Raw genomic sequence first — 53971 nt, forward strand, 5'->3', positions numbered from 1 at the left:
CATTCCCTGGCTGTCTTCCGTCAGGACAATATCGGCTCCGTAGGCTTTTAGAATATTTCGTCGTTCAACGCTCATGCTTTCCGGCATGGTGAGAATGATGCGGTATCCCCGGGAAGCGGCAATAGCCGCCAGGCCAATGCCCGTGTTGCCGCTGGTTGGTTCAATGATGACGGAACCCGATTGGAGCTGGCCCGATGCTTCTGCCTCGTTGATCATGGCGAGTGCGATACGGTCTTTCATGCTTCCTGCCGGATTCAGGTGATCCAGCTTGAGCAGGAGCCGGGCATTCAGACGATGTGCCTGGGCATAATTCCTTGGCTCCAGAAGAGGTGTTTTCCCGACCAGTTCCGATATGGAGGTGTAAATGTTCATCGTGACGTGCTTTACAGGGATGGATTTAGATTTCTTTTGTATTCCGATAGGAATAATAGGGATTAATTACTCTTATCCTCCGGAAGTGTCAATATGAATCAAAGAATATGAGATATTATTTTATTATTTGTTTTTTTATGTAAATAAAAATGGTAGAAGAGCAGGGAATGGACGGCTGTAAAATTCCAGAGATTGAGAGTAAAAGGCCGGTTTTCTCCGTTTTCAAACACAGCTGTTGAGAAGATGAGCCGTTAGGACTTATGCGGGAAGCCTCCGACGCACGAAAATCGGATCATGCTGTTTATCATGATCTTTGTACGGGCAACAGGGAATCGCCGTACAGGAAGGAATTGTTTTATCTTTCCTTACCGTGGCGGATGTCCGTGGCTTCCTTCAGGAAGACGGTGGTAACGGCGATGGTTCTGGCAATGTCTCCGATACGTTCCAGAGAACGGAGCATGAAGAGAAGGTTGACGCTGTCCTCCATGTATGAACGGATGGGGATGAGTCTGTGACCATCGCCAAAAGGGTCAACAGGCTGAATAAGCGCCCGCGCATCCGGGAGGCTGCCTTGGCGGATTCCGTCTATCGGGAAATGGCAGAGCGGTTCAGGGCTGTGAATAAGGCTGTTTCCACCCGGGACGGGGAGGCTCCGGCGGAGTTTGTTCCTGCGCTGGGGAATTGGGTCGGAGCACGCGGCGTCCCTGACGGAGGCGTTTGCCTGCTTGCCTGGGCAATATCGGGACAATCCGGTTTCCGTTGCGGAGCTGGTTTTTGTGAACCGTTCCCAGGAACGCATCGCGGATGGGCGCCAAAAGGCAGTGGCGAAAGGGCTTTGCGCGGACATCCTGACGCCGCGTGCCTGAACGGGAAAACCCGCGGCGGGTGTTGTTGAAGCGCCGTTTTTTATTCGGAAACGGGATTCAGGCAGACCGTCTATCTGACGGTCCAGGTAATGCTGCGCGTGGCGGATTGGCCGGGACGCAGAATCACGCTGGGGAAGTGAGGGGTATTGACGGCATTGGGGAAGCCCTGGGCTTCCAGCGCTATTCCCTGGCGCGCCTGGGGCAGGTATTCCCCGGTATATACCTGGAGGCCGGGAGCGTCCGTCGCCACAATCAGGCGGTGCCGGGATTCCGGGTCAAGAAGGATGGCGGCGATTTTGTCTCCCGGTTCGGAATCCAGCACGTAGTTATGGTCCAGCCCGGCGGCGGTGTCCGGGTGGGCGGCGGAATTGCGTTCTCCCAGCAGGGCTGCTTTCCGCAGGTCAAAGTCCGTTCCTTCCACGGGAAGGATACGGCCGTCGGGGATATTGGTGGCATCCACCGGAGTATAGGCGGATGCCCGTACCTCCAGAGTCATGGAATCAATGGTGGGCTTGCCGGACAGGTTCCAGTAAGCGTGGTTGGTGAGGTTGACGATTGTGGCCGCGTCCGCGTACGCTTCCAGGCGGAGGTGAAGGGTTTCTTCCACCACGGTGTAGGTGGCTACCACTTCCAGGTTGCCGGGGTAATTTTCCTCCCCGTCTGCGGAGTGCAGGGTCAGCACCAGCGTATTGCGCCCGGCTTCCTGCACCTGCCAGATTTTGCTGTCGAACCCCTGGATGCCGCCGTGCAGGTGGTTGGGGCCGTTGTTGACGGCCACGGTGCGGGAATCCCCGTCAATGGAGAACCTGCCTTTTGCGATGCGATTCGCGACGCGGCCGCAAATCGCACCGCAATAACAGGTGTCTTTCAGCATGTCTTCAAAGCGCTTGGGCCCTACGATCATGTCCATGCCGTCCTTGACGACGGAGATGATGCGCCCCCCGTAGTTGCTGATGCGTACCGTCAGCTTGTCGGAAGACAGTTCAAACAATTCTACAGGTGCGCCGCCGGGTAAGGTGCCGAAGATCATGCCGGTATATAGCTTGGTCAGTAGTGGATTTTCAATTAATAGGCCAGCACGCGGGAACCGTTGTTGCCGATGATCACGCGCACGCGCTGTCCGACCTGGATCGGGTTGTTCCTGCTGGCGACCTGGACGACCGTGTAGTTGCGGGTGCCGTTCCTTTTCTGGTCCAGACGCACGGTGATGCGTTCCCCGGTCGTGTTGTTGATGGCCTTGTCAATCTGGTTGCCGGCGATGCCGCCCAGAATGGCGCCGCCCGCCGCCGTCGCGAATTTGGCGTTGCCGCCCCCGAACATGGCGCCGGTCAACCCGCCCGCCACGGCGCCGATTCCGGTGCCGGTGTTGGCGTTATTGGCCTGGATTTTGACGTTTTCCACGCTGGTGACCGTGCCGGTATAGGTTTCCTGGGCTCCGCCGATTTCATTCAGGTTATAGGTGTTCGGGGAACCGAAGTTGGTGCAGGAAGTAATGGACAGCGCCATGACTGCACAGCCGATGGTAAGAATGGAAGCTGTTTTCATGATGACGATTTATAAAACGGATTGAAGGTTAAGATCAAGTAATTTCGCAGTCACCGGAAGGGCCGCGGTTGCGCCCTTACGGCGGAGAAAACCCTTGCCGGAACCTTCCGGCAAGGGTTCGTATTTATTCTAACGGTTTCGACGGGTCAGGCCTTGGGGGCTTCTTCCTTTTTGGGGCAGCCGCAGGGCTTTTCTCCTTTGCTGCAAGGCTGGCCGCACTTTTCCGGGCATTTGCCTTCCTTGGCGCATTTCCTGGGGCACTTTTTATCTTTCTTGCAGCACTTTTGGGCTGCGGGGGCGGGGGAGTCCGCCGGGGCGGCTGCCTCCTGGGCGTAACCGTTGACACTGAAGGCGAACGCGAAGGCTGCTACAGCGAGGATCTTTTTCATATAATGAGATGTGAGGTTTGTGGTGGTGGTAATGCTGCGGCAGAGGATCTGCCGCTCTACGACTGATAGAGCGGCAGGGAGCGATATTTGTTCAAAAAAATATGCGGAGAGGATGCTTTTTTAAGGCGGTTTTTTTGATGAGGACGCGCTTTTGGACTCCGGAGTAAGTTTGACAGTCCGGGAGCATGTACGGAGCGCCGGCTTGCATGGGGCGATTTCTTGAGGCACGGTAGGGAACATGAGTTCAGCCAAGGAACCTGTGACGCGCCGTTTTGGAAATGGTTTGACGGTTTTGATCAAGGAGGACAAGTCTCATCCCGTAGTGTCCCTCCAGTACTGGGTTGGCACGGGGTCCATGAATGAGGGGCACTGGCAGGGGAGCGGACTTTCCCATTTGCTGGAGCATCTGGTGTTTAAGGGAACGGCGCATTTCTCCGGGCAGGAACTGGCCCGCAAGGTGCAGGAACGCGGCGGCCACTGGAATGCGTACACCAGCGTGAACCGCACCGTGTACTACATAGACGGCCCTGCGGAGTCCTGGCAGATTTTTCTGAATCTTCTGACGGAGCTTGTATTTTTCCCCACGTTCCCGGAAGACGAGATGGAGCGGGAGAAGGAGGTGGTGCGCCGGGAGATGGCCATGTATGCGGATGATCCCGATTCCGTGGCCTACCAGCTTCTGATGCAGACGCTGTATCTCAAGCATCCCCGCCGCTGGCCCGTGCTGGGTGAGCGCGCCGCCTTTGACTGCCTGACGCGGCAGGACGTGCTGGATTACCATGCCAGCCGTTATGTTCCGAATAACGTGGTTCTTTCCATCGCGGGAGATGTGGATGCCGTGGAGATTCTTTCCCATCTGGAATTGCTGGTGGAAGACCTGAAATCCCGTCCCCTGAACCGGGAACCCATTCCCCATGAACCTCACCAGTTCGGTTCCCGCAGGGTTCGGAAGGAGTTTGCCGTGCCTTATTCCAAGCTGCACCTTGCCTGGCGCCTGCCCTGTTCCGCCCATCCGGATACGCCGGCCCTTTCCGCGCTGTCCAGCATTCTGGGCGGCGGACGTTCCGCGCGTTTTTATGAAAAGTTCCATGACCGCCTGGGGCTGGTGTACGGCATTGAGGTGCATTCCAACCAGTCTGAGACGGATGAGGGGGCGTTCACCATCAGCATTGACGTGGACCGCGCTCAGCGCGACAAAGTGCGGGACCTGGTGCTCCAGGAGCTTCGCAATCTGGCGGAAGAGGATTTTACGGAGGACCTGAAGAGAGTTTGCAAACAGACCCGTGTCAGCCGCCTGCGCCGCAGGAGTTCCGCTTCCGGGATGGCCTCGGAAATGGGGGCGGACTGGTTCGGCGCGCGCAATTTGAACCTGTCTTCCGAATGGCAGGAGGCTATTGAACGGGTGACAACGGAAGATTTGCGCCGCGTTTGTTCCACCTGGCTGTCTTCCCCGAATGTGACGGAAGTCAGCCTGGACCCCCCGGGCAGCAATGCCGGGGATGAAGAAGGGGCCTCCGCCGCCGAGGGAACGGCCCTGAGCGAGCATGTTCTTGGCAACGGCATGAAGGTGGTGATCCGTGAAGACCATCGCCTGCCGCTGGCCTATGCCTGCATGGCGTTCAAAGCCGGATGCCGTGCGGAAAATGAGCATGACGCCGGAGTGACGGACTTGATGGCCGAATGCCTGCTGAAAGGAACCTCCACCCGTTCCGCCGCGGATATAGCCCGTTTTCTGGAAGACATCGGGGGGGCCGTCAACACATCCGCCGGTAATAATTCCCTGAGCGTGGGGTGTCAGGTCCTGGCGGAAGACCTGGACGCCGGGCTGGAGCTGATGGCGGACGTAGTCATGAATCCGTCTTTCCCGGAAGACGCCTTTCTGAGGGAACAGGAGTCTTTTGTGGCGGATGCGGAGGAGGATATGGAAGACCCTCTTTCCGTGGCGTTCCGGCAGGAGCGGAAGGTGGCTTACGGGCATGTCTCCTATGGGAATTCCCCTTCCGGCACGCCGGAAAGCCTGTCTTCACTGACGGTTCAGGACATCAAAAGGCAATATGAACGCATTATCTGCGCCTCCAATGCCGTGATTTGCATTTCCGGAGATGTCAGGAAGGAAGAGGTTCTGCCTCTTCTGGAAAAACATCTGGGAGGCATGAGGGCGGGAACGCCTCCGGCCCTGACTCCCACGCCCGCGCTGCGGGCCGGCCGGGAAGTGGCCGTCCTGGACAAACAGCAGGCCGTGCTGGTAGTGGGGGTGCCGGGCGTGGACGTGGCTTCCCCGGAGATGGCCCAGGCTCTGTTGTTCCAGTCCTGGTGCAGTGATATGGCCGGTCCCGTTTTCACCAATATCCGGGAGGAAGCCGGACTGGCCTATTATGCCAGTTCTTCCCTGTTCATCGGCATGGATGCCGGAGGCATCTGCTTCTATCTGGGGACCTCCCCGGAACAATTGGAGGAAGCCGGGCGGAGGCTGGAAGAAACCCTGGAGATGATTTATGAACAGGGCATGACGGAGGAGGAGCTGGAACGCACCAGGGCGGCCGCCCTGTCTTCCCGTCTGCTGGCCATGCAGTCCAATGGAACGTTGTGCCAGATGTTGGCGCTGGATATCCTGTTCGGTCTGCCTTTGGAAGCGTTTGAACAGCAGACGAACGCTATCAGGAAGATGGATCTGGCACGGATGAACGCCTTTATCAGGAAGGCGCTGGATCCCGCCCAGCCGCGTTCCTGGTCCGTCGTGCGCCCGCCTGCCGGGGAATAATTTCCCGGAGAATCATTCCCGTTTTCATGGGGGGCGATGCATGGCGGGGCTGAATGATTTATCCTGCCCGGTTTTATGGGCGCTGTTTGGCAAGGAGGGAATGCTTTCCCTCCTTGCCCGATTGCCTGTTTTCCCGGCTTTTTCCAAATGCCCGGCAGAAAAAGGTTTTGTGATGGAAGGATCACGGGAAAGAATATATACGGATGAGCGTGAATTAGAGAGAATGCCGGGATGTGAAAAATAGACAAAATATTGAATTCCAGATGGGAAGCAGAGAAGAAGCTCTTCCGGGCTTTTCACCCGATTTCCCCTATATAGCTTCACGGGCGGAACTTGACAAGTATCCGGGGCAGTCTGTTCCCTGGCATTGGCATCAGGCGGTGGAGTTATTTTTTATAGAGAGCGGTTCTCTTGAATATTATACCCCAAAGGGAACAGCTTGTTTCCCGTCAGGATCCGGCGGCATGGTGAATTCCAATGTATTGCATCGGACAAAGACAGCAGTGCATACGGAAAAAAACGTCCAGTTGCTTCATATTTTTGATGTATCCCTGCTTGATGGAGGGAAGGGGAGCCGGATAGGACAAAAATATATTTCTCCAGTTGTTTCAGATCCGGAGGTGGAATTGATCTCCTTCTCCCCTGCAAATCCCCGGGATGAAAAAATTCTGGAACTGATACGGGATTCTTTTCAACTTTCAGATCGTGAATTTGGGTATGAAATGAAGTTGAGGAATGCCCTGTCGGAAATCTGGATGAGGATGTTTGCCCAATTCTCTTTTTCCGCTCAAAGGAAAGAATGCAATAAAAGGGATGATAAAATAAAGCAGATGATGGCCTATGTCCATGAACATTATTCCGGGAAAATTGCTGTTCAGGAACTTGCGGCGGCGGCTTTTTTAAGTGAAAGGGAATGCTTTAGAACATTTCGTGATTGCCTGCATATGACGCCGGTGGAATATATCAGAAGCTATCGTTTGCAAATAGCTTGCCGAATGCTGGCTGACGTCAGGATTCCCATTACGGACGTAGGTTATTCCTGCGGATTGGGCAGCAGCAGTTATTTTGGAAAGATTTTCCGGGAATATTTTTATTGCACCCCAACCGAATACCGGAGAAAATGGCGGAATCGTGATATTTAATGGCAGGTAAATGATATTTATTTCCGTGGGAATGCGCTATAGTGATAGCCATGACTGAGATGGAGCCGGACAGAAAAACCGCGGAACGGGCAATCAGGGAAGCATATGAATCCAACCCGGGAGGCTGGGCGGAACATTCCCGCCATGTAGCGCAGGCCTGTGAAAATATAGCGTCACATTGTAAAGGGTTGTCCGGCGAAAAGGCTTATGTTCTGGGGTTGTTGCATGATATTGGACGGCATGCCGGAGTAAGTTCCGAAAAGCATTTAATAGACGGGTACCGCTATTGTTCGGCAAGAGGCTGGAACAAGGCTGCGCAGATTTGCATTTCTCATGCGTTTATGATACAGGATATCAATACTTCTATCGGCACGTTTGACGTGAGTGAAGAGGATTACCTGTTCATGAAAAATTTTGTAGAGAACGCAGTCTATGACGACTATGACCGCCTGGTCCAGTTATGTGATGCTTTGGCCTTGCCTACAGGCTTCTGCCTTTTGGAAAAACGTTTTGTAGATGTGACAATCCGTTATGGAGTGCATCCGTTTACGGTGGACCGGTGGAAAAAAATTCTTCAGCTCAAGGCGTTCTTTGAAAAGAAAACAGGCTGTTCCATTTATGATCTGTTGCCGGGAGCCGTTGAAAACAGTTTTCGTCAGGAGGAAAGCCATGCGTTATGAAGCAAAAGATTTTTTGGAAACGGCAAGTCCTGATGCGTTAAGGAAAATCGCCCGGGCGAGGGAATTGACAAGGGAATATTATTTTTCCGCGTATGGCGATACGCGGAGAAGACGTGAAATTCTTCAGGAATTGCTGGGAGGGATTGGGGATAACGTGACGATAGATACTCCCTTTCATTGCGACTACGGGAAGAACATCTTTTTAGGGAGCAACGTGATCATCGGCATGAACTGCACGTTGGTGGATAATGCGCCCATTCACATGGGCAGCCAGGTGTTGATTGCGTCCAATGTTCAGATTTATACGGCTTCGCATCCGGTCTTGCCTCAGGAACGCCTTGTGACGGAATGGGAAGAAGGTAAGGGAACGTTTTTCCGAACTTATGCACTGCCGGTAGAAATTGAGGATCAGGTATGGATTGGAGGCGGCAGCGTTCTGCTGCCGGGCGTGACGATAGGAAAAGGCTCCGTTATTGGAGCGGGAAGCGTCGTTACTCATTCCATACCGGCCGGCTGTGTTGCTGTTGGGAATCCATGCAGGGTGATCAGGCGTTTTTGACATCAACGGATGAAGGCCGCCGCAGGAGACGGCGTTTTTCGTTCCTTAAGAATTGGAGAGTTTGCCCAGTGAGGCTTTTCAGCATCAGGGCAAGTTCCGCCTGCTCCGGTTACGGATATTTTTCCAGAGGCGGGGAGGGGCGCAGGGACTCAATAAAAAACGCAGGCGGCGATGCGCCTGCGCGGTATCCGTCGATAGTTCTGACAGAAGGAAGGAGCGTTTTTTTTGCCGGAGGGTCTTTGTGCCAAACAGCATTCTTCCGCCTCCTGAAACCCCCGGCGCGCTTTCGTGCTTTTGGAGAAGCGGCCGTATCAAGGCACGCCAGGGAAGAACAGGACGGCTGTTTTTTAGCCGATTTCCGTGCGGCCCAGCAGGTGGGCGCCTTCCTCCATGGCGAGGCTGCGCGTTTTCATGTCTCCGACGACGCGGGCCTGCTGCTTGAGTTCGCAGCGGTCAGAGGTGACCTTGCCTTCCACGTTGCCATAGATGCGGACGTCTCCGGCAGTGATGTCACCCTTGATTTGGGCGGTTTCCCCGATGGTGACTTTTCCCTTGTCGGAGATGATTTCGCCTTCGATTTTGCCGTCGATGTGCATGTCATTCTGGAAACGGATGGTTCCCTTGATTTCGATGCCGGAGGCGAGGAAGTTGGTTACGTTGTCTGTCATTGTCGTCAAATGGTTGGGGATGGGTGTTTCCGGTTTAGATGGTCATGATATCCTTTTCCTTGACGGCCACCAGCTCGTCAATCTCCTTCACGTATTTGTCCGTCAGCTTCTGGATTTGCGTTTCCAGGTCGCGCTGGCCGTCTTCCGTGACGATGTTTTCCGCCTTGAGCTTTTTGGCGGAATCCATGGCGGCCTTCCGGGCGCCGCGCACGCGTACGCGGGCTTCCTCCGCCTGGGATTTGACAAGCTTTACAAGGTCTTTGCGGCGTTCTTCCGTGAGGGCGGGAATGGGCAGGCGGATGGAGCGGCCTTCCACCAGGGGATTGAGGTTCAGCTTGCTTTCATTGATGGCGCGGCCGATGTCGTGAACGGTGCTCGGGTCAAAGGGCTGGATGAGAATGAGGCGGGGTTCCGGCGTGCTGATGACGGCCAGGCCCTTCAGCTTCATGACGGAGCCGTAGCTGGAGACATGCACGTCCAGGTTTTCCACGAGGCCGGGGGAGGCTTTGCCCGTGCGTACGCCGGAGAATTCCTGTTTGGCGAAGTCCACGGCCTTGAGCATGGATTCCTCCGTTTCCAATAATAATGTTTCTGCGTCCATGATGATGGTAGGTGCTAAGTGTTTTTAGTGGGTTGAAAGGGAATGCGGGGCTCAGCTGATGATGGTGCCGATCGGTTCCCCGAGAAGGGCGCGCGTGATGTTGCCCGGCGTGTGCATGTCGAATACGATGATGGGTTTTTTGTTGTCCATGCACAGGGTGAAGGCCGTGGAGTCCATCACTTTGAGCTGGCGTTCCAGGCATTCCTGATACGAGATGGTGTCAAATCGCTTGGCTCCGGAGACTTTTTTGGGGTCCGCATCATACACTCCGTCCACGGAGGTGGCCTTCATGACCACTTCCGCATTGATTTCGCTGGCGCGCAGGGCGGCCGTGGTGTCCGTGGAAAAGAACGGGTTGCCGGTGCCGGCGGCGAAGATGACGATTTTATTGTTGTCCAGATACGAGCGGGCCCTCAGGCGGATGAAGGATTCCGCGACGTTTTTCATTTCAATGGCGGACTGCACCACGCAGGGGACTCCCGCCCGTTCCAGCGCGCTTTGAAGGGCCAGGGCGTTCATCACGGTGGCGAGCATGCCCACGTAATCCGCCGTGGCGCGGTCCATGCCGCGCACGCTGGCTTTCGCCCCGCGCCAGAAATTGCCGCCGCCCACGACCAGGCCTATTTGGATGCCGGAGCGGTGCGCCTGGGCGATTTCTTCAGCAATGCGGGCGACGATTTCCGGGGAAATGTTGTCCATGCTGCCGGGGCTGCGCAAGGCTTCCCCGCTGAGTTTCAGGAGGATTCTTCGATAGGCGGGTGCGGATGTATCAGACATAGATGCGGATTTTACGCAGACAAGATTGAAATTTCACGGGGCAAAAAGAAAGCAAAAAGAGCTTCCTTATTGATTTTTCTCCGGAGGTCCGGAAATTTCCACCTTGATGGGGCTTCTGCTCTCCAGGCTGCAGGTAGGGAAGGGGAAGGAAATGCCTTCTTCCTCAAAGCGGTGCTTGATGTCATGGGCAAGCGTTTTCTTGCAGTCCAGGAAATTTTCTTTCTGGCACCAGGCGCCTACGGTAAAGCCCAGGGAAGAGTCCTGGAACCCTGAAAACGAGATGAGGGGCGCGGGGTCGTCCATGCAGAATTTGTTTTGTTTGACTATTTCCCGGAGAACGTTCACGACATGCTCAATGTCGCAGTTATAGTCCACGCCCAGACTCAGGTCGCACCGGCGCGTGGAAAAACGGGTGATATTGCTGACCGGATTTTTGATGATTATTTCATTGGGAATACGCACCATGGTATTGTTCGGCAGCCGGAGCTGGACGGACATCAGGTTGATGGAGTCCACGTTTCCGGTAATTCCATTCACTTCAATCATATCCCCCAGGTTAATCTGCTTTTCCCCTACCAGGAAGAGGCCGCTGATGATGTTGGACAGGGAGGTCTGGGAGGCGAAGCCTACGGCGACGCCGATGATGCTGGCCGCGCCCAGCAGGGTCAGGATATCGAACCCCATCAGGGCAAAGGCTTCCACGCCTATAATGATATAGCCGACGTTTTTGACGATTTTCACCGTCAGGCGGGAGGCCTGGGGCGACATTTTCAAAATAGTGATTTTTTTGAGCACCTGGCAGAGCAGTTTCAGAAGTATCCAGCTGATTACCAGCCATACCGCCACGTGCAGGATTTTGACTCCCGCGGACTGCACCATTTCCAGCTTGAGCCAGTCCGGCATGTTCAGGAAGTCCATGGTTTTTGTCCAGATGTCTTCTCTGGGGGATGCGTCTGCCATGATATTCATATGAAGGATGTAGCAAACGCTCCTGCCCGGCTCAAGGGGCGCGCGCGTATTCTTCCCGGTTTATGACAGTTCCTCCGGCAGTGGGAAGGGCGGGTTTTCCAGGCGCGGCGGACGCAGAAATTCATCCCGCGGGAAGGGTGGCTGCCGCATGGCCGGATATGGCGCCTGATTGGGAAAAAGGGAAAGGCGGGGATGAAAAAAGGCCGTTCCCCGGAGAGGGGAGCGGCCTTGAAATATTGCCGGGGCTGTTTTACTTGCTGAGGTAGGAGGCCACGCCTTCGTGGGACGGGGTCATGGCCGCGTCTCCCTTGTGCCAGCCAAGGGGGCAGACTTCCCCGTACAGTTCGAAGTGCTGGAGGGCGTCAACTACGCGGATGGCTTCATCAATGGAGCGTCCCAGCGGGAAGTCGTTGATGAGCTGGTGGCGGACGATGCCGTCCTTGTCAATCAGGAAGAGGCCGCGGTAGGCGATCAGTTCCCCGTTGACTTCCACATTGCCGTCTTCGTCAATTTCCTCATCGCCGGCCAGCACGCCGTAGTCGGCGGAAATGGTCTTGTTGATGTCGGAGACGATGGGGTAGGTCACGCCCTGGATGCCGCCCTGGCTGCGGGGGGTGTTGATCCAGGCCCAGTGGGAGAATTCGCTGTCCGTGGAGCAGCCGACGACGGCTACGTCACGCTTGTCGAATTCGCCCAGGGCTTCCTGGAAGCCGATCAGCTCGGTAGGGCACACGAAGGTGAAATCCTTCGGGTAGAAGAACAGGATTACGTATTTTTTGCCCTTGAACTGGTCAAGGCTGAAATCCGGTACGATGGTACCGTTTACAACTGCGTTTGCGCTGAAATGAGGTGCCGGTTTTCCTATGAGAAGCATGATTGTTTTTTGGTTTGGTTCTAAAAGAATGATTCCAAAAAACGGACGAAAGTCAAGCGGCAATGATGCCGCATTCGTTCCAAACGAGCCTGTTTTCTCTTGAAAATGAAGCTTTTTTTGTCAGTATTCCCTCCATGTCATCCTCAAAGGCGCAACAAGATGAGTGGTCCGGAAAAATCGGCGTGATTCTCGCTGTGGCCGGCAGTGCCGTCGGGCTGGGAAATTTTCTGCGCTTTCCGGGGCTGGCCGCTCAATATGGAGGGGGCGCCTTCATGGTGGCTTACGGGCTCATGCTGGTTCTGGTGGGCGTGCCCGTGGCATGGGCGGAGTGGTCCATCGGGCGGCGCGGCGGCCAGATGGGCGCCCATTGCGCCCCCGGCGTGTTCTGGTACCTGACCAAAGGGTCCAGGCTGTGGAAGTTTCTGGGCGTGCTGGCGGTTCTGGGGCCTTCATCCGTGGCTTTTTACTACATGGTGGTGGAAGCGTGGTGCTGCGGCTATTTCTGGAAGATGCTCACCCGTCCGGAGGTTTTTGCCACGGCGGAGGGGACGGCGCAGACTTTTTTCAGTTTCACGGGCATGTACGGTGACGGGAACGCCCTGTTGTCGGACAACGGGCTGCTGTGGATCGTCGTCGGGGTCATTTTGCTGAACCTGGTAATTATTTACCGTGGCATCAGCAAGGGCATCGAAATGTTTTCGCGCTGGTTCATGCCGTTGCTGCTGTTGATTTCCCTGGTGCTGCTGGTGCGCATTTTGTGCATCGGCACGCCGGACCCTTCTTATCCGGACCGCAGCATCGAACAGGGACTGGGGTATATGTGGAATCCCAGCAAGGTGCTGGTGGAGGAACTGGACCGGGACAGCGGGGACTGGAAGACGGTTTCCATGGTTTCAGCCTCCCAGGCGGGAGCCATGGATGAAGCCGTGCGGCAGGTGGAGATGTCCGGCGGAACCCGGAGGCTGACTGAGGTGTCCTTGTGGGACGGTCTGAAAAATATTGAGCTTTGGATCGCGGCCGCCGGGCAGGTTTTCCTGAGCCTTTCCGTAGGGACGGGGCTGATTCTGACGTATGCCAGCTATGTTAAAAAGAAGGAGGATATTGCGTTGAGCGGCTTTTCGGCAGCCGCCTCCAATGAAGTGTGCGAGGTGGGCATTGCCGGTATGATGACGGTGCCTGCCGCCGTGGCGTTCCTGGGAGTGGCCGGAGCCGCCGGGCAGGGGACTTTTGCGCTGGGCTTCATGGTGCTTCCGCAGGCTTTTGCCAAGATGGGGGCCAGCGTGGTATTCGGCAGCCTGTTCTTCCTGCTTCTGACGGTGGCGGCGGTGACCAGCTCCATTTCCATGATGCAGGTGGGCTTGTCCTTTATTGAGGAATTCATGGGGTTGAAACGCAAGATGGCTGTGGTGGTGCAGGGCTTTTTTACGGCTACGGGCACGTTCATCGTTGCCTGGTACAGCGGCAACCTGCTGGCGATGGATACTTATGACTTCTTTCTGGGCACGCTGTGTTTCTTTGTGAGCGCCATGGTGATGATGATTCTTTTTTCCTGGAAGCTGGGGGTGGACCGGGGGTTGAAGGATTTGGAGGACAGTTCCGTCATCCGCATTCCCAGAATATACCGTTTCATCATGAAGTTTGTGACGCCTACGCTGCTGCTGGCGATTTTCCTGGCCTGGCTGGCGCAGAATATCTGGGTGAAGCAGGCCGCGCCCATTGAAGCGCTGGGGCGGGGAGAGCATGGGGCGGTCATTCCCATGGGGTTTCTGGCGGCTTATGCCCTGTTCCTGGTTTTCATCACCATGGCGTCCGGAAGGCATAAGGTGTACCACGGTCCGCGATAGGCGCGGAAAGGCCTGCGCGGCTGCCCGTTTCCCGCAGTCTGAGGCAGGTTGTGAGGCAATCCGGAGGCTTGACCAGAGCCGGATTTGATATAGGCTGGAACCATGTCCAGAACAAGGAGGATACGCAGGAAAAAGCCCCGTGCAGGCAGCGTCTGGAAAAAGCTGCTGCTGTGGGGCGTGCTGGGGATGCTTGTTCTGGCTGCCGCTGCGGTGGCGGGGTCTTATCTGTATGTCAGGGCCTACTTGAAGAGCGATGGTTTTTTAGCCATGCTGGAACAGTCCGCCATTGATGATATGAATGTGGAGACAGCCAGGATAGCCCCTCTTGACTGGGACGGCTCCGGCATCCGGTGCGGCGGCGTAATGATGGAGGGGCATGAGTTGTTGACTTCCCTTCAGGCCAGGGACATTGAGACGGAATTCAGCCGCTGGGATTTGCTGAAGCGCGCTTTCGTCATGACCTCCGTCAATATTGCGGAGCTGAAGCTTCAGCTCGCCCCCGCGTCTTTCCGTTTCAGGGAAAAGCCGGAAGGGCCCAGAAGCTGGGCGGAAGAGAATATTCTGCCGGATACGTTCCGTCTGGAAAAAGGGAGCATTGATTCCCTGTCCGTTTCCTATGGGGAGGCCGGCCGGCTGTATATTCTGGACGGGGCCCGCGTGGAGAGCGTCTATGACGCCGGTTCCAGCCAGTACAGGTTTGAAGTGCGGGGGGGAAAGCTGCTCCTTCCCTTCAGGGGATGTCCCGAATTTTCCCTGATGTCCGGCACGGCGCAGTTTAACCATGCCGGCAGGAGGGTGAACGTCCCGTCCTGCCGCCTGACTACGGACGCCGGCGGTTATCTGGACATCAAGGGGGACTGGGACGGCTCTTCTTCCTTCTGGACGGCGAATATGGTGGTGAACGGCGTCCCTGTCTCTTCCTTCCTGGAAGATCATTGGAAAAAGCATGTGCAGGGCAGCGTGAGCGGCGGGATAGACCTGCGCGGCGGACAGGACGGCGTCACCCATGTGGCCGGGCTCGCCAGATTGCAGGGCGGCATGCTGACCGGCCTTCCCGTCCTGGACAGGCTGGCCCTGTTCTGCGGTTCTTCCAGATTCCGGAATCTTCCCCTGCATGAGGCGTCCGCCCAGTTCGTCTATCAGGAATCCGCCTGGCATATTTCCAATATTCTGGTGGAAAGCGAAAACCTGGTCAGGGTGGAAGGCTGGCTGGAAATCGGGAAAGGGGGGGCGCTGACCGGAAGGTTGCAGGTGGGGCTGAGGGCCGACGGCCTGTGGAAAGCTCTTCCGGGATTTTCCGATGTGTTTTCCGTTTCCCGCCAGGGAGCGGGAGGCAATCTGGCGTGGGCCAATGTGAATATCGGCGGGACGCTGGACAACCCGTCGGAGGACTTGTCCGCGCGGCTCATCAAGGCGGCGGGAAACCGCCTGACGGAAATAGGAATGGGCAAGGCTGCTGAAGTGGCGGACGTCGCGTCGCGGCTGCTGAACAGGGGAACCGGGAAAAACGGGGCAGGGGATGGTAAGGAACATCCTGGCCGCAAGTTCGGGATTCCCGCCGCGGACGAAGTGCCCGTCCCGGTTGTGCCGCAGTTGCAGGACGCTGCGGAAAAGGGGCTTAAAACAGGAAGTGACCTGATGAACGAATTAATGAATTGGTAACCCTTTTTTTCAGATGAAACCTTATCCCTGCCAAATGGTGCAGGCGGTCGCCGTTATCGTGGAGCGTATCGCGGATACGGCTTTCCGCGCCACCCTGCCGAATGGCAAGATCGCCGTGGCTTTTGTAGAAAAAAAGAACGCTTCCCTGAGGGAGCTGCTCAAGCCGGGCGACCGGGTGAACGTGACGATTTGCCCGGCGGATTTTGACCGCGCCCGAGTGGACGGACTGGCGGAATGATGCGGTACGTTTTTCCCTCATTATTGGGAGAAAGAGGCGTCGCGCTCGGCGCGGGCAGAACCGCTGTAAAGACGGAATGGTCCCGTGCCGGGATTGATGCGGAAAGGTCGTCCCTTTACAGCCGGGTGCGTCCTTCCAGAGCTTTCATCAGCGTCAGCGTGTCCGCGTGGCTGAGGCCGGAACCGGCAGGCAGCCCCTGGGCAGGGCGGGAAATCCTGCAATCCATTTCTTTGAGCAGATGGTGGAGGTAGGTGGCTGTTGCCTCCCCTTCCACGTCGGAGCCTGTTGCCAGAATGACTTCGCAGTCAGACTGCCGGGAGACGCGTTCCACCAGGGATTGAATGTTGAGGTCTTCCGGCTCCACATCATCCAGTGGGGAAAGCTTGCCGCCCAGGCAGTGGTACAATCCGCGGTAGGCGCTGCTGCGTTCAATGGGGATGACGTCCGTGGCCTGTTCCACCACGCAGATGAGGCGGCTGTCCCGTTCTTCGTCCCGGCAGGCGGCGCAGGGTTCCCCTTCCGTGCTGAAGAATCCGCAGACGGGGCAGGGCGTGACGTGTTCCGCCGCCTGGCCGATGGTGCGGGCAATCGCCTCCGCTTCCCCCATGTGCCCCTGGAGCATCCACAGGGCCATGCGTTCCGCGCCGCGGATGCCGATGCCCGGAAGCTGTTTCAGGGCGGTGACCAGTTCAAGCACGGGAATGGGATAGTCCAGATTATTCATGAGCGGGAGGAGGTTCGGAATGATGCCGGAGGGGAGAGGATGGCCAGAGGATGGCGAGCGCGCCCGCGCCCCCTGCGGAAAGCAGGCATGGGACGGCATTGAAGAAAAAGCCCCACAGCCCCAGCGCCGGGGTAAAGCAGGCCAGAAGCAGGAGGAAAGCGGCCAGAACGGCCGTTTTGCGGAGTGTTCCGCGGATGAGCAGCAAATCGTAAACGAGAGCCAGCGTCAACGCCATGCACAGCAGGAATCCCGTGCCGGGAGAAAGGGAGGGGGCGTCCGCGGGAAGCAGAAACGGGGCGGAGGCCATGGCTTCCTTCAGGCCCCGGGCCCAGACGGGAGTAATGCCCAGGGAGTAGAGCGCCACGATCAGGATAAGCCCGGCTACGGAGAACAGGGCCCAGCGCATGAGCAGAATGTCCTGGTGCGTTTTGGCGGGCATGGCTTTAAATGAAAAAAGCGGAAGCGCGATGGCTGCGGTGGCCGCAAACATCAGCGCTTCCGCCGGAGAAAGGAGAGGCCCGGAAGGGTCAGGCGAACCGTTTCACGATGACGGAGGAGTTATGCCCCCCGAAGCCGAAGGAGTTGCTCAGGACGGCATCCACCCTGGTTTCACGGGCCTTGTTGGGCACGCAGTCCAGGTCGCATTCCGGATCCTGGTTGTCCACGTTGATGGTGGGCGGGACGATGTTGTCCTGCATGGCCATCAGGCAGACGGCCAGTTCCACGCCGCCGGCGGCGCCCAGAAGGTGGCCGGTCATGGATTTGGTGGAGCTGATCAGCAGCCCGTTTTTAGCGTGGTCGCCGAAGACGGCCTTGAGGGCCTTGATTTCGCAGATGTCGCCCAGCGGGGTGGAGGTGCCGTGCGTGTTGACGTAGTCGATTTCTTCCGGCTTCATTCCCGCGTGTTCCAGAGCCATTTTCATGCAGCGGGCGGCGCCGCGGCCTTCCGGGTCCGGGGCGGTAAGGTGGTAGGCGTCCGCAGAGATGCCGTAGCCGACGAGCTCCCCGTAGATTTTCGCGCCGCGTTTCTGGGCGTGTTCCAGCGTTTCCAGAATGACAACGCCGGCGCCTTCTCCCATGACGAAGCCGTCGCGGTCCACGTCGTACGGGCGGGAGGCCCGCTGGGGTTCGTCATTGCGTGAGCTGAGGGCTTTCATGTTGCTGAACCCGGCCACGCCCGTGGGCAGGATGGTAGCTTCCGCCCCGCCGCAGACCATGACGTCGGCGTCGCCGAACTTCATGATGCGCCAGGCTTCCCCGATGTTGTGGTTGGAGGTGGCGCAGGCCGTGACGATAGACATGTTCGGACCGCCGAGGCCGTATTCCATGGAGATGAGGCCGGAGGCAATGTTGCTGATCATGTACGGAATCATGAAGGGGGACACGCGGGCCGGTCCCTTGGAAAGAAGCGTGGCATGCTGGCTTTCCAGCGTGCCGAGACCGCCGATGCCGCTGCCCACCATGACGCCGATGCGGGTTTTGTCCTCCGCGTCCAGATCCAGCCCGGAGTCCTTGAGGGCCATTCCGGCGGCGCCCATGGCAAAGTGCGTGAAGCGGTCCACGCGGCGGGCGTCCTTGGGCGTCTTGAAGTACGGAGCGGGATCGAAATCCTTGACTTCACCGGCGATTTTCGTGGAGTAGCCGGTAACATCCATGGACTTGATGGTGTCAATGCCGCTGCGGCCAGCCTTCATGGCTTCCCAAGTGGATGCGAGATCATTGCCCAGGGGGCTGATCACTCCGATGCCGGTGATAACAATTCTGCGGTCGGTCATAATAAGTGTGCGTGGTTGCAAATAATGCTTAAACCAGAATAGGCGACATTGCAGGAAAGTCAAGCTAATCCCCCCTCTTTCCCGGCGCGGTGGAAACAGGATGGGAGAAAGGCCGTATCCTGTTGCCGGCAAGGGATTTGCGGGTAAGGGTCTTCCCTGTTGCCTGCCGCGGCTCCGGGGCCGTGAGAGGATTTCAGGGTAAATTCCGCCGCGGCGTCCGTGTCCGGCAGGGCGTGGGACGGAGGCCTGCTTCCGGGGGCGGCGGACGGATATTTCTTCCGCCGAGCCCTTTTAACGGGGGACATCCGCCAACATCGGAAGAGGTGCGGCCCGGAATTCCAGGGAAAGGGAGTTGACGCAGTAGCGCGCATTCTTCGGCGTCAGGCGTTCGCCATTGAAAATATGCCCCAGATGGCCTCCGCAGCGGGCGCATGTGATCTCCGTGCGCCGCCCGTAGCCCGCATGGACGCTTGTGACGGCGTCCGGTAGGGAATCATCAAAACAGGGCCAGCCGCAACCGGCATCGAATTTGTCTTCCGACCGGAACAGGAGCGCACCGCATTTGCGGCAGGAATAGATGCCCGGCTCAAAGAAACTGACGAATTCCCCGGAGAAGGGCGGTTCCGTTCCCTGGTGTTCGATAATGCGTTTTTCCGTTTCCGTGAGGGGGCGGCGCGTTTGGGAAGGGCCGGGGTCGGGCACGTCCCGGGAGGCGGGAATTCCCCCATTCACGGCCATGACTCCAGCCACGCCTTCCGCAATCACTCCTATCCATGATGCCCAGTGTCTCCGCTCTTCCTGATTCATATGTGCTTATGACCGGGTTGGGGCGGATTTTGCTCATTCATGAATCAATATCTTGCGGATATCGCCGTTTTTGGGGGGAGTGTCCTGGAAATGCGGGAGTCTATGGAAGGGTTAATACTCCAGCTCCAGCCAGAGCTGTTCCCAGATGCCCTGCCGCTGTTCTTCCTGGGGATGGGAGACGGACAGCCCCAGAAGGCGGAATGTACGGTCTCCGGAATCCAGTTCTTCCATCAGGGTCCGCGCCAGGGGGAGGATGTCCTCCTTTTCCGTCAGCGTTTCCGGAACGGTCGTGCAGCGGGTCTTTTGGACAAAGTCCGGGAATTTAACCTTCAGGGTAAGGGTGTTTCCCCGGAAGCCGGCGCGCGCCAGGCGCCTTGCGAGTTCTTCCGCCAGCAGGGGGAGGTGCTGTTCCTGCGCTTCCTCCCTGGTGACGTTTTCCCGGTAGGTCTCTTCACAACCTACGGATTTGCGGATGCGGGAAGGTTCCACGGGGCGGTCGTCCACACCGCGGGCGAAGTTGTAGAAGAGGGCTCCTATCTTGCCGAAATGCCGCACCAGGAAGTCCTTGTCCCGTGCCCGGAGCTGCGCCCCGTTGGTGATGGAAAGAGCGCGCATGCGTTCGGCGGTGGCGCGGCCGACTCCCCAGAAAGCTTCAATGGGAAGGGCCGCGATGAATTTCTCCGCTCGGGATGGATGGATTGTGAACAGACCGTCCGGCTTGCGGTAATCAGAGGCGATTTTTGCCAGGAATTTGTTGTAGGAAACGCCGGCGGAAGCCGTCAGGCGAAGTTCCTGGCGGATTTCCTTTTTAATCCTCCTCGCAATGTCGACGGCCAGCGGAATGCCCGGCTTGTTTTCCGTGACGTCCAGAAAGGCTTCATCCAGGGAGAGTGGTTCCACCAGGTCCGTATAACGGTGAAAGATGGCGTGTATCTGCGCGGAGACGGTCTTGTACACTTCCATGCGGTTGCGGGTGAAAATCAACTGGGGGCAAAGCTTGAGCGCCTTCATGGAGGGCATGGCGGAACGCACGCCGAAGCGGCGCGCTTCATAGCTGGCCGCCGCCACCACGCCGCGCATTTCCGGCCGGCCTACGGCGATAGGTTTGCCGCGGTATTCGGGATGGTCCCGCTGTTCGATGGACGCGTAAAAGGCATCCATATCCACATGGATGATTTTTCTCTGGTTCATGGGAGCGTTTCATGATTCCTGACGGGGCGGAAAACATGAGGAAATGGGATGCCCCATCATAATCCGGCTTATCCAGCAAGTCCAGTTGGAAGGAGAAGCTTCGGCAGGGAGGCGAAAAAAGGCGGATTTTTTTGGGAACGGGAGATTTAAGTGAAAAAATCTTCCGGCTATGGTACATTCCGGGCATGCCCAGAGGAATGAAGGAACGCCTGTGCCGGGGTCTGGAAAAGGCGCTGCATGTGGAACCCCGTGAATTGCCTGCCGCAGCGGGGGGAATTGTTCTGTTTTTCCTGCTGTTCCTGGCCTATTCCATGTTAAGGCCGGTCCGGGAGACGATGGGCATTGCCGGAGGCGTTCAGAATTTGCAGTGGCTTTTTACGGCTACTTTTGCCGCTTCCATAGGGATCCAGTTTTTATTTGGGTGGGCATCCTCAAAAGTGCGGAGAAAGGCCATTCTTCCGTGGACGTACGGTTTTTTCATTCTTAACCTGGTGGTTTTTGCGGCGCTTGTGCTGGCATGCCCGGGAAATATCTGGACGGCCCGTTCGTTTTATGTGTGGCTGTCCGTATTTAACCTGCTTACCGTTTCCGTGGCGTGGAGCGTGCTGTCGGACGTCATGAAGCCGGGGCAGATGAAACGCCTGTTTGCCCTGATTGCCAGCGGAAGCAGCCTTGGGGCCATTGTGGGGCCGGTGGTGACGGCCGCCCTTGCCGGCGTGGCCGGCCATCTGTGGCTGTTTCTTGCCGCCGCTGTTTTTCTGGCGCTGGCGATGCTGGCGGGAATGTATTTGCACCGCTGGCGTGACAGGACTTCCCCGGAAGGAGCGGGTGTGGGGATTCCTCTTCCGGCCGACTGCCGGGAACGCCCTCTGGGAGGGAATCCTTTTGCCGGGGCGTCTGCCGTGTTCCGGTCTCCCTTCCTGATGGGCATCGGGCTGTTCATTATCCTGCTGGCCGGGACCAACACGTTCCTGTATTTTGAGCTGATGAGCGTTGTAGCGTCTTCCTTCCCTGATCCGGTGCGCCAGACGCAGGTATTCGGAGTACTGGACGCCGTTGTTCAGGGGTGTACCATGCTGCTTCAGGTATTTCTGGCGGGGCGTATTGTTCGGAAATTCGGATTGGCGGCATTGCTGGCGGCTGTCCCCGTTCTTATTTCCCTGGGTTTTGTCTGGATGGCTTTCGCTCCGGTATTTGCCGTCGTGGCCATAGTGATGGCGGTACGCCGCATCGGGGAATACGGAATGGTGCGTCCCGGCCGTGAAATGCTGAATTCCGTATTGTCCCCTGAAGAAAAATACAAGGCCAAGAGCTTTATTGATACGGTCCTTTACCGTGGCGGCGACGCCGTCAGCGCATGGCTGAAGAGCTTCTTTAACGTGTTGGGCTCCCATTCCCCGTGGGCCATGCTGGCCGGAGCCGCCATTTCCCTGCTTTGGGCGGCCACCGACTTCCTGCTTGCGCACAGGTTCCGGAAGATGGCCGGAGTTCAGGGAAAAGAATAATCCCCATGACGGGGAATTCTCCGTCTTGTCCGGATACGGCCTGCTGTTGCGGAATTTTTTTCAGGTCAAGGCTGGCGTGATGCCCTTAATGCGGCGGAAGCGGCAGGGGGAAAACAGATGTTTTTTCCTCCCGGTGACAGATTATTTCTGGAATATTTTTTTATTTGACGGCGGTTTCCGATGTGGCGCCGACATTCGGATTCTCAATCCGCTCCATGAACCGGCTTAGAGGGGAAATTCCATGTACAATATCTCCTGCGGCATCCAACCACCATTTCGATGTTTATCATAATTTGTTTATATTAAAAAGATTGTATTTCTATCAACAAGGTGTCGAGAAAATCAGCCTGTCTAAAAAACAATAGAGGATGCCTGGCACGGAAGGATTTCCTTTGGAGGAGAAATCATCCTGAAAACAGCTTCTCGATGATACTTAAATTGTTTTCCCACAATATTTAGTATTGATTTCGGATTGAGAATTCGTTATTGGGTTCAAAGCCTCTTCGGGTGAAGCAGGCTAGTCATCGTTTCGTTAGATGAATCAATCATTACTCCTATTATTATATTCCTCTGATAATGAAGAAGACACTCATTACGCTCATTGCTCTGGCGGGAATAGCTCATGCCGATTTCACATGGAATGGCGGCAGTGACATTACCCAGCAGCTTTGGCAGACAGAATCCAGCTGGATTATCAGCGAGTCAGATTCCTGGCCGGCAGCCGGAACCGGCCCCGGCACGCCCAACTCCAATGCCTGGTCTCTTATTTCCGTTTCCAATGCGAGCGGTTCCATCACCCAGCTGGAAGGCTGGACATTGAAGCTTGCCCTCAGCAACGGCGCGGATTTGACCGTAGGGAACGTCAAGAAATTCCAAGGGGGTTGTTCTATTGACATTGATCAGTCATCTGCGCTGACCATCAATGGTTTTAGCGGCGGCAACGACGGCGGGATCACGACGTTGAACAACTACGGCACCTTTAACCTGGCTTATTCCAAGAGCCAGGGAGGTGAAGGCTTTAACGTCAATTTGGGAGCCACGGGCGTGATGAACCTTACTTCTTCCAACGGTAATTCATACAATGCCAAGATAGCAAGCCTGACTGCTACGCTGACTCTTGACGGAGGCACCGCCAGCGGAGTAACCGCCGACGGACATCAAATCCTGACCCGGAATCTGGTTTCCCTGGGGGATAATATGTCTTTTGACGGCACGAACACTTCCCTGGAAATGCTCAGCGGCATTGCAGGCGTTGATACCCTCACTGCGGTGGACGATTTGACTAATGCCGAAGTAGGTTCTTATATGGTTACCAAGAATGGGGACGGGTACAGCGTTTCCTATGTGGTTCCCGAACCTGCAGCGGCTTCCCTGAGCCTGCTGGGCCTGGTTGGCCTGGCGATGCGCCGCCGCCGCAAGTAACGGCAAACTTGGATTTCTGTTTCCATGCAGCTCCCTTCCGCGGTTAACGGAAGGGAGTTTTTTATTATTTAACGGAAGGGCGGCATCTTTCCGGAAGATGTCCGGGCAGAACGGGAGAGGGAAGCCGGGAGAATGCACACGCATGGGTCTGTTTTCCCCCGGAGGATGCCGGAACGGGATTAGCTCCTGCTGCTGTCCTACAAACCTGCGGGAAAGAAAAGGACTCCTGATATTGCCGAGAATAACCGCTTCTTTTCAAGAGAAGTGGTAGGCCCGGTAGGAATTAATATATTTATTTACAATAATATATTATAAAATGTGTTCATTATTGTGATAATGTTGAGCACACGGAAGGATGAAAAATAGTCTGAAATAGGCCGAAAAAGGGAGTCTCCTTGAGCGTAGAGGCTCGAACTGGGTCATGGGTCATCTGTGTTTTTGCATGCATGGAGTTGAAAAATTTCATGCAACTATTCCAACAATGCAACGGGAAAAGTATAGGTTCAGGTGAAAGCCTGCGTGTCTTCCGTAGAGGAAACGCAACGGGGCCGCATTTGTATGTTACGGATTGCAAAAGCTCTTTATGTCTGGGGAGCGGTGGACATTGATGAACGCATACCCCGTTTGAAAGAAGCTTTGGATAAGGCTGTTGAAGATATCATTGAAAACCAGGGAAAGGAAATCACTCAAGGGAACGTGGGGGACAGTTCATTCCAGTTCGCGCCAGGTTCCATGACTATTGATTTATGGGTGGAAGCTTTGGGGATGGCTATTCGTTCTCTTGAGCATGGCCGGTTTGAAGGAGGGAATAACGTTGCAAGGATAGTGTTTCGATGAAAGCAGGAAATGTCCAGATTTTGGATCAGTTCGGCCGGCCGTTTTCAAGCCGCCCCATTTACAAGAGCGGCAGTTATGATGACGGGCTGCAGCGGCTTCCGAATTATCTCAAAGAACCGGAACAGCTTTCCGGGAGTCTTACCCGGAAGAACCTCATTTCCGCGTCCCGTCTGTTGTACAAGAACAACGGCGTTGTAAAAGGCGCCGTGAACATGAAGGCTGAATACTCTATCGGGAAAGCGTTTCTGTTCAAATCTCTGTGCAAGAATCCGGAAGTTGCGGCGAAGTATGACGAGTACATCAAGGCGTTTTACAAAGTTGCATGCGTGAACGGAAAGAATTTTCACTCGCTCCTGTATCTGATCTCCACCGCCATCGACATTGATGGGGATTGCTTTGTAATGTTGACGGAAAGCAAGACGGGGTTTCCTCAACTGCAATTTATCCGGGCAAACCGTGTTTGCTCTCCTAAAAATGGCCTTATTGACTCCGGAAAATATAAGGGATTGAACGTGCTGCACGGCGTCATAACCAATCGCATGGGACGTGAAATCGCTTATTGGCTGGACGGCGACGAACCAGGGGGAGGTGAAATCATCCCGGCATCCTCAATACTTCATATCGTGGATGACGACTTTCTTTCCACCTGCCGGGGCGAGCCTCTCTTCTCTCATGGCCTCAAGGAATTCCGATACATTGATGATATCAATACAGCCGAACTTGGGGCCATGAAGATTGCGTCACAAATTGCCCTGGTAAAAAAGAACGAAACGGGAGAAGTTGACATAACGCAGGCTTATGCCAAACCGTCCAATAATGGGGAGGTGCTCATCCGGAATACTGGTGATAAGCAAATTGTATTTTTGAAGTCTGAAGATTCCCTTGACTCCCTGAAGATTGAGCGCCCCTCTCCGAACTACATGAGTTTTTCAGAACGGCTTCTGAAGGGCGTTTTATCCGGGGTGGGCGTGCCCTATGATATCGTGGTCAATCCGGACTCAAGCGGTGTTGGGAACAGAATGTCTCTGTCCAAATTTGACAATACCACGCGAGATCGGGCCACGCTGCTTGAAGATGCTGCCAGACTGCTTGTACAGTATATCTTGGCCGTAGGTATCCAGCGGGAGGACATCCCGCACGCGGAAGGCTGGTGGAACATGATGTTCAGCCGCGCCAAGCGTCCAAGCGTAGACATGGGCCGCGACTCCAACAGCCAGTTGAAAGAGTACAACGCCGGTATTAAAAACCTCACAGAAATCTGTGAGGAAAACGGAACGCAGGTTGAGGACCATTTGAGAATACGTGCCAGGGAAGCCGCCATTGCGGAGAAGTTGCGCCGTGAAGCTGAAGCAGAATTTGGAGTAGAAATCTCTCCGGATTATATCAGGAAGTTTTAATGTGATGAAACCGTTATATTGTGAAGAAACTGCATGGCTGGCGAAGATTCGCCAGCGGAAGAGCCTGGAACCGAAAGCCGCAGGGAATCCGGATTTTGACTTCTCATTTTTCATTCAGACACGCCAAAAAGCGCGGGTAATTGGGTCATCCTTGGTGATTGACGTGATTGGGCCTCTATACGGTGACGGCGTGCCGTTGAATGAAGTCTTGGGCGGCACGAATTATCAGTCCATCGTGAAGGAAATAAAGGGTGCTGCCGGGAACATTGATGAAGTTGTTTTCATTTTTGACTCTCCGGGAGGTGACGTGCAAGGCTGTCATGAAACAGCAGAATTGATTAAATCTCTGCCAGTGGAAACAGTGGCTTATGTCAAAGGCATGTGCTGCTCTGCCGCCTATTATTTGGCTTCCGCTTGTGATCAAGTGGTCGTGACGGAAACGGCGCTGGTTGGCAGTATCGGGACGGTCATCAGCCTGTGGAATGCCAAGAGTGAGGAAATATTGACTATCACGAATGATGATGCTGTTTTCAAGCATCCGGAAACCCCGATGAATACGGAGGCAATCGCCTATTACAGGGATTTGTGCAACAAGATCGCCGGGCGGTTTCAGGAATTTGTGGCTTTAGGACGTCCCGGTTTATCTGCGGATGCGTTTTCCGGCAAGGTTTTTGTGGCGGAAGATGCTGTTTCCCTGGGCCTGATTGATGATGTAATACCCTGGGTCGATTTTCCTGGAGTGGTATGAAAACGCAACGGTTTTGTCATAAGTATGGCACTATTCAAGTCTGATCAAAATATCGTTGATGCGCTCAAACAAGAGCTTGCCCCTTTTGGGGCAGAAATGAAGAATGGGATTAAAGAAATCCAATCCTCTATTAAAGATCTTTGTGAGCGTGTCGAAGCCCTGGAAAAGGAGAATGTCAAGCTCCACGCATCCGTTGCCCTCAAGAAAAACCAGCTTGAGGAAGAAGCCGATACGAAGGCGAGCCAGAAGGCCGCTGAAATGGTGGCTGGTATGGGACATAAAGCCGTAGTGGATAAGCCGGAAGACGGCGAAGAAAACTCCTCTATCCTGGAGCAGTACTCAGCTCTTTCCGGAGAGGAACAGAGGAAGTTTTATGCTGCTCATAAGGATGAGTTGGTAAAACTTTGCAAGTAATCAATAACAATATTAACGATTAAAACCATTTTTTAGAATTATGGCTCTTTCAGATGCTCACAAGATAGTTATTCACAGTGAAGTCATTTCTTCTTTGCGTAAAGCTCTGGCTCCGCTGGAATACTTTAAGAAGGATTTTCGAATGGAGTATGCTTCTGAGATTAAATTCAAGAATGTAAAAGCCGCCGGAAATATTACTGAAAACCCTTCTGATTACCAGACGGATAAAGAAAATGAAGGGGATTTAATCCCCCTGTCACTTACTGAACTCCATCAACCCTGGCGCATTACGCCCGCCGAAAAGCGGAATGGGTGGAAATTGGCGGATTTGGCAAAAACGAACGCTACGGCGTTTGCCAATAACTTGAACAAGCGCATACTTTCCCTTGTTACAGCGGATGGAGCCAAGGTTATCGGTACGGCTGACGCTTTCACAAAGCGTAAGTGCATCAACCTCAGCGGAGACGTAGAATCCGACGAACCTCACCTTTTGCTGGCGCCTGATTATTACCGAGCTATTCTTCCGGAAAATACGACGGAATTCCGGCTTGATGGAGGCGCTTACGGATTTGATTCCATCCATAAGGTCAAGACCTCCGTCTTTGCTGATAACGTAGTCGGTATTTCCTATGATGGAGGTGCGGTTGCTGTTGGTTCCGCCCTTCCGGAGATCGACGAGGCTTTCAAGGATGATATCCATTCCGAGGTCATTCAGGTGGAAGGTCTTGCTGGTCTTTCTATCCTGTTTTGCACTTGGCTTGATTTGAAAACTCGCGCGGAATGGGCTTCTCTGGGCCTGATGTTCGGGGCAAAGATTCTCGAGGCTGACAAGGTGAAAGGATACGTTGCCGCTGCTGTTGCGTCAGATGAAGGCTGATTTTCTTTGTATTCATGCTGGTGTTTACCGTCCCGGATTTGTCCGGGGCGTTTTTTTGTGCAACGCACCGCCATTTGTATGAGATTCACAGAGGCTGCCAACGTTGCTCACCGGAGTATTAACCGGGTATTGCCACAGACAAAAATTGTCTACAATGGCCAGACGTACCGGGGGTACATGAATTCCCGGGACATAACCATTGAACGCCAGGAAGGAGGGTATTGCAACCAGCGTGACCGCATCATTCACATCCAGACAGGGGACGCTTTTCAGATTGGGGGGCGTGTGGGGTGCGAAGGGATGAAATTCAAGATTACTGCCGTCACAAGTAATTGTGTTTACAAGGTATTAACTTTATCAGCCGATTTATATGAGTAGCATGGAAGTCCGGATAGATGTGAAAGGAATGGATAGCGCCTTGAAAAAGGCGAAAACGAATATTGAGCGTTTTGGAAATTTATATACTACGTTGCTTGCCTACAATACCGCCAGCGGGATGTGCTTTAACGCCACTCTTCCGCTGGGAAAAAATCGCAAATCAAAGGTTTCCGGAAGAAAATCCGGGGAAGGGTCTGTCAGCCGGGACGTTTCCCGCGCCGGGCGCGGTGTTGGATCGTTTATCAACCAATTAAAGGAAAGAGACATAAAAAGGGCAAGACAGGTTGCCGGCATGCTTTCTTTAAAGGCAGATCCTCAAAAGGCTGCCGAAGTGGCGACGGATGTTTTTGGGCAGGTTGTACGCTTTTATCAGAGTTACAGCCCGGAATTTCATACTTCTGCCCGGAAGAATGGTCGTGTGTCCTCCTTTACTGGGAATGTCGTGCTCAATAGAAAGAGTACGGAGAACTATAAGAATAAGGTATTCAAGCATATCGGGAAGGCAAAATCAGGGTGGCTGATTAATACTTCTTATGGATGGGCTGCTCGTGCGCCTCAATGGATTGCGCGGCATGGGAAAAACGGGACAATCAAGAAGTTGCCTGATGGAAGTGTCGAAATAGAAAATAATCTGTCTTATGCCTCGGAGGCTATGCTTAAGGCGCTTGTACCGTTTGTCCAAACCAAGGCATTGCAGGCCACGAACTTGAAATTGCACCATGAGTGGCAAAGGAGAAACAGGGTATGATTATGGATCGTGTCATCAGTCATTTGAGGAATTCCGGGTTTATTGTCTACAAAGCCGGGAATAACAGCGACATAGAACGGAAGCCCTGCGTCGTCATAGGCATGGCCGGGTATACTCAGCCTTGGACGCCTTTGCCCGCCAGGGAATATACGCTTTCCATGATTCTGATCAATAACCGGTCTGATTCGGAAATGGAAAGAACCCTTGTGGAGACGTTATTCCGGCTGGATTGTGGTGAACAGTGTGATTTTTTCAATATTACGGATTATTCGGCTACGCTGGATGATGATGACTGGGTAACTACCTGGACATTGCGTTATATTGAAAGATAGTTTTATACTATTTTGATAATCAATGGTTGTACTTCTTGTACCCCTTCATATCCTTTATTTCCGGCTTGGTTATCGTGCCGTTTTAGTCTTTTTACTCACGTTCTGAATGTGGGTTGAACTACGCGTTAAACGTGTTGATGGGGAGCGAGAAATTTTTCAAAGTTTTCATGAACTGAATATTCAGTTCATTCAACAATAAACGATTAGAAAGCATAACATTATGGCTATATCAACAATACCATTCCACCCGCTCGACGCCGAGAATAATCGTCGTTACAAGGTGACGAAAAAAGCAGCTCCAAAGATTGCCTGGCATAAGACAGAAGAAACAGGTTCCCACGATTGGGAAGGCTATATCCGCGTCGAGACCACTAGGGAATGTTCCTTTGTTATTCAGATAGATGACACCGGTTACCTGGAAATCAATGGAGAGAAAGTCGTGGAACTCAAGGGCAGCAATGCGTCAAAGAAAGCCGAGGGTAAGAAGAACCTCAAAAAAGGCTTCCACTACGTCAAGCTCCACCACGAAAATTTGAAAGTCCCAGAGGCAATCGCCCCTTATCCCAATGCAGAGGAATTCGTCCCTCAAATGAATGGGGCAGATTTGGAACTTTGGGAAATTGATGCGCCTAAGAACTTGATGACAAAGGAAGAAGCTCAAGAACTGCTGAATAACTACAAACCGGTAGGTTATGGGGAAGGCGGCAAGAGTACGGATGGTGTATGGGCATATATAGGAGGTGGCCTTAACAAGGCTCATCTCAAGGAAATCGCTGATAATATTCCGATGGATGCCCGGCAGTATTACAACAGTTGTGCCTTACGTGTAAGTATCGCTCTCGGCCGTTCCGGTACTTCTCTGGCGGCAGTGAGGGATGAAGGCGGAAAATTGGCCGCTACCAATATTACGTTGATGGATCCTCCCGGTAATCTTGGAGCTCTGAATCCGGACTACATAGAAGGAGGGGACACATCAAATTTGCGTAAGCATGTTGTTTTGAGTGCTGCCGTTATGACCAAGTATTTCAAGGATAAATATGGGGCAGCAGATTACACCGATGACTGGGAGGATGCCTACTCCACCCCGCAGGAAGGTGACATCCTCTTCTTTGGAGACACAAGCCATACAGGTATTGGTCCAGGGAACAATTTGGCTATTGGAAGCTATAATCACCAGGCTCTCTGGCTTCTATATCGGGAAACCCTGGAAGAATAACCTTCCGTGATAATCTCGTTTATTTCACAAGGCGGATGCTCACACATCCGCCTTGTTTTTTTAAGGAACGATACGCATATTGATGTAATGCACGTAAGGAAGAATAGCAGACTGATCTTTATCCTGACGATTCTGTTCCTCATAGGCATGGATAGTGCCATGGCCGACAGTCCTGATGCCCCCCTGATGAGTGAAGAGCAAATCAGAGCCTGCCAGCAAGGTAATATGGATGTTCTTGCTTCCTACTTGGGGCCTGATAATCCTGTCATTATGGTCTGTGAATACAAGGCTGAATGGGAGCCTCCTACGTCAAAATCAAGCAAGGGCGCTCTGACTACATACGCCACGGTTGTTAGGTCAGTGGACGATGGTTTTCCTGTAGGGACTAAGATAAAATGGATAAGTTACTTAGAAGGTTCTATTTCGCAGCAAATGCTTGAACAATGCCTGTCTAAAGAAGGTAGACTGTCTTACATCATTAACCCTTGGAAAAAGCAACGGGAGGAAGAGTGGGATATAGTCCATGCACAGGACGATATTCCAGAAGTATCATACAGTTTCAACTTTCTTATTTCCTATCCTTACTATTATAATAACCTGCGAGCCATGCTCGACATCCCTATTCAACCCGTCACTTCTCCTCGTGTTGCCACGCAGACGGACATTGACAATGAGCATGATAACTTCCTCCGTGGGACGGCCCGGCAGTTGCGCCAGAACGACATTGTCCTAGCGGTTGTCATTTATAAGACGGTGGAAACTACCCAGGAGACGATATTCTACGCCCGCGTCATTCAGTCCCTCCGGGGAGACATTCCTGTAGAAGCCCTGGTTCAGTGGAGAGGGGCGGCGAATAATCTCCCTGTGGGCGGCTCTCCTAAAACAGAACTGTATTCGAATTGTAATCTGAGTTATGTCCTTGCGACTTCAAAGGAGGTAGAAAAACTGCTGGGTACGCCGAAAGATTTTATTCCGGCTGACAGCATTTATGGACTGGCTTCCTACAATTTGGGAAATGACGTCAGTTTTTTCCCGATGACGGAGAGTAACTCAGGCCGCGCCATGAAAAAGCTCCTCCGTATCGAACCGGCCAAAATTACTGAAGAATCGGAGGAGGCCCGCTTCCAGCCGGAATCCGGCGAGTAATCCGGTTTTCTCTCTACGCTTCGATTTTATTTGAATCATCCCCGTTCATGAAATATGAGCGGGGCTTTTTTGTGGAGGAGGTTCATTCTCCTGTTTTTTTGGGGGGGCGGAAGCGCAACGCACGACCATTTGTATGGCAAAAGCATCTGATTTTATCCAGCACGGAGAAGGTATTTTCGGGCTCAATTATTCCGGTGAACAGGAATTCGGAGCAATCATTTCTTCCGTTAGTTATTCATGGTCGGCCAAAGGTGATGTAGAACTTACTGGGGACAAGGGATTGATGGAGGGGAACACGCTTTATGATTCCCGCTGTGAAATTACCTGGGAAGCCTATATGAGAAAGACTGGCACGGAAGTGCCCCACATTGGCGATATTGTTGATGTGCATGCTGATGTCTTGAATCTCTGCATCAAGAATTCCGGTGAAGAAATTCCGGCAAAGGTGACTAAGGCCATTTGCAAGAGCGTGGATGTGAAGATGGAGACGCAGAATTATAGGAGTTTCACGGTTAAAGCTACTTATGGTCCTAATATCGTTGCTCTGAATCCGGATATTGCTTCCGAATGACAAATTTAAGGGGAGGTGAGCTTCACGCCTCCCCTCCCCTCAAACAAAAAATAATATAATAGACAGAACATGAATAATATAATCAATATTGAAGATATTAATCTCGCCAGCGCTTTGCTCGCTGCTACAGCCCCTATCGCCAAGCGGGCGGAGATAATCATTACAGACCGGGGAGAACGGAAGGTTTTTTATTTTACGGATACCCTGGAGACGCGGGAAATGATCAGGAAGTGGAAGGATCCTGATTTTGTGAAGAACAATCCGGAAGATCCGTTTGCCCTGGTCAAGGCGGCCTTTGATTGCCGCCGCGGCATTCTGTCTGGCCTTTCCCGATTCCGGAAAATAGCCTGCATCCGTTCCAGGGATGGGGAGAAGGTCGCCTTAATTCCGGAGAATTGTCCGGAAGAGGATAAAATGGAAATCATGGGGCGTTTGAACTCTTGAGTGTTGGAATATGATGAAAGATGAGGAAAAAGCCTTGAAGCTCCGTCCCCTGTCTATTGGGAGCATGGAGCTGATGCAGCGGTTTAACTGTGGATTCATGGACGGGAGCATGAATCTGGGCTGCATTGTGGAATATATTTATATTCATACGGAGGATATTGAAACGCTTGAGTCCATGAGCCTTGAAGCGTTTAAGGAAGCCGTCCGAAGATTCAAATATGAATTAAGCCCTGATGAAATGCAGCGTATTTCATCCCTGGTAGGTATGCAGGCGCAGCAGGTTGATGAAGCCGCTTTTACTGTTGAGGACTCCAAAAAAAAACGGGAGGGGACAGGCCGGACTATTTTATCCAGGTGGTTTGGGCGATTGCGTCGAAAACGGGCTATCCCTTAAATTACATTAAATATGATATTCCCTACAGCATGATCCTGCAGTTCCTGATGAGCGAATGTGTTGCAAATGGCGTAAGCTGTTATTACACCCATGCCCGGAAGGTGGATCATGCTGATTTGGAGCGTTTGGACGCTCTGTTTAACAAGCCTGTTGATGTTGAAGAATGAGTGCCGTAAAGTTTAAATTCTCCGGAGATTCTTCGGAATTGCTCAAAGAACTGGAGAACATTAAGGAAAAGATCCGCGAGACCTCGGGGCAGGCGGCAAATATGCGTGTTGCTAAGGGCGGTAAGGCTGACGTAGAGGGATTGGGGGCGTCTTTCAAGAAGTTATTGCCTGCAATTACGGCTGCCGGCGCTGCCGCGGCAGGATTTGGGGCGGCATGGAGCGCTGTCAAAACAGGAATCAATGACGCGATGGATGATGAATACATGGCGGTACAGTTATCTTCCTATACAAAAAATATTGAGTCGGCCAGGGATTTGCAGTCCCAGCTTGATCATCTGGCGGCAAATGGCGTTGTTAGCCTGGACGATTTAGGGAAAGCCGCTCAAAACCTGGCCATGCATTTTCGGACAAATAATACGGCTATCATGAGCTGGTCGGAAGTTTTTGCAGATATTGCCGCGTCCGGAAAGATTTCCGCAGAGCAGCTTTCCAATTCATGGGCGAAGGTGATGGCAAACGGATTTGCCGATTCACGGGCCATTAACCAGCTGCAGAATCAGGGCATTCCCATTATCAAGGCTTTGGCGGAAGAAATGGGCGTGGAGGAAAGACAGGTTGTTGAGCTCGCCAAGAAGCGGGAAATTTCCGCTGACCAGTACGTGAACGCCATGAAGAAAATGCGTGACGCGGAATTTTCCGGGAAGAATTCCGCATTGTCTAATACGACCATCGGTTCATGGGAAACGCTCAAGGCTACTTTTGAAAATGCTGTAGGAGACCTGATGAGTGAAAAAGTTTACAATCTGGCTGCTGCATTTCAGTATTTGACTAAACAAATAGAATCCGCCGCCGCTGTTAATTTTAATCTTTATTCAAAAAATAAAAAAGATCTTTCGGCTATGGAGGCATCTGTTGCCGGGTGGCAATACATTTGGCATCAAGCTTCTAATCACGTTCTTGCTCTTTTTTCAGACAATTGGGCATTTGAAAATGTAGACAACTTAAATAAGTTTGAGGCGAGTTTCAAAAATCTTGAGGAATTTGCTCAGTCTGTTGAGACCTCGCAAGATTCTATTTTAGGAGCGAAAAGCAAAGAAGACGTTGATGCTGTCCGCGAACAGTTGGAAAGTGAAAGAAAAGAGCTTGTGAATCAAATAGGAACAGCTCAACGCTATCTTGATGCAAGTGGGGGTACCGGTAGGTATAACGGAAAAGAAGTCGGACAGAGAATAGAATCCTTGAAGCAGGAACTAAAGCTTAGGGATGAGCTACTTTCCGAGATTAACCGCGGCTGTTTACTTCTTGGCGATGAAAAAGAATCCATTGATGAAATTATTGAAAAAAACAGAAAGGAGGCAAAAGCTGCATCAGATTTGAGCGAAGCAATGAAAAAGCTGCATTCGACACGAGAAAAAACACTTAACCAACCACTGAAAAAAAATACGGAAAGCCTGACAGAGGAAGGTTTGCAACAATTGCTAACAAGTTCCTTGGATTCTTTTCATCTTAATTCTATCAATGAATTCGAAGAAGAATTGACTAAATTGGAAAGGAAATTTCAGGAAGGTTTATTAGATTTTAATGCAGCCACGAGATATGAAAAGCTGTTATCCGTGGCTGACTCCATCCGGGAAATTAACGCTCAATTAAATAAAAAGAACAGAGCCGTTAATGATGTGAGACAGGATGCGCAGGAAGAAATTGCCATCATGCAGGCCGAACTTGACGGCGAAAAGAAAAAGCGGCGCGAACTGGAAAAGCAGCGGGATGTGCGGAAGGAAATGCAATCCCTCGTGAAAAGCGGCATGAATGAGCATGACGCCCTGGGGCTGGCGGAACAGAAGGTTTCTCTGACATACAAGATTGAGGACAAAAGGGAAAGGGAGAAAAAGGAAAAAGAGGATTCCAGGGCGCGGGCGCAGGAAATATCCGATGCGTTTAAAACACGGTTTGACGCAGTACAGCAGACGCTTTCAAGCGTATCCCGTGTGGGGTCTGGTTTCGGTTCCCTCTTTCCCCTGGTGGGGAAGGAGGGTGCCGGCCTTTCCGCAGCCGTGGACTCCCTGACGGGAGAGGTGAAGAAATCAAACGAATACCTCAGGACGATTGCGGAAAAGGCCGAGAAAGGCGGCGTTGCCCTCTTTAGCTGACATGAACAAGGATATTAAACACACAGGCGGGTACGGATGGCAGGGAGACTTTGAAGCATCCATGTCTGATGATGGCTCCTGGTCGGCAAGCGTTTCTTACGTGGCGCCCCCCGGGGAGAAATTCACGCCTTCTTACTCTCTGCATTGCCATGTTTCGGGCTTCACGGACTTGACCCTGTCCGGTTACCAGCATTCACGGATGGCGGATTTGTGGAAAACATCCTGTACCTTTAAAAAAGACGCTCCGCAGGAGGATGAAGAGCCTGACGATCCGGAACACGGAGATCCGGACACATGGGACTTTGACCCCAAAGACACGAAAACCACCTGGGAATTTACGGCCGGAGTGACGAGCAAGAGCATCTTTGACCATCCGGATTTCAAATCCATGTTTCAGGATAATCCGGATCTGAAGAAAGCTTATGAAGCAATTATGTCGGGCCGCGTGGATATTGAATCATTGAAGATTGATTCCAGGCTGAAAAGGAAAGATCCGTATGATTTCGGCCTGGGGGGCGTTAAATACTCCCAGGAACTTTCTGACTTGTTCAACAAGATCATTAATAAGGGAATCACTGACTATTACACAAGATCCTGCTCCTATTCCATCACGACCACGGAAGGAAAGGGGCCTGATGCCGCCCTTCAATCATTGATTTCTGCGGGAGGCGGCAATTTTGTAAAGATGGGGGAAGACAAGAATACCTATGGGCGGAATATGGAAACCACGCAATCCTTCTCCCAGATTTTGAAAGAAGGAATTTTGATTATTGGCTCATGATCTGGACAAACGATTTACGGATTAACACGGACATTACGCCGGATGCCGGTAGCCACCAGGCCTACGGGACATACAGAGTGAACCGTACCGTCTCGCAATCGGAAATTGTTCCCATTGCCGGGTTCCGGCGTCCCAAATGGGCGGCCGCGTCAACCAATCCCAATGCTCCCGGCATGGTGGCGACGGGTTATAAAATCTCCCTGCATTCTCCGACGGCTTACAAGGTCACCGTAACGTACTCCTATCCATCCGAAGGTGTCAAAGAGGATGAGGAGGGCAACCCATCCCCGGATGATCCGGAAGGCGGAGGTGAGGCGAGCGAGAAATACAAAGTCAAGATCAGCGACCGTTCAAATATGACTCTTGAACCCTTGCTGAGCTATTACGAGCTGCGGAATCCGGACGGAAGCAGCAAATATCCGGAGGGGGATATGCTGATTCTGGCCGTTTATTTGTCCGGCGGCCTTGTCATGTGCAGCAATGGACAGTACCGGCTGAAATGCGAAAAAGACGAAACGCCGGGACATATTCAATTGCCCGTTACGCCCATCACGCCGTATATCACGCTCGGATATAAAAAAATATCACAGAACAATACGGTCATCACGAAAACCTACACGGCGCGCCGTGTGGAACCGTCCAAGGTGGAACGCGTGGGTAAAATTGTCCAGGGCGGCGAGTTTGGAGGCGCAACGAAGGTGCAAGAGTATAAGCTTGATTACCTCTTTACCCGGTATTCCGTCCACAAAGTAGGCAATCGGGAATACGAAATTACGGAAGAATACACCCAATCCAACCCCGGAGGCTGGTCTGCGGACCTGTACAAAAATGGATAATATCACCAAGGGCGACCCAATTAAGGCGGATTGGGCCAATGCTCTTACAAATGCCGTCAATGCGGCCGCGCATGGCAAAACAGCCTTGCGCGGTGGCGGCGGGCAGAACGTTTTCATTTCCCCTTATCAGCGCGGTTCCCGCCCCCTGGCCTTTGATTTGGTGGAAATCACGGATGATGAGGAAGATAGCCTTTCCGGCAAGATCTCCGGGGGAGTGCTGTTGTCCGCATACAAAGAGGAACAGGAAGAAAAAATATCGCTGAAAACGGAATGCATGGAAATCAGCGAATATGAAGAAACCTTCCAATCAGGCGATCAGGTGTGGGTTCATGTGACCTATGATCCGGACACATGGGAGGCATATGTTGCAATCCTGGAAAAAGGGAAAGAACCGCCGGAGGCAGAAGAGGGTGAGGCCTACATTATTGTTGGCGAGTTTGAGGAACGCGACCAATCCATTATCTACAGGCACAAAGGAATTACCTGTATCAACTGGGATGCAATCAAATGGGAATTTGAGGAATTCAAGCTCAAGACGGATCCTTTGTGCGCGCTGGAACTCAAGGAAGAAGAGAACGAAAAGGAACTGACTCTGAATATTGAATCTTCCAGTGAAGAAGAAGATTTGGGTGCCGACAGCAATTTAAAGGTATGGCTGGTGCAGAAAAAGGGGAAAGGGGAGGGCGGGGCAGAAGATGGGCCGGTCAGGCTTGGCGTGAGAATCAAAGATTCACGGAGTTTTCAGCAGGTGCAGCCGGGAGACGGCCTTGAATGGAAAACGGAAAAAGGGGCGGATGGCCATGACATCCAGACGGAAATCCTGCAGGTCAGGATTGATTCCACGGTTTCTTCTTCAACGGGGCAAGAGGGAAGAATCCCTGTTGACCTGAGTGTGTCGCAGGAGGGATTGAAAGGCGAGGTGGATTTGACAATTGATGATACGGAGCATGATTTATGGGGAGGGTGGAAAATCAAACTGTCCAGGGCCACCAGGGGAGTATTGTCTCTTGCGGTCACTCCTGGAGGCGACGCGGAAGAATTGAGCTTTCGCGCGCCCCTGCGGAAAAATGGGAAGTATGTTGTGCTGGATTATGAATCTGGTTGGTCTGATGCCGTCAACGGTGTGAAGGCAGGCCTGTTTCTGCGGAATAATAAATTGGCTGTGGAGCTGTACGCAGACACGGAGCCGGATGGCTCTGATAATCTTATAAGCGATTCATGGACGGTATTGGCTTGCGATAGCGACCACGCAATACGCCTGAACCGGGACGAAAACGGGAAAATCTATATCCAGCAGGGGGAATGGATTGTGACTTCCAAAATTTATTCACCAATAAATTAATAAAAATGAATTACGCAATATTCTGTTATAGAGAAGATTATAAATGCCTTGAATTGTGCGTTGGTCAAATCCGCCGGGTTGATCCTGATTGTACGATTTACCTGTTTGACGACGGAAAAGCCCCTCTCGCAAGAAAAGACATCCCCAGGGGAAGGGACATCATTTACAAAAAGACCTATTTTGAACGCAACAGGAACTTGAATGGCCTCGAATGTATCCGCGGCATGTTGTCCTGCATGCGTGATATCCCGGGCCGGGAGCCCATCATCAAAATAGACGCTGATACACTGCTGATGTCCCTTGAAGAAATACGGAAATCACTGTTTGAGCGCAGGAAACTGGCAGGGGGATATCAGTGCGCCGTTCCATTCGCCTGGTCCGGAGTATGTTATTGGGTAACGCGGAAATTCATCAGTGATGCTCTTGATGTCCTGGTAACGCGTGAATTCCCGACACGCAATCAGGATTATCCGGAGGACGTGACCGTTTCCAGACTGGCCCTGTACCTGTACGGCCGCAAGGGGGTTGATGTCATTGAGTTCCAGGGAGGCAAGTACCTGATCGGCATCAGAACATGTGATTCTGGCCAGTTATCAAAGCTGGCGAAACTGGCCCGCCGCGTGTCTGCCGTTCACTGCGGACAGCAGGATTTTTATGAGCCGATCATCCAGCAATCAGGCTGTACCATCCGGGAAGCTTGCGCCCGTATCATGTGGGAAATCCTTCACCCGGGTGAACCGGAAGGATTCAGGCTTTGAACAGATCCAGAATCATCTGGTTTTCCTCAAAACGTTTCTTTCCCGTGCCGTATGCTTTCATGATTTGTTCCGGCGTCTTTTTCCGCGGTGCCTCCAGCTTTTTGACAGGGCGGCGCTTCATGGCCGCATGTTCCGTCTGCTGCATCATCAGGGAGGGCGGGAGTCCGCTCTCAGCAAGGAATTTGGAAGCAGCGCGGGAAATGGCCGCTTTATGCACGCCCAGTTTCCGCGCCCTCTGGGCCATGCGTTCATTTCCGAGCACAGACGTCAACCCCAGAGCGTATGCCACGCCGAATGCGGTGACATTGGGAGTGCGGCTGTTAATGACGTGATACAGGGCCAGGGACATGATCCGGATCATTTCAAGGGCGCGTTCCCGAAATTCGTTTTCCTGCTCCTGCCCTTCTTCCGGATACTCAAAATCCGTATGTGCTGTGTAGTATGACTGTTGCGGTTCCATGCTTGGTGTATTTACATATCAATATATCATGATATAATAATATGTAAAGAAGGGAATAATGGCAGGGATTTCACAGGCGGAACTTGCCCGGCAATTGGGCGTCAATAAAAGCACGATCACGTACCACGTGAAGCGTGGTCTGACGCATGCGCAAATCCGGGAGCTGATTGAAGCCAGGAGGAAGGAAAATCCAATTGCTGAACCTGCTGCTCCAGAAATTGGGAAAAACGCTCCGGAGGAAGGGGTAGCGGAACTGAGAAAAAGGAAACTTGCTGCGGAAATTACCTACAAGAATTTGCAGGCTGAACAGGCCCGCGTGAAGCTTGAAAAGGATAAGGCCCGGCTGGTGGACATGGAAGATGTGAATGAACTTGTCGTACATCTGGCCAGTATTACTAAAGGCGTTCTCCAGGCATTTGAAAATAAACTGCCGGGGAAGCTGGAAGGATTGACGGCTGCAGAAATGGTTCCCGTGCTTCGGGAGGAAATCAAGGCCGCCCTGTATTCCATTGCGGAAGAATCCAGGGCCCAGATCAAGATAATCAGCCGGGCGGAACAATGAGAGACGTTGAAAAGGCTGCCGGATTTCTGAATCTTTTCGCGGATAACGTATCCGCGGGAATGGACGTGGAGCCGATAGAATGGATACGTGAAAACGTGGTAGACCAGCAATCGGCGCGGTCTACCCATATTGATTTTACGTTGAGCCCGTTTCTGCTGGAACCCATTGACAAATTCCTGAATGACGGCACGGTCAGGCACATTAACCTGATGGCTCCCACCGGTTCCGGAAAGTCGACATTGTTCGTCGGCTTGCTTAATTACCTCATTGCCAATGATGCGGGGAATACCTTGGTCGCTTTCCAGAATGAACAGGAAACCTCTGATTTCGCGGAAACGAGGCTTTTTCCCACATTCCGGGATAATAAGGCTTTAAAAAACTTGCTGCCGAAGAAAAGGCATGCGGCCAGGAAAACGGAGATTCTTTTTCCGCACATGAACTTGTGGATGGTCTCCGCTACCAAGGGGCAGTTGCAGTCGAAGTCCTGCCGGTATTTGATTGGTGATGAAATGTGGGCGTGGGAAAAGGGAATGGTCCGGGAGTTCCTGGCCCGCCACCATGATCGGTTCAACCGTAAAATCCTGATGGTTTCCCAGGGAGGGGACAAGGGGACGGACTGGGTTGACGAGTACGGAAAGGGCCGCATCCACCATTACCATTGGCAATGCCCCGGCTGCCAGGGATGGAATGCCTATGACTGGCGGGATGTCATTTACAGCAAAGAAGAAAATATTGATTGGGAACGTTTTAAGGAATCCGTCAAAATGGTTTGTCCCCGGTGTTTGCACGAAATAGAGGATACTGTTCACAACCGGCGCCATCTGGCCGGCGGCGGCAAGTACGTGTTTTCCGGCAATACGAGCGCCTTGCCGGAGATCGTAAGCTACAATTTTAATGCTTTGGCCTGTTACTGGGTATCATGGGCGGATTTGGCCGTGGAATGGATCCTGGCCAATAAAAAGAAGAGGAACGGGGATATAGAACCGCTGAAAAAGTTTATCCAGAAGCGGCTTGCTCAAAACATTGTGGATTTGGGCGAGAAAGACGACGTGTTGAAAATCCCGCTCACGGCGGAAAGCATGGAGGGGTACGCCGTGGAAAACGAACGGGCGCGCTTCTTAACGGTAGATGTCCAGAAAGGGCACTTTTGGCATACTGTTTACGGCGTGGATGCCGGAGGGGCTTTCCATTTACTTTCAGAGGGGCGTCTTGAAACGTTGGAGGATATTGAACGTAAACAGGCGGAGTTTAACGTGCCTGATCATTGCGTTGCTTTGGACTGCGCTTTTGATACGGATGCCGTGCGGAAGATATGCGGGCTTCATCACTGGTTTTCCATGAATGGGACGGTCAAGGAAGAATACGTGCATAAAATCAGGGGCCGGGGGGTTAAATTGATTTATGCGCCTCTTGAGAGGCACATGGTGGAGGGGATACAATGCCTTCATTTCAATTTTTCTTCCCAGCGGGCGAAGGACGTTCTTGCCGCGCGGATTAAATCGGGGCATTTCAAGGTTCCCCATGATGTTTCTGCCGAGTACATCAAGCAGATGCAGGCTGAAAGCAAACAGGAGTCCATAGACAAGCGCACGGGGAGGGTTTCTCTCAAATGGCTTGCGTCCGGTAATAATTCCCACATGTGGGACTGTTCCTGCATGGCGGTGATTTTTGCCATGATTCACCGGATGATTTAAGCGCAACGGGCGCGCACTAGTATATGATGATTCTGAGTCAGGCAGCCCCGTTTGACATGGCCACTACCAGCGGCATTGCCCAATCGGTGACGCTTCGTTTTGTGGACGGTGCCGGCGCCGCAAAAGATATTTCCAGCCATGAGTTTCGTTGTGCTGTCCGCGGCCCTGGCGCCGCCGCCATCAAATGCGAGCCTGTAGATGCCAATACGGCTCTTTTGTCGTGGAGCCCTCTCAAGGCCGGAACGCATGCTTATGACCTTTTCATGACCTCTCCTGATGGGGCGGAGCGCCCCTTGATTAAAGGGGAAATCCATGCCGCTTCCCGTGTTACGCCGCCGAGCAGTGAAGATGTGGTTACAATTGGAGACGTGAAAATCATGATTCCTGACGCCGCGGAAGGAGAGGTGAAAATTATTGATCCTTCCGTGGATGCTGCTGAACGGGCGGAATCCGCTGCTCAAGAAGCCTCAAATGCCAGGAACGATGCTCAGAATGCCAAAAAAGAAGCGGAAAAATCAGCAGAAAGTGCCGCGACCTCCGCCACCAGCGCGGCCAACTCCGCCACAGAAGCCCAGCAGGCCCTTGAGGCCATACCGCAGGTGGACGAATCCGGCAACATGACGCTGGCCGGCAATATCACCGCCGCGGGAGGCACGTTTGACGCGGTCGTCAATGCCAATGGAGGCATCAACATTCCTCTGGCCGTGGGGGCACCGACTGATACGTCAGCGGTCAACTTCTTTTATGCTATGGGGCTGGCAGGAGCCATACAGGCGTTGATTCAGCCCCTATATCTTAAAACCAGCTCCATGCCCGTAGTGGGGAAAGGCAGCACATCTGTTCAATATGCCGGACTTTATGCAACCAGTTCAACGTCGGCAGCTTCCGGCGCCCCTGCACACAGTACGACCACGTTTACCTTTGAAGGGCCGCAGGGCCAGCATAATTACAGCTCTTTCGCGGGCTTTTCGATACCGCTGTCCGGTTCAACAGCGTCCAAATTTACCTTTGGATTAGGCCGCGGATCAAAAACGGTAAGAGGCGGCCTGACGATGGATTCATTTTCCATGATTCCAGGCAATAATCTGGCCGTCAATTACGGAGAGATCATCGACATCACAACCACAGCGGTTCGTGATACTGTCCGGGGTGGCTACCTGCTTAGAGTTCGGGAAATTTATTACGTCTCTTCCGGCGCGTCATGGAAGGTGAAAACTACGGAAAGCTTTATTCCGGCGACCAATAACCACCCATTTCCCGCCTGTCTCAACAGGCTCATATTCATGCAGAAGGGGCTTTCAAGCATGTCGATCTACGAAGAGAAAGCGTCACTTTACATTGAACTGGGGGGAGGCCAGGAAAACACCTTGTACAAAGTAGCTGCCCTCAGAGGCGTTTCAGGATATGAAGACGGGATAGGTTTCAGCACGTTGGTGGCGGATGTAGAAAATCCCAATTCCTGGACTTCCTCGGTTCGCACGGGAGCAGGCAGCCGCTACCTTTATGCCAATGGGTTGCGCAATCCAATGTACGCTGCATTGGAAGCAATGGCAGTCAATGCCATTGAATCCGAGGAAACAGCGGATTTTGTGGATGTAAATACCCCCTTAGAATCATGAATATTTCGGAGATACAAATACTGTTCCCTCGGCCCGGCAAGTGGGAGGAATTCACCCTGACAGCCGTCTATCAGGACGCGGACGGGTACACCCGCATAGACCGCTATACGCAGGACGAGATACCAGCCGACCATGCCCCGGCCATGGCCGCCGTAGTTGCCGCTCTGGTGGAACTGGGCGAGGATTGGCAGGCCGTCCAGGTATGGGCAAGGCTGGGAAAAAATGCCATAACCCTCGCGGAAGACGGCACCTATACAATGATTGATGGAGTGTGTTTAACCGTTGAGGCCGTCCATGCGGAGACCAGAGGCCGCAGGATTTTTACAGCCTCGGACTACCCGGCTTTTGTGATCACGGACCCCGCCGCCGTGGAGTTTTTCAAGTTTTTCACTACTAACCAATAACAAAGACAATGACTAAAGATAATCAATGCAATCATGCCGAGGCTATCGCCAAGGATATGTATTATGCCTTCCTGGAAAACCAGAAGGAGGGCACGAATTGGGAAGGGCTTCCCGACGATGATAAAGCCGGATGGCGGAATGTCGCAGAACAGGCCCTCCCTATTATCGCAAAGCATGCTGCTAATGACATCCGGGTGTATTTGGACCTTAAAGCATCCGTGGCTACCGGCTGGAAAAAATGGCTCTATTGGGCCGGGGTCGGCATTGTTGGCGCCATCCTTGGCGGCTTGGGAATGTCCCTCTCCGGCTGCGGGCACTCCGTGGACGTGACGCCGGAAAAAACGGTGGTTTGCAAGGACGGCTCCTGCCTGGTGCTGGAGCAGGGACATATCTCCTATTCCCAGGCCCAGCCGGAAACGGACGTTCTGCCCGTCGTTCAACCCCTGAAAAAGTAAGATCATGTGCAAACCCCTTAAAGAATATTTGGCCGTTGTGCGGGAATATAAGGATACGATTGTGATGTTTATCGGCATCGCAGCGTGCGTGTTCGTGTATTGCGATTTCCGCGCCCTTGCCGCTACACAGGCGGAGACGGCCGCCAAAACAGCGGAAATCCTGCGTACCATGGACGGGCGGCTTTCCGCCCTGGAACATCAGAGAGGAGGCCGTAGCGGTGAATAAGCTGCTGAACCCTTCCGTTCTTTTGCCGCTGATGGGGTGCGTGATGGCCGGCGTTTTTGCCGCTTGCGGAGACACGGCGGCGGGCATTGCCGCGTTCTGTTTCCCCATTGCGTGCCTTGTGTTCCTCCGATGTGCGGAACGCTGACCAACTGTAAAGTTTTTCTTACAAGTTCCCTTTATTTAATAGCCAATAGTTTACAATATGAATCCTACAGAAAGAAAGATGGCCGCGGCTATCCTCCGGTTTGAAGACAGCCGCGTCACCGGGCCGGATTCCCTGCGCGTTTCCTGCCTTCCCGCCGCCGACAAGGGCGGCAAGTGGGAGATTTGCGGCATTTGCGACGGTATTGAACCGGACGTGTTTAACAGGTTGAAGGCCCTGTTGGATGCCGGAAGACGTGAAGAGGCCTGGGAAGGTTGTCTCCAGTATGTCCTGGATAATACCGCCGCCGTGCGTTCCTGGCTGGGTTCCGACGCTTTCCCTGGCGTTGAATTCATCCTGCGGGATCATTTTTTCAATTCCGGGAGCAGGAATACCGGGAAGATTTTGCAGCGCGCGCTGAACATCCACGGCGCCGGGCTTGTGGTGGACGGAATTGTAGGCCCCAGGACCAGGCAGGAGTTGCAGGACCAGCTGGCCGGCACGGGTGAAGCGGTGTTCCTTATCGCCCTGCAGGAGAAGCGTCAGGCGTTTTACCGTTCGTGCAAGCAGTTTCCCGTGTTCGGGAAGGGTTGGCTGACCCGCTGTGACGATGCGTTCAGCGTGGCGCAGGAGCTTGCGTAGGGTTATTTGTTTCTATCCACGCCCCCTATTTGAGGGGGCGTTTTTTGTTGCCTGGGCAAAATAACGTCAGGAATTGATCAATTCAGGATGCTTTTCAATAAGGTCAAGCAATTTTGCGGAAGGGCCGCAGGGGCGCCGCAAGCCGTGTTCCCATTTGACCAGCGTGGAAGGGCTGACTCCCAGCACGGCGGCAAAATCTTTCTGGCTCATTCCCTGGCTTTTCCTTAACCGCGCAATGCTTTTTTCATTGCCTGTTTCGCGGAAAGGTGACGGAGAAATAGCTATAGCCCGGGGCTGGGGCAGTTCCATTCCTTTTTCCAGACAACGTTCAATATACATTTCCGCCACTTCCTGAAGGTTGCGGTTGACTTCTTCCAGGGTTTCCCCGTGGGTGCAGTCCTTTTCAAAATCAGGCAGGGAACCGATGTAGCAATTATCTTCATCGCTCCACCGGATGAAACGGCTGTATTTCCCGGCAAGCGCCTTCATGTCCTGTTCAGTCATTTTCATAGTTGTTTTTCTTGGGGTTGCAAGGGAGCTCACGCTCCCTTGCTTTTTGCCTCTTCTATCTTCTCCCTGACGTGCTTGACCAGATAGGGCTTGGCATCGTCTCCATCATGCCCGCAGATGGTCGCTACCGTACCGGAGGCCCGATGCTCATACTGACGGTGGGAACCTTTGCCGCGGCCCGTATTGTCAAAGCCCGCCTTGCGAAGATCGGCAACTAGTTGTCGTATCTTAGGAGGCATGTCCGCAATGTAGTTGCACAATGTGAAAATAGCAAGAGTTATTTTCACATTGTGTCATGCCTCTCTGGAACGAAGCTTCTCTTCATTATTTAGCACCTATGGTGAACAATCTGAGAGGCCATTATTATTTAACTTGTTTTCTCATGATATTCCTTTACGTTTTTGGATATGGATAATAATGTTGCGGAACTGCAATACTATATCATGCCGGAAAATGGGGAGAGTAAGGGACCGTTCAACACAGAGTATGTAAAGTTGCTGCGTGCAAATAATGTGATTGACGGATCTTGCTTGGTGCGACCTTCTGGCGGGGAATATTGGGCGACGTATGATGATATGTTTAATCCCAATTGGGGAAATAGCATGTCAGTACAACAAGAACAGAATCAACAAAATTTGATAAATCAAGTGTTACATGCTACTGCCCAGCAAACGAAAGTAGCGTTAAATGCACAAAGAAAATCAACAGGCACATATGTCGTTTTAGCTCTTCTTTTGGGCACTCTCGGGATTCATAATTTTTATGCGAACCGTGTATTGAGTGGAGTGCTCCAATTTATTATTACCCTTACAGGAGTTGGTCTTTTTCTTACTATTCCTTGGTGCATTCTGGAGGCATGTTTTGTAAGAAAGGATGGAAATGGATTGGCCTTTAAGTGATGGGTTGCGGGTAAAGGAATAGTCTTTGTCGCCTTATAGAATGTCCAACCAAGGATGAGTGCAATAAAAAGCCCCTGGCCCGGAGGCCAAGGGGCGAACAGGAATATTTTTCTGAAAAAATACTACTGGATGCGGTATCAATAACAATAAAAAACACTAGCGTTTCACAATATAAGCGACAACGAAAATAAGAATAAATTATAAATCCAGGAAGTCAGATACTTCTTCAATGCGTTTTTGATTGGCCCATTCTCGCACAACGGATTCAATCCACGGATCTGCATATGAAGAGCCAGCCATTTTTGCTGCTAAACTTGAATATTTAACTATATCTGATGGAATAGCTATTTTAGAGACCTCGGTCTTATAATAATTACTTGCCATATTTTCATCTTCAAAGAAATTCACTCCACTCATAAAAGCAATGGAATTAATATCTATACATTTTTCATTCATGTAAGAACGAATTGTTTTTTTTATGATTTCCCGCAACATTTCTTCTACATCAGGAAAAGAATCAGCATATATATATGTAATTACATCATAATCCCATGAAGTTTCTACCTTTTTATTAATAGAAGATATATTCAAATCTTTTAAGCGAGCATGGGTATTTTCTTTTATGAACAAGGTGCTATATTTTATATCGCTGAGTTCTTGTTTTTTAGGGACTGGGTTAAAGTTAGGATTTGAAATTATCAAGCGATGGCTGGAAGGTAAGCAATAATTTATATCTTCTCCGTCTTCATATTCCGCTTGTAGGGCTTCAATCTTTTCTTGGTTTTCTTCTGATATGGGCCTAGTGCCATACAAAAAGTTTTTTACTGTAGTTTCTGATTTTTCTATCCAACTCGCAAGCCAACGCATAGAAAGCCTCCTCCTTTTCATCCAATCCCGGAGAGCAAGTTTGTACTCGTACTGTGGATCATCTTTGAGTGCCATAAGGTGATAAAGTGGGATTATGTGAGATATGTCAAGGAGTATTCACTTAAAAAAGAGGTATGACAAATTATCTTATAGTCGAGATTGGGATAGTATAGTAACCAATGGATATATGGAATACATATCTTCTCTACAGCTTGCCCAAACGATGAGAGTGTCAAAAAATACTGTTTCCCAATGGAGAAAAGAGGGCCTTCCTTGCATCTACATAGGAAAGGTCTTAGAACCTCGCCGAGGTTCCCGCCCTCGTTACGATCTGGAAAAGGTAAAAGCGTGGTTGGAAGAACGGAGCAAGAAAAGAACTTCCGTGGCTTGAGCAAGCCACCCGTCCGACATGCGACCCATGTCGAAAACAACGAAGGCCACCTGCGCCAACAGATGACCTTCAATAATGGGCATGAGCCCAACTAATAAACAAGACAATGAATACTATACAATGTATGGAAGCGCAAGCAGATTGCGCCAACATGACGGGGAACGGTATTAAGCTGTTCCAGAACTCCGATCTGAATTGCACGATTGAAGTCATCGAAAGAAATGGTGAACCTTGGATCTTTGCCAAAGAAGTATGTGAAGCTCTCGGTTACTCGAATATTTCGAAAGCTCTATTGAATGTAAGAGAAAAGTGGAAGGGTATAACCAGCAGGGATACCCTTAAAGGAAAGCAATCAGTTTCAATTATCAATGAAGCTGGCTTGTTCGCTCTTGTGATGAAATCCAAGATGCCGAAAGCGGTCGAGTTCCAGGATTGGGTGTGTGAAGAAGTTCTCCCCTCCATCCGGAAGCATGGTGTGTACGCCACCGGGGAGAAGCTGGAAGAGATGCTTTCCGATCCGGACACCATGATTCTGACGCTTCAGGCATTGAAAGCTGAACGGGAGAAGAGAAAAGCTCTTGAAGCAAAAGCTGCGGAAGATGCTCCCTATGCACATTTCGGACGATGCGTGGAAGTTTCCGAGGGCTGCATCCTGATTGGAGAATTTGCCAAGATTCTCGCTCAGAATGGAATGGAGACAGGACAGAACCGTTTGTTTGAGTATCTACGCAATGAAGGTATTATGGGGAGGCACGGCAATCGTCACAATGTTCCAGCCCAAGAGTATATTGAAGCTGGGTATTTCCGTCTCACTTATCGGGTTATTCAGCGTTCCGACGGTTCACAGCAGTCCAAACCGACACCGTATTTGACACCCCGCGGTCAAATATGGTTGATGAAGCGTTTGGGATTAACCCTTGAGAATATACCTGCTGCCTAAGATTTTACATCTGGTGCGTGTATTGGAATTTGGAGCAACCAGCAAAAATTCCCCCGTTTCCTTTTGGAAACGGGGACTTGACCTGAGTTCTGCTGCCTCAATCTAAATCCAAGTTATGAAGACAACAACCCTACATCACCTCAGAATCCTCAATGAGGATTATTCCCCTGCGTCTTCCAGCGCAGCACTACGGATGAACTCCTCAATAGTTTGCCCGCTGATTTTCGTGCATCCACGAACGGGGTTCCACGTTGCGTCAGTCCACTCTATTTTACTATTATCGCGCATAAAATTTTTTTGGATTAATCTTTCTTCCACCTATCCAAGGTTACTTGGTCAGATCAATCTTACCAACCATGCAAGCTTTGATTTGGCCAGTAATGGGAATGCGTTTCCGGAAAGTTGGGTTGATAGGAGCAAGCAGGAAGTGCCCGGCATCCTTAATAAGCCTTTTAAGGGTGATGCCGGACACGTCATTTGTTTCTTGGTAGACGATAATTTCCCCAACGTATTTTTCAAGATCATCATTTTCCGAAACAGGCCGCACCAGAACAATCTGACCATTCTTGATTTCCGGTTCCATTGATGTTCCCTCTACACGTAAGGCCGTAATGCTCTTGTCAAATACCGGGTATGGCTCATCAAATTCGCTCCACGTAATTTCCCCTGCAGCGACGTTTCCAACAACCATGATTTCCGGAAGCTTGACAGGGCAGAGAATGGCGTTGTTGACCTCTTTGGGCTCGTCATCGTTATCCAAGGCTGGGTGTAGCTTTTCAACTGCCTCTTGAGATGTACCGTTTGCCTGTTTCTTTTTTTTGTGCTCTTGGACAGATTGTACAAGAATTTCACTGATAAGGTCATCAATGCTCTTTTTTGCTTCTTCCGCCTTCTTCCGAAGTAGGTTCTCCATTTCGTCTGGTAGCTCAAGGTCTATAATTTCATCTTCCATTAGGTTTTTAATGAGAGCTAATTTTGCAGGCGGAATCCCCCGATCTGTAGAAAGCCATGAGTTAACAGCCGATCGTTTGACGAAGCATTGTTCCGCGAGCCAGTCGCGATCTTTCTCAATGGATTTCAACCATTTTTTTATCTCTTCTTTAGTCGGCGTCATGCATTGATTGTGTGATATTTTTCAAACTTGTCAACATTGAAAACAGAATATTAATTGCAAATATTTCATATTTCACTTGTACAAATGTGAAAAAAATCATATTTGTTGGACGTCAACAGCACACAAGACGCGAATATGATCATCAACCTGAAAAAAGAAACGCAAGAAGTGCGGGAGTGGTTCCGGGAGGCACAGGCCGCTACAGGCTTGAGCGGCCGGGCTCTCGTTATCGGCGCCATCATGGATTTCCGTCAGAAGGCAAAAGGCCGTAGTCCACAGCCTCGGAAGAAGAACCCCGAACCCAAGAAGCCCTCGGCATGAACTACTTTTTCTCACCCAGTACCATGGCGACGAAGGCGTCAATGTCCATTTTGAGCTTGTCGGCGGCGGCCTGGATTTTTTCAGCCGTTTCCACGGGGAGCTTAACAAGGATGTTGGAGAGGTCTTCCGCCGGGGCTTCCTCGATGCGCTTCATAGCGGCTCGGAGGTTGCGTTCCGCTTTCGGGGAAATATCACGAGTAGTCAATAGTCCGTTGATGTATATGACATTGTACCCGGCTTCATTTGCCAGCGTTTCACGGCTAACTCCTTTTACTTCAAGCCATTTGCGGAGTTCTTCGCGAAAAGTTTCGTTCATGCGTTTGTTATAACAAAGTAATTTTTTTTTGCAAGAAATAAAAAAATGTAATTTTCTTGTTGACGATGATACGAAATGTAATAAAAAGAAATCACAAGTTACGAATCCCAACAATGAACACGACCTTGAAAGACAACAAAACCGAATCCATTCAGAAAAACCTGAAAAACATCCGCAAGGCTCTTAAACTGCACATGAAGGACATCCTTGGCACGATAACGGATTCTGAACGCCAGACTGTTAGGAAACTCGTTACGGCCTTGAAAGAAAATGGAATCACGTTCAGCTCCCCTCATTTTCTCGATGAAGTTGAGATTCATTCTGAAGATGGCTCGCTGGTATTCGCCTATTTTTCTCATTCCCGCACTACGGGGCAAGTTAGCAGGTTCCACCTGGAATTCTAAATCCCTACCCTTAACCGAAGACCATGATGAACACGATCATCGCTAAACCGAAACCGAAGACGCGGGAATGGCTGAAACGAGCCATTCAAGCAACGGGCTTGAAGCCCTCCATCCTCATCACCGCTCTTCTTGAGCAGGAGGCGGAAAAAGTTCTCAACAGAAAAAAGCCCGCGGCATGAACATGAACGAACACATGAACACCATCCAAAAAGCTACTGAAGAACAAATCATCAACGGATTGGCAATCAATCTCCGTCAGATGGAACCCTATATGCTGAAATTGACCGGAAATGCTTACCAGGAAATCAATCAGCTCAAAAAGCTCTGCAAGAAATATGGAGCTACCCTGGAAGTAATCGCAAAGTCAAGGGGCTATGACCTCCTTACCGGCAAGCATGACATTGAAATGATGAGGCCGGAAGATTTGACTGATGAGTGGACTCCGATTGCCGTCCGGGTGAGTGATCCGGTTTGCCAGATGCTGGAACGGGCCGGGCTGAACGAATGAGCTTTAACCAGGGGCGGCCACCCGCCCCAACTAACACGAACATGAAAGACTCAACCATCGAAATCAATATGGAAGACCTGATCGAAGAATTGAAGCTGCTCGGCTGGCACGAACTTTAATCTGCACTGTGACAATGAATTCATACGTGACATGGCAACGGCTACGGCGGCCAATCCTTCATGGGCCCTACATGGGGATGGAGGAAACCATTACCAACACGGACTGCAACATGCCGTTCCTGTGCTATTTTTGCGGGCGGGAACCCGGCAGGGGCGCTTACTGGTCCATTATCGAAGACCACAAAGGGAATGCGTATTGCTGCCGTTGCCTGTGCGCTTCCTGTGCCCGTGAACACATCAATGGTATTCCGGACAGGGCAGGGAAGAGCCCCTATCAGTCCCTTGATCCCCGGAAGGAACTTCGCCTCCTGCAAGCCCGCAAGAATAGAGACAGGGCACGCCGGCACCAGGCCGTGACGCATCTGCTCTTTTGGCTGGTAATCGCTTTTGCCTGTGTGGCTGTGGCGGCCTTCATCGTCTGCGCCTCTTACACAATAACAAAAATCGTCTTAGGATAATGGACGCCAATGATCAACGTTTGATAGAAGGGTTGTTTGCCCGCATTGACCGCCTGGTTGCGATCATGGAAGGGAAATACTGCCCTGAAACAAGCGGTGAAACCTGGCTGCGTGCGGAAGAGCTTCTCAAACTGCCCCAGTTCCGGCATCGCAAGGGCCGCGTATGGCTCTATGAACTGGCGAAGACGTCACCGGATATCATGAAAAAGGACTGTCTGCCGCATCAAAAGCGGGGCGCCACCCTCTGGTGCGTGGAACGTATTTCCAAGGCCATGAAAGAGAATACCGCAAAAATCCTTTCTTTTGACGGTTTATCAAAACCGTCCCGCCCTCACGGCATGAGGAAACAATAACCATTAGAAAATACATAATACAATGATTACAAGCAATATTGATACTGCATCTAAACCTGTTCAGGCAAAGCCTTTTGATACAGGCGACAGGGTAATGTTAAATTCCCAGTTAATTATCACCATGCCTAACCGTGGAAGGACTTATCGTTTTTCTCCGGAAGATGAATTTGTCGTGGTGCGGCGCAAGGACGAGAGCAATTTCTACGTCGCCTTTATCAAGGCTCCCTGGCTGGGCGTCTTTGAGTTGAATGACGAAGGCTTCTCCTTGTGCGACGAAGACTAACGATTTCTTCACGCCTCTGTCCGGGGCGCGTCGATTGAACCTGATTAAATAATAATAGTTAATTGATAATAAATAAGATTATGATCGCTATGAATACGACTACAGCACTACTGGTAAACGCAGAACCCCTCTCCCGCGGCAACGGGAAAGGGGCGGATGTTGTGAATAATGGCAAGACGGCTAATCCTATCATTGCTCACAAGCCAGTAAGTACGACAGACGGGAAGCCCTGTCAACCGGCAAAGGCTGCCAGAACGGCCAAGAAGCCCGCCGCCCCCAGGAAGAAGCGGTACGATGAAGAGGATTTGATAGCCTTCGGAGAGAATGCCATCATGCTCCGGGGCGCGGCCGAAGCCATTCTGGATATGTTTCACCGGTTGGTCTTTTTTGATGACGACCAGGAAGAGGTTGTCAATGGCGTGAAGGGAGCCTTCGATGAGGCCGCCATTCTTCTGCAAAATGCGGCGAATGCGTTTGAAGAGAAGATTCCTTTCAAGGTTTTGGACAAGAGGCGGAAGACTTTTTTTGCCCTGACGGAAATAGATGAAAAAGACAGCGATGTTCTTGCCGCGATTACTGCTATCAATTCCGGTTTTATCCAGTGGGATGAAGGAAGTGTTTGCGTGAAGGCGACACGTTGCGAAATGGCAACTCTTCTGCTTAACCGCGCATTGGAAAGCGCCAAGAAGTCCTTCTACCTTGCCGAAGACTCAACATCAAACCCCGCCCTTGCCGCAACGCTTGCTTCCATGAAAGGAGGGCACAGGTGATGAAGGTTGTTACCCTGAAGATTCCCATCTCACAATCTATTTATGATACCGCCAAATTTGCGGTGGAAGAAGGGGTGGCGAGAAGCGAAGAAGAGTTCCTGGCCCGCATTGCGCTCAAAGGAATTTTCTCTGATCTTTTTGAAGACGTGCAACCGCACCTGGACGACTATTTGGACGAGATGGTTAACAACGTCTATCCCGAGGAACTTGCCGGGGAAGAAAGGAGGACTGTATGACTTCTGAAGAGGGAACAGACGTTCTTCTGAAGGTTTACGAAAGTCTTTTCTTACAAGAAAGCAATCTGGTTAAGCTTCTAGAAAATCATTCGGGAGGCCTTATTGAACGAGACCGGATAACGTCCATCATGCGGAGAATGAAACGTTTACGTGCTGATACTTACGGTTTGGTTACGCAAAGGTGGCTTAATGCAAAACTTCATGGAAAGGAGGGGGGCGATGAAGCACCTTTATATTGACCAATCAGGCCGCGGCATCCGTGCTGGAGTTGAAAATGAGGCAGTTTGCTTTCCTATGGAAACACCAGAACAGGAAGAACGCCGCTGCATTCAGGAGCTTTGCCGCATTAAGGGGGAATTGGGGCGTACAGG

70 protein-coding genes and 1 pseudogene (2 of these 71 only partly in view) are annotated in these 53971 nt (G+C 52.0%); 49 read left to right on the plus strand and 22 right to left on the minus strand.

Going from position 1 to position 53971, the window contains the following annotated elements; genetic code table 11:
* Together cysK and CI070_RS14065 are read right to left on the minus strand one after the other, a co-directional pair.
* Window positions 1-372 carry the start of a cysteine synthase A gene (gene cysK / locus CI070_RS02925; RefSeq protein ID WP_022198890.1) on the minus strand. It extends 558 nt beyond the left edge of the window, so the window shows 372 of its 930 coding nt (coding positions 1-372); the start codon lies at window positions 370-372; its stop codon lies off the left edge, out of view.
* Window positions 373-727: 355 nt separating this feature from the next.
* Entirely contained in the window at window positions 728-859 is a 132-nt protein-coding gene (locus CI070_RS14065) for a hypothetical protein (protein ID WP_256943513.1), read from the minus strand.
* A 238-nt stretch (window positions 860-1097) separates the two neighbouring features.
* Here CI070_RS14065 and CI070_RS13855 point away from each other — a divergent pair, with 238 nt between their 5' ends.
* Window positions 1098-1238, plus strand: coding sequence for a hypothetical protein (locus tag CI070_RS13855; RefSeq protein WP_218824879.1), 141 nt, complete (start codon window positions 1098-1100; stop codon window positions 1236-1238).
* 70 nt (window positions 1239-1308) lie between these two features.
* On the opposite strand, the gene CI070_RS02935 is transcribed toward CI070_RS13855, so the two are convergent.
* The 3 genes from CI070_RS02935 to CI070_RS02945 all read right to left on the minus strand — a co-directional run bounded on the left by CI070_RS02935 (window position 1309) and on the right by CI070_RS02945 (window position 3172).
* Window positions 1309-2268 carry an aldose epimerase family protein gene (locus CI070_RS02935; RefSeq protein ID WP_094135436.1) on the minus strand — a complete coding sequence of 320 codons (960 nt, stop codon included), beginning with the start codon at window positions 2266-2268 and terminating at the stop codon, window positions 1309-1311.
* A gap of 35 nt (window positions 2269-2303) precedes the next feature.
* Entirely contained in the window at window positions 2304-2783 is a 480-nt protein-coding gene (locus CI070_RS02940; RefSeq protein WP_094135437.1) for a glycine zipper 2TM domain-containing protein, read from the minus strand.
* Window positions 2784-2929: 146 nt separating this feature from the next.
* Window positions 2930-3172, minus strand: a complete 243-nt coding sequence (locus CI070_RS02945) for a hypothetical protein (protein WP_094135438.1) — start codon at window positions 3170-3172, stop codon at window positions 2930-2932.
* A 238-nt stretch (window positions 3173-3410) separates the two neighbouring features.
* Between CI070_RS02945 and CI070_RS02950 the strand changes: the two genes are divergently transcribed.
* From CI070_RS02950 to CI070_RS02970, 5 genes are read left to right on the plus strand one after another with little or no spacing between them, the layout of a single operon-like run.
* Window positions 3411-5933: a M16 family metallopeptidase gene (locus CI070_RS02950; protein ID WP_094135439.1), complete on the plus strand. Its 2523-nt coding sequence runs from the start codon at window positions 3411-3413 to the stop codon at window positions 5931-5933.
* Window positions 5934-5973: 40 nt separating this feature from the next.
* Window positions 5974-6177, plus strand: coding sequence for a hypothetical protein (locus tag CI070_RS02955; RefSeq protein WP_094135440.1), 204 nt, complete (start codon window positions 5974-5976; stop codon window positions 6175-6177).
* The gene (locus CI070_RS02960) at window positions 6167-7075 is read left to right on the plus strand and encodes an AraC family transcriptional regulator (RefSeq protein WP_094135441.1); all 909 of its coding nucleotides are present in this window, start codon (window positions 6167-6169) and stop codon (window positions 7073-7075) included. Before CI070_RS02955 ends, CI070_RS02960 begins: the two co-directional genes overlap by 11 nt.
* Window positions 7076-7134: 59 nt before the next feature.
* Complete coding sequence (locus tag CI070_RS02965; protein WP_094135442.1) at window positions 7135-7755, plus strand: HD domain-containing protein; 621 nt, start codon at window positions 7135-7137, stop codon at window positions 7753-7755.
* Window positions 7745-8314, plus strand: coding sequence for a sugar O-acetyltransferase (locus CI070_RS02970; RefSeq protein WP_094135443.1), 570 nt, complete (start codon window positions 7745-7747; stop codon window positions 8312-8314). Before CI070_RS02965 ends, CI070_RS02970 begins: the two co-directional genes overlap by 11 nt.
* Window positions 8315-8661: 347 nt before the next feature.
* Here the strand turns inward: CI070_RS02970 and CI070_RS02975 are convergent, their stop codons facing one another.
* The 5 genes from CI070_RS02975 to CI070_RS03000 form a co-directional block, all read right to left on the minus strand.
* Window positions 8662-8982: a bactofilin family protein gene (locus tag CI070_RS02975; protein ID WP_012420356.1), complete on the minus strand. Its 321-nt coding sequence runs from the start codon at window positions 8980-8982 to the stop codon at window positions 8662-8664.
* Window positions 8983-9016: 34 nt separating this feature from the next.
* Complete coding sequence (gene frr / locus CI070_RS02980; RefSeq protein ID WP_012420357.1) at window positions 9017-9583, minus strand: ribosome recycling factor; 567 nt, start codon at window positions 9581-9583, stop codon at window positions 9017-9019.
* A 51-nt stretch (window positions 9584-9634) separates the two neighbouring features.
* A complete protein-coding gene (pyrH, locus tag CI070_RS02985; RefSeq protein ID WP_094135444.1) occupies window positions 9635-10360 on the minus strand; it encodes a UMP kinase in 726 nt (241 codons plus the stop codon).
* 66 nt (window positions 10361-10426) lie between these two features.
* Window positions 10427-11320 (minus strand): mechanosensitive ion channel family protein, encoded by an 894-nt coding sequence (locus CI070_RS02990; protein ID WP_179218293.1) that lies wholly within the window; start codon window positions 11318-11320, stop codon window positions 10427-10429.
* Window positions 11321-11579: 259 nt separating this feature from the next.
* Window positions 11580-12206, minus strand: coding sequence for a redoxin domain-containing protein (locus CI070_RS03000; RefSeq protein ID WP_179218298.1), 627 nt, complete (start codon window positions 12204-12206; stop codon window positions 11580-11582).
* Window positions 12207-12337: 131 nt separating this feature from the next.
* Between CI070_RS03000 and CI070_RS03005 the strand changes: the two genes are divergently transcribed.
* The 3 genes from CI070_RS03005 (at window position 12338) to CI070_RS03015 (ending at window position 15947) form a co-directional block, all read left to right on the plus strand.
* The gene (locus tag CI070_RS03005; RefSeq protein WP_179218294.1) at window positions 12338-14047 is read left to right on the plus strand and encodes a sodium:calcium symporter; all 1710 of its coding nucleotides are present in this window, start codon (window positions 12338-12340) and stop codon (window positions 14045-14047) included.
* A gap of 102 nt (window positions 14048-14149) precedes the next feature.
* Window positions 14150-15709, plus strand: coding sequence for a hypothetical protein (locus CI070_RS03010; RefSeq protein ID WP_094135449.1), 1560 nt, complete (start codon window positions 14150-14152; stop codon window positions 15707-15709).
* Window positions 15710-15722: 13 nt separating this feature from the next.
* Window positions 15723-15947, plus strand: coding sequence for a hypothetical protein (locus CI070_RS03015; protein WP_094135450.1), 225 nt, complete (start codon window positions 15723-15725; stop codon window positions 15945-15947).
* Between the two features lie 115 nt (window positions 15948-16062).
* On the opposite strand, the gene recR is transcribed toward CI070_RS03015, so the two are convergent.
* The 5 genes from recR to dinB all read right to left on the minus strand — a co-directional run bounded on the left by recR (window position 16063) and on the right by dinB (window position 20444).
* Entirely contained in the window at window positions 16063-16671 is a 609-nt protein-coding gene (gene recR, locus CI070_RS03020; protein ID WP_094135451.1) for a recombination mediator RecR, read from the minus strand.
* The gene (locus CI070_RS03025; protein WP_143245503.1) at window positions 16664-17110 is read right to left on the minus strand and encodes a hypothetical protein; all 447 of its coding nucleotides are present in this window, start codon (window positions 17108-17110) and stop codon (window positions 16664-16666) included. The genes recR and CI070_RS03025 overlap by 8 nt, the downstream gene beginning before the upstream one ends.
* Window positions 17111-17198: 88 nt before the next feature.
* Entirely contained in the window at window positions 17199-18446 is a 1248-nt protein-coding gene (gene fabF, locus CI070_RS03030) for a beta-ketoacyl-ACP synthase II (protein ID WP_094135453.1), read from the minus strand.
* A 291-nt stretch (window positions 18447-18737) separates the two neighbouring features.
* Window positions 18738-19253 (minus strand): peptide-methionine (R)-S-oxide reductase, encoded by a 516-nt coding sequence (locus CI070_RS03040; RefSeq protein ID WP_256943514.1) that lies wholly within the window; start codon window positions 19251-19253, stop codon window positions 18738-18740.
* 111 nt (window positions 19254-19364) lie between these two features.
* Window positions 19365-20444 carry a DNA polymerase IV gene (dinB, locus tag CI070_RS03045; RefSeq protein WP_094135455.1) on the minus strand — a complete coding sequence of 360 codons (1080 nt, stop codon included), beginning with the start codon at window positions 20442-20444 and terminating at the stop codon, window positions 19365-19367.
* A 185-nt stretch (window positions 20445-20629) separates the two neighbouring features.
* Between dinB and CI070_RS03050 the strand changes: the two genes are divergently transcribed.
* The 21 genes from CI070_RS03050 (at window position 20630) to CI070_RS03150 (ending at window position 38907) form a co-directional block, all read left to right on the plus strand.
* Complete coding sequence (locus CI070_RS03050) at window positions 20630-21949, plus strand: NTP/NDP exchange transporter (protein WP_094135456.1); 1320 nt, start codon at window positions 20630-20632, stop codon at window positions 21947-21949.
* Window positions 21950-22525: 576 nt separating this feature from the next.
* The gene (locus CI070_RS03060; protein WP_094135458.1) at window positions 22526-23371 is read left to right on the plus strand and encodes a PEP-CTERM sorting domain-containing protein; all 846 of its coding nucleotides are present in this window, start codon (window positions 22526-22528) and stop codon (window positions 23369-23371) included.
* A gap of 558 nt (window positions 23372-23929) precedes the next feature.
* Window positions 23930-24208: a hypothetical protein gene (locus tag CI070_RS03065; protein ID WP_143245504.1), complete on the plus strand. Its 279-nt coding sequence runs from the start codon at window positions 23930-23932 to the stop codon at window positions 24206-24208.
* Window positions 24205-25605, plus strand: a complete 1401-nt coding sequence (locus CI070_RS03070) for a phage portal protein (protein ID WP_094135460.1) — start codon at window positions 24205-24207, stop codon at window positions 25603-25605. The genes CI070_RS03065 and CI070_RS03070 overlap by 4 nt, the downstream gene beginning before the upstream one ends.
* Before the next feature lie 4 nt (window positions 25606-25609).
* The gene (locus tag CI070_RS03075) at window positions 25610-26353 is read left to right on the plus strand and encodes a S49 family peptidase (RefSeq protein ID WP_094135461.1); all 744 of its coding nucleotides are present in this window, start codon (window positions 25610-25612) and stop codon (window positions 26351-26353) included.
* Between the two features lie 24 nt (window positions 26354-26377).
* On the plus strand, window positions 26378-26767 hold the full coding sequence (locus tag CI070_RS03080) for a hypothetical protein (RefSeq protein ID WP_094135462.1): 390 nt from the start codon (window positions 26378-26380) through the stop codon (window positions 26765-26767).
* A gap of 40 nt (window positions 26768-26807) precedes the next feature.
* Window positions 26808-27644, plus strand: a complete 837-nt coding sequence (locus CI070_RS03085) for a hypothetical protein (RefSeq protein WP_094135463.1) — start codon at window positions 26808-26810, stop codon at window positions 27642-27644.
* Window positions 27645-27821: 177 nt separating this feature from the next.
* Window positions 27822-28022, plus strand: a complete 201-nt coding sequence (locus CI070_RS03090) for a hypothetical protein (RefSeq protein ID WP_143245506.1) — start codon at window positions 27822-27824, stop codon at window positions 28020-28022.
* Window positions 28015-28770 (plus strand): hypothetical protein, encoded by a 756-nt coding sequence (locus CI070_RS03095; protein WP_143245507.1) that lies wholly within the window; start codon window positions 28015-28017, stop codon window positions 28768-28770. Before CI070_RS03090 ends, CI070_RS03095 begins: the two co-directional genes overlap by 8 nt.
* On the plus strand, window positions 28767-29102 hold the full coding sequence (locus CI070_RS03100; RefSeq protein WP_094135465.1) for a hypothetical protein: 336 nt from the start codon (window positions 28767-28769) through the stop codon (window positions 29100-29102). The genes CI070_RS03095 and CI070_RS03100 overlap by 4 nt, the downstream gene beginning before the upstream one ends.
* A 220-nt stretch (window positions 29103-29322) precedes the next feature.
* Complete coding sequence (locus CI070_RS03105; RefSeq protein ID WP_094135466.1) at window positions 29323-30318, plus strand: hypothetical protein; 996 nt, start codon at window positions 29323-29325, stop codon at window positions 30316-30318.
* Between the two features lie 159 nt (window positions 30319-30477).
* Window positions 30478-31464, plus strand: a complete 987-nt coding sequence (locus tag CI070_RS14070) for a hypothetical protein (RefSeq protein WP_256943515.1) — start codon at window positions 30478-30480, stop codon at window positions 31462-31464.
* A gap of 133 nt (window positions 31465-31597) precedes the next feature.
* The gene (locus tag CI070_RS03115) at window positions 31598-32035 is read left to right on the plus strand and encodes a hypothetical protein (protein WP_094135467.1); all 438 of its coding nucleotides are present in this window, start codon (window positions 31598-31600) and stop codon (window positions 32033-32035) included.
* A 69-nt stretch (window positions 32036-32104) separates the two neighbouring features.
* Window positions 32105-32479 (plus strand): hypothetical protein, encoded by a 375-nt coding sequence (locus CI070_RS03120; protein WP_012420384.1) that lies wholly within the window; start codon window positions 32105-32107, stop codon window positions 32477-32479.
* Window positions 32480-32489: 10 nt separating this feature from the next.
* On the plus strand, window positions 32490-32873 hold the full coding sequence (locus tag CI070_RS03125; RefSeq protein WP_094135468.1) for a hypothetical protein: 384 nt from the start codon (window positions 32490-32492) through the stop codon (window positions 32871-32873).
* 29 nt (window positions 32874-32902) lie between these two features.
* A complete protein-coding gene (locus CI070_RS13430) occupies window positions 32903-33040 on the plus strand; it encodes a hypothetical protein (protein WP_012420386.1) in 138 nt (45 codons plus the stop codon).
* Complete coding sequence (locus CI070_RS03130; RefSeq protein WP_094135469.1) at window positions 33037-35190, plus strand: tape measure protein; 2154 nt, start codon at window positions 33037-33039, stop codon at window positions 35188-35190. Before CI070_RS13430 ends, CI070_RS03130 begins: the two co-directional genes overlap by 4 nt.
* A 1-nt stretch (window position 35191) precedes the next feature.
* Window positions 35192-35971, plus strand: coding sequence for a hypothetical protein (locus CI070_RS03135; RefSeq protein ID WP_094135470.1), 780 nt, complete (start codon window positions 35192-35194; stop codon window positions 35969-35971).
* Window positions 35968-36807, plus strand: a complete 840-nt coding sequence (locus tag CI070_RS03140) for a hypothetical protein (protein ID WP_094135471.1) — start codon at window positions 35968-35970, stop codon at window positions 36805-36807. The genes CI070_RS03135 and CI070_RS03140 overlap by 4 nt, the downstream gene beginning before the upstream one ends.
* Complete coding sequence (locus CI070_RS03145; protein ID WP_094135472.1) at window positions 36800-38149, plus strand: hypothetical protein; 1350 nt, start codon at window positions 36800-36802, stop codon at window positions 38147-38149. The genes CI070_RS03140 and CI070_RS03145 overlap by 8 nt, the downstream gene beginning before the upstream one ends.
* 236 nt (window positions 38150-38385) lie before the next feature.
* Window positions 38386-38907, plus strand: a complete 522-nt coding sequence (locus CI070_RS03150) for a hypothetical protein (protein ID WP_143247160.1) — start codon at window positions 38386-38388, stop codon at window positions 38905-38907.
* Here CI070_RS03150 and CI070_RS03155 read toward each other — a convergent pair.
* Window positions 38897-39367, minus strand: a complete 471-nt coding sequence (locus CI070_RS03155) for a hypothetical protein (RefSeq protein ID WP_012420392.1) — start codon at window positions 39365-39367, stop codon at window positions 38897-38899. The genes CI070_RS03150 and CI070_RS03155 overlap by 11 nt on opposite strands.
* Before the next feature lie 58 nt (window positions 39368-39425).
* On the opposite strand from CI070_RS03155, the gene CI070_RS03160 reads away from it, so the two are divergent.
* The 7 genes from CI070_RS03160 to CI070_RS03190 all read left to right on the plus strand — a co-directional run bounded on the left by CI070_RS03160 (window position 39426) and on the right by CI070_RS03190 (window position 45111).
* The gene (locus CI070_RS03160) at window positions 39426-39929 is read left to right on the plus strand and encodes a winged helix-turn-helix domain-containing protein (protein WP_094135474.1); all 504 of its coding nucleotides are present in this window, start codon (window positions 39426-39428) and stop codon (window positions 39927-39929) included.
* Window positions 39926-41623: a terminase gpA endonuclease subunit gene (locus CI070_RS03165; protein WP_094135475.1), complete on the plus strand. Its 1698-nt coding sequence runs from the start codon at window positions 39926-39928 to the stop codon at window positions 41621-41623. The genes CI070_RS03160 and CI070_RS03165 overlap by 4 nt, the downstream gene beginning before the upstream one ends.
* A gap of 377 nt (window positions 41624-42000) precedes the next feature.
* Window positions 42001-43242, plus strand: a complete 1242-nt coding sequence (locus CI070_RS03170) for a hypothetical protein (RefSeq protein ID WP_179222828.1) — start codon at window positions 42001-42003, stop codon at window positions 43240-43242.
* Entirely contained in the window at window positions 43239-43646 is a 408-nt protein-coding gene (locus tag CI070_RS03175; RefSeq protein WP_094135477.1) for a hypothetical protein, read from the plus strand. Before CI070_RS03170 ends, CI070_RS03175 begins: the two co-directional genes overlap by 4 nt.
* A gap of 8 nt (window positions 43647-43654) precedes the next feature.
* Window positions 43655-44101, plus strand: a complete 447-nt coding sequence (locus CI070_RS03180) for a hypothetical protein (protein WP_143245508.1) — start codon at window positions 43655-43657, stop codon at window positions 44099-44101.
* A 4-nt stretch (window positions 44102-44105) separates the two neighbouring features.
* Window positions 44106-44327, plus strand: a complete 222-nt coding sequence (locus tag CI070_RS03185) for a hypothetical protein (RefSeq protein WP_087393060.1) — start codon at window positions 44106-44108, stop codon at window positions 44325-44327.
* Window positions 44328-44529: 202 nt separating this feature from the next.
* Complete coding sequence (locus CI070_RS03190) at window positions 44530-45111, plus strand: putative peptidoglycan-binding domain-containing protein (RefSeq protein WP_256943516.1); 582 nt, start codon at window positions 44530-44532, stop codon at window positions 45109-45111.
* A 66-nt stretch (window positions 45112-45177) separates the two neighbouring features.
* Here CI070_RS03190 and CI070_RS03195 read toward each other — a convergent pair whose 3' ends face one another.
* Both CI070_RS03195 and CI070_RS03200 read right to left on the minus strand, forming a co-directional pair.
* A complete protein-coding gene (locus tag CI070_RS03195; RefSeq protein WP_094135480.1) occupies window positions 45178-45621 on the minus strand; it encodes a helix-turn-helix domain-containing protein in 444 nt (147 codons plus the stop codon).
* 29 nt (window positions 45622-45650) lie between these two features.
* Window positions 45651-45908: a type II toxin-antitoxin system HicA family toxin gene (locus CI070_RS03200; RefSeq protein ID WP_218823921.1), complete on the minus strand. Its 258-nt coding sequence runs from the start codon at window positions 45906-45908 to the stop codon at window positions 45651-45653.
* 120 nt (window positions 45909-46028) lie between these two features.
* Between CI070_RS03200 and CI070_RS03205 the strand changes: the two genes are divergently transcribed.
* Window positions 46029-46520: a TM2 domain-containing protein gene (locus CI070_RS03205; protein WP_094135481.1), complete on the plus strand. Its 492-nt coding sequence runs from the start codon at window positions 46029-46031 to the stop codon at window positions 46518-46520.
* A 198-nt stretch (window positions 46521-46718) separates the two neighbouring features.
* Here the strand turns inward: CI070_RS03205 and CI070_RS03210 are convergent, their stop codons facing one another.
* On the minus strand, window positions 46719-47462 hold the full coding sequence (locus CI070_RS03210; RefSeq protein WP_143245510.1) for a hypothetical protein: 744 nt from the start codon (window positions 47460-47462) through the stop codon (window positions 46719-46721).
* A 422-nt stretch (window positions 47463-47884) separates the two neighbouring features.
* Here CI070_RS03210 and CI070_RS03215 point away from each other — a divergent pair, with 422 nt between their 5' ends.
* A complete protein-coding gene (locus CI070_RS03215; protein WP_094135483.1) occupies window positions 47885-48718 on the plus strand; it encodes a phage antirepressor in 834 nt (277 codons plus the stop codon).
* A 216-nt stretch (window positions 48719-48934) separates the two neighbouring features.
* Here the strand turns inward: CI070_RS03215 and CI070_RS14760 are convergent.
* Window positions 48935-49006: pseudogene (locus CI070_RS14760) on the minus strand (DUF5131 family protein); the annotation flags it as partial.
* Between the two features lie 40 nt (window positions 49007-49046).
* Window positions 49047-49832 carry a S24 family peptidase gene (locus CI070_RS03220; RefSeq protein WP_094135484.1) on the minus strand — a complete coding sequence of 262 codons (786 nt, stop codon included), beginning with the start codon at window positions 49830-49832 and terminating at the stop codon, window positions 49047-49049.
* A 135-nt stretch (window positions 49833-49967) separates the two neighbouring features.
* Between CI070_RS03220 and CI070_RS03225 the strand changes: the two genes are divergently transcribed.
* A complete protein-coding gene (locus CI070_RS03225) occupies window positions 49968-50153 on the plus strand; it encodes a hypothetical protein (RefSeq protein ID WP_143245511.1) in 186 nt (61 codons plus the stop codon).
* A gap of 1 nt (window position 50154) precedes the next feature.
* Here CI070_RS03225 and CI070_RS03230 read toward each other — a convergent pair whose 3' ends face one another.
* The gene (locus tag CI070_RS03230) at window positions 50155-50469 is read right to left on the minus strand and encodes a hypothetical protein (RefSeq protein ID WP_094135486.1); all 315 of its coding nucleotides are present in this window, start codon (window positions 50467-50469) and stop codon (window positions 50155-50157) included.
* Window positions 50470-50582: 113 nt separating this feature from the next.
* Between CI070_RS03230 and CI070_RS03235 the strand changes: the two genes are divergently transcribed.
* The 9 genes from CI070_RS03235 to CI070_RS03275 form a co-directional block, all read left to right on the plus strand.
* A complete protein-coding gene (locus CI070_RS03235) occupies window positions 50583-50873 on the plus strand; it encodes a hypothetical protein (protein ID WP_094135487.1) in 291 nt (96 codons plus the stop codon).
* Window positions 50874-50896: 23 nt separating this feature from the next.
* Entirely contained in the window at window positions 50897-51052 is a 156-nt protein-coding gene (locus CI070_RS13435; protein WP_179218296.1) for a hypothetical protein, read from the plus strand.
* Window positions 51049-51381 carry a hypothetical protein gene (locus CI070_RS03240; protein ID WP_094135488.1) on the plus strand — a complete coding sequence of 111 codons (333 nt, stop codon included), beginning with the start codon at window positions 51049-51051 and terminating at the stop codon, window positions 51379-51381. Before CI070_RS13435 ends, CI070_RS03240 begins: the two co-directional genes overlap by 4 nt.
* 133 nt (window positions 51382-51514) lie before the next feature.
* The gene (locus CI070_RS03245) at window positions 51515-51958 is read left to right on the plus strand and encodes a hypothetical protein (protein ID WP_143245513.1); all 444 of its coding nucleotides are present in this window, start codon (window positions 51515-51517) and stop codon (window positions 51956-51958) included.
* Complete coding sequence (locus tag CI070_RS03250; RefSeq protein ID WP_012420409.1) at window positions 51958-52311, plus strand: hypothetical protein; 354 nt, start codon at window positions 51958-51960, stop codon at window positions 52309-52311. The genes CI070_RS03245 and CI070_RS03250 overlap by 1 nt, the downstream gene beginning before the upstream one ends.
* 121 nt (window positions 52312-52432) lie before the next feature.
* A complete protein-coding gene (locus tag CI070_RS13440) occupies window positions 52433-52594 on the plus strand; it encodes a hypothetical protein (RefSeq protein WP_155844533.1) in 162 nt (53 codons plus the stop codon).
* Window positions 52595-52683: 89 nt separating this feature from the next.
* Window positions 52684-53364 (plus strand): hypothetical protein, encoded by a 681-nt coding sequence (locus CI070_RS03260; protein WP_094135490.1) that lies wholly within the window; start codon window positions 52684-52686, stop codon window positions 53362-53364.
* Window positions 53361-53600, plus strand: a complete 240-nt coding sequence (locus tag CI070_RS03265; RefSeq protein WP_143246126.1) for a hypothetical protein — start codon at window positions 53361-53363, stop codon at window positions 53598-53600. Before CI070_RS03260 ends, CI070_RS03265 begins: the two co-directional genes overlap by 4 nt.
* A 294-nt stretch (window positions 53601-53894) precedes the next feature.
* Window positions 53895-53971, plus strand: the 5' portion of a protein-coding gene (locus tag CI070_RS03275; protein WP_094135492.1) for a hypothetical protein. 163 nt of this gene lie beyond the right edge of the window; the window shows 77 of its 240 coding nt (coding positions 1-77); it begins with the start codon at window positions 53895-53897; its stop codon lies beyond the right edge, outside the window.

Source organism: Akkermansia muciniphila (assembly GCF_900184965.1).
GTDB classification, from domain to species: domain Bacteria; phylum Verrucomicrobiota; class Verrucomicrobiia; order Verrucomicrobiales; family Akkermansiaceae; genus Akkermansia; species Akkermansia muciniphila_A.

Excerpts from the sequence above, each read along its gene's own strand:
- CI070_RS14065 (WP_256943513.1), bottom strand. The coding sequence starts at position 859 with ATGGAGGACAGCGTCAACCTTCTCTTCATGCTCCGTTCTCTGGAACGT.
- CI070_RS02935 (WP_094135436.1), bottom strand. The coding sequence starts at position 2,268 with ATGATCTTCGGCACCTTACCCGGCGGCGCACCTGTAGAATTGTTTGAA.
- CI070_RS02940 (WP_094135437.1), bottom strand. The coding sequence starts at position 2,783 with ATGAAAACAGCTTCCATTCTTACCATCGGCTGTGCAGTCATGGCGCTG.
- CI070_RS02945 (WP_094135438.1), bottom strand. The coding sequence starts at position 3,172 with ATGAAAAAGATCCTCGCTGTAGCAGCCTTCGCGTTCGCCTTCAGTGTC.
- CI070_RS02950 (WP_094135439.1), top strand. The coding sequence starts at position 3,411 with ATGAGTTCAGCCAAGGAACCTGTGACGCGCCGTTTTGGAAATGGTTTG.
- CI070_RS02955 (WP_094135440.1), top strand. The coding sequence starts at position 5,974 with ATGGCGGGGCTGAATGATTTATCCTGCCCGGTTTTATGGGCGCTGTTT.
- CI070_RS02965 (WP_094135442.1), top strand. The coding sequence starts at position 7,135 with ATGGAGCCGGACAGAAAAACCGCGGAACGGGCAATCAGGGAAGCATAT.
- CI070_RS02970 (WP_094135443.1), top strand. The coding sequence starts at position 7,745 with ATGCGTTATGAAGCAAAAGATTTTTTGGAAACGGCAAGTCCTGATGCG.
- CI070_RS02975 (WP_012420356.1), bottom strand. The coding sequence starts at position 8,982 with ATGACAGACAACGTAACCAACTTCCTCGCCTCCGGCATCGAAATCAAG.
- frr (WP_012420357.1), bottom strand. The coding sequence starts at position 9,583 with ATGGACGCAGAAACATTATTATTGGAAACGGAGGAATCCATGCTCAAG.
- pyrH (WP_094135444.1), bottom strand. The coding sequence starts at position 10,360 with ATGTCTGATACATCCGCACCCGCCTATCGAAGAATCCTCCTGAAACTC.
- CI070_RS02990 (WP_179218293.1), bottom strand. The coding sequence starts at position 11,320 with ATGGCAGACGCATCCCCCAGAGAAGACATCTGGACAAAAACCATGGAC.
- CI070_RS03005 (WP_179218294.1), top strand. The coding sequence starts at position 12,338 with ATGTCATCCTCAAAGGCGCAACAAGATGAGTGGTCCGGAAAAATCGGC.
- CI070_RS03010 (WP_094135449.1), top strand. The coding sequence starts at position 14,150 with ATGTCCAGAACAAGGAGGATACGCAGGAAAAAGCCCCGTGCAGGCAGC.
- CI070_RS03015 (WP_094135450.1), top strand. The coding sequence starts at position 15,723 with ATGAAACCTTATCCCTGCCAAATGGTGCAGGCGGTCGCCGTTATCGTG.
- recR (WP_094135451.1), bottom strand. The coding sequence starts at position 16,671 with ATGAATAATCTGGACTATCCCATTCCCGTGCTTGAACTGGTCACCGCC.
- CI070_RS03025 (WP_143245503.1), bottom strand. The coding sequence starts at position 17,110 with ATGCCCGCCAAAACGCACCAGGACATTCTGCTCATGCGCTGGGCCCTG.
- fabF (WP_094135453.1), bottom strand. The coding sequence starts at position 18,446 with ATGACCGACCGCAGAATTGTTATCACCGGCATCGGAGTGATCAGCCCC.
- CI070_RS03040 (WP_256943514.1), bottom strand. The coding sequence starts at position 19,253 with ATGAATCAGGAAGAGCGGAGACACTGGGCATCATGGATAGGAGTGATT.
- dinB (WP_094135455.1), bottom strand. The coding sequence starts at position 20,444 with ATGAACCAGAGAAAAATCATCCATGTGGATATGGATGCCTTTTACGCG.
- CI070_RS03050 (WP_094135456.1), top strand. The coding sequence starts at position 20,630 with ATGCCCAGAGGAATGAAGGAACGCCTGTGCCGGGGTCTGGAAAAGGCG.
- CI070_RS03060 (WP_094135458.1), top strand. The coding sequence starts at position 22,526 with ATGAAGAAGACACTCATTACGCTCATTGCTCTGGCGGGAATAGCTCAT.
- CI070_RS03065 (WP_143245504.1), top strand. The coding sequence starts at position 23,930 with ATGTTACGGATTGCAAAAGCTCTTTATGTCTGGGGAGCGGTGGACATT.
- CI070_RS03070 (WP_094135460.1), top strand. The coding sequence starts at position 24,205 with ATGAAAGCAGGAAATGTCCAGATTTTGGATCAGTTCGGCCGGCCGTTT.
- CI070_RS03075 (WP_094135461.1), top strand. The coding sequence starts at position 25,610 with ATGAAACCGTTATATTGTGAAGAAACTGCATGGCTGGCGAAGATTCGC.
- CI070_RS03080 (WP_094135462.1), top strand. The coding sequence starts at position 26,378 with ATGGCACTATTCAAGTCTGATCAAAATATCGTTGATGCGCTCAAACAA.
- CI070_RS03085 (WP_094135463.1), top strand. The coding sequence starts at position 26,808 with ATGGCTCTTTCAGATGCTCACAAGATAGTTATTCACAGTGAAGTCATT.
- CI070_RS03090 (WP_143245506.1), top strand. The coding sequence starts at position 27,822 with ATGAATTCCCGGGACATAACCATTGAACGCCAGGAAGGAGGGTATTGC.
- CI070_RS03095 (WP_143245507.1), top strand. The coding sequence starts at position 28,015 with ATGAGTAGCATGGAAGTCCGGATAGATGTGAAAGGAATGGATAGCGCC.
- CI070_RS03100 (WP_094135465.1), top strand. The coding sequence starts at position 28,767 with ATGATTATGGATCGTGTCATCAGTCATTTGAGGAATTCCGGGTTTATT.
- CI070_RS03105 (WP_094135466.1), top strand. The coding sequence starts at position 29,323 with ATGGCTATATCAACAATACCATTCCACCCGCTCGACGCCGAGAATAAT.
- CI070_RS14070 (WP_256943515.1), top strand. The coding sequence starts at position 30,478 with ATGGCCGACAGTCCTGATGCCCCCCTGATGAGTGAAGAGCAAATCAGA.
- CI070_RS03115 (WP_094135467.1), top strand. The coding sequence starts at position 31,598 with ATGGCAAAAGCATCTGATTTTATCCAGCACGGAGAAGGTATTTTCGGG.
- CI070_RS03120 (WP_012420384.1), top strand. The coding sequence starts at position 32,105 with ATGAATAATATAATCAATATTGAAGATATTAATCTCGCCAGCGCTTTG.
- CI070_RS03125 (WP_094135468.1), top strand. The coding sequence starts at position 32,490 with ATGATGAAAGATGAGGAAAAAGCCTTGAAGCTCCGTCCCCTGTCTATT.
- CI070_RS13430 (WP_012420386.1), top strand. The coding sequence starts at position 32,903 with ATGATCCTGCAGTTCCTGATGAGCGAATGTGTTGCAAATGGCGTAAGC.
- CI070_RS03130 (WP_094135469.1), top strand. The coding sequence starts at position 33,037 with ATGAGTGCCGTAAAGTTTAAATTCTCCGGAGATTCTTCGGAATTGCTC.
- CI070_RS03135 (WP_094135470.1), top strand. The coding sequence starts at position 35,192 with ATGAACAAGGATATTAAACACACAGGCGGGTACGGATGGCAGGGAGAC.
- CI070_RS03140 (WP_094135471.1), top strand. The coding sequence starts at position 35,968 with ATGATCTGGACAAACGATTTACGGATTAACACGGACATTACGCCGGAT.
- CI070_RS03145 (WP_094135472.1), top strand. The coding sequence starts at position 36,800 with ATGGATAATATCACCAAGGGCGACCCAATTAAGGCGGATTGGGCCAAT.
- CI070_RS03150 (WP_143247160.1), top strand. The coding sequence starts at position 38,386 with ATGCGTGATATCCCGGGCCGGGAGCCCATCATCAAAATAGACGCTGAT.
- CI070_RS03155 (WP_012420392.1), bottom strand. The coding sequence starts at position 39,367 with ATGGAACCGCAACAGTCATACTACACAGCACATACGGATTTTGAGTAT.
- CI070_RS03160 (WP_094135474.1), top strand. The coding sequence starts at position 39,426 with ATGGCAGGGATTTCACAGGCGGAACTTGCCCGGCAATTGGGCGTCAAT.
- CI070_RS03165 (WP_094135475.1), top strand. The coding sequence starts at position 39,926 with ATGAGAGACGTTGAAAAGGCTGCCGGATTTCTGAATCTTTTCGCGGAT.
- CI070_RS03170 (WP_179222828.1), top strand. The coding sequence starts at position 42,001 with ATGATTCCTGACGCCGCGGAAGGAGAGGTGAAAATTATTGATCCTTCC.
- CI070_RS03175 (WP_094135477.1), top strand. The coding sequence starts at position 43,239 with ATGAATATTTCGGAGATACAAATACTGTTCCCTCGGCCCGGCAAGTGG.
- CI070_RS03180 (WP_143245508.1), top strand. The coding sequence starts at position 43,655 with ATGACTAAAGATAATCAATGCAATCATGCCGAGGCTATCGCCAAGGAT.
- CI070_RS03185 (WP_087393060.1), top strand. The coding sequence starts at position 44,106 with ATGTGCAAACCCCTTAAAGAATATTTGGCCGTTGTGCGGGAATATAAG.
- CI070_RS03190 (WP_256943516.1), top strand. The coding sequence starts at position 44,530 with ATGAATCCTACAGAAAGAAAGATGGCCGCGGCTATCCTCCGGTTTGAA.
- CI070_RS03195 (WP_094135480.1), bottom strand. The coding sequence starts at position 45,621 with ATGAAAATGACTGAACAGGACATGAAGGCGCTTGCCGGGAAATACAGC.
- CI070_RS03205 (WP_094135481.1), top strand. The coding sequence starts at position 46,029 with ATGGATAATAATGTTGCGGAACTGCAATACTATATCATGCCGGAAAAT.
- CI070_RS03210 (WP_143245510.1), bottom strand. The coding sequence starts at position 47,462 with ATGGCACTCAAAGATGATCCACAGTACGAGTACAAACTTGCTCTCCGG.
- CI070_RS03215 (WP_094135483.1), top strand. The coding sequence starts at position 47,885 with ATGAATACTATACAATGTATGGAAGCGCAAGCAGATTGCGCCAACATG.
- CI070_RS03220 (WP_094135484.1), bottom strand. The coding sequence starts at position 49,832 with ATGACGCCGACTAAAGAAGAGATAAAAAAATGGTTGAAATCCATTGAG.
- CI070_RS03225 (WP_143245511.1), top strand. The coding sequence starts at position 49,968 with ATGATCATCAACCTGAAAAAAGAAACGCAAGAAGTGCGGGAGTGGTTC.
- CI070_RS03230 (WP_094135486.1), bottom strand. The coding sequence starts at position 50,469 with ATGAACGAAACTTTTCGCGAAGAACTCCGCAAATGGCTTGAAGTAAAA.
- CI070_RS03235 (WP_094135487.1), top strand. The coding sequence starts at position 50,583 with ATGAACACGACCTTGAAAGACAACAAAACCGAATCCATTCAGAAAAAC.
- CI070_RS13435 (WP_179218296.1), top strand. The coding sequence starts at position 50,897 with ATGATGAACACGATCATCGCTAAACCGAAACCGAAGACGCGGGAATGG.
- CI070_RS03240 (WP_094135488.1), top strand. The coding sequence starts at position 51,049 with ATGAACATGAACGAACACATGAACACCATCCAAAAAGCTACTGAAGAA.
- CI070_RS03245 (WP_143245513.1), top strand. The coding sequence starts at position 51,515 with ATGAATTCATACGTGACATGGCAACGGCTACGGCGGCCAATCCTTCAT.
- CI070_RS03250 (WP_012420409.1), top strand. The coding sequence starts at position 51,958 with ATGGACGCCAATGATCAACGTTTGATAGAAGGGTTGTTTGCCCGCATT.
- CI070_RS13440 (WP_155844533.1), top strand. The coding sequence starts at position 52,433 with ATGCCTAACCGTGGAAGGACTTATCGTTTTTCTCCGGAAGATGAATTT.
- CI070_RS03260 (WP_094135490.1), top strand. The coding sequence starts at position 52,684 with ATGAATACGACTACAGCACTACTGGTAAACGCAGAACCCCTCTCCCGC.